51 protein-coding genes (2 of these 51 only partly in view) are annotated in these 56133 nt (G+C 76.1%); 32 read left to right on the top strand and 19 right to left on the bottom strand.

All coding sequences use genetic code 11. The features are described 5' to 3' along the window. The 3 genes from IEX99_RS02535 to IEX99_RS02545 form a co-directional block, all read left to right on the top strand. On the top strand, nt 1-644 hold the 3' portion of the coding sequence (locus IEX99_RS02535) for an LLM class flavin-dependent oxidoreductase (RefSeq protein WP_188898083.1). The gene continues 346 nt to the left of window position 1, outside the view; 644 of the gene's 990 nt are visible here — the last part of the coding sequence; its start codon lies beyond the left edge, outside the window; it ends in the stop codon at nt 642-644. Between the two features lie 193 nt (nt 645-837). Then, complete coding sequence (gene fdxA / locus IEX99_RS02540; protein WP_188898085.1) at nt 838-1170, top strand: ferredoxin FdxA; 333 nt, start codon at nt 838-840, stop codon at nt 1168-1170. A 1278-nt stretch (nt 1171-2448) separates the two neighbouring features. Beyond that, complete coding sequence (locus IEX99_RS02545; protein ID WP_188898289.1) at nt 2449-3060, top strand: CarD family transcriptional regulator; 612 nt, start codon at nt 2449-2451, stop codon at nt 3058-3060. A 68-nt stretch (nt 3061-3128) separates the two neighbouring features. Here IEX99_RS02545 and IEX99_RS02550 read toward each other — a convergent pair whose 3' ends face one another. From IEX99_RS02550 to IEX99_RS22285, 4 genes are all read right to left on the bottom strand, one after another. Then, nucleotides 3129-4148 carry a cation diffusion facilitator family transporter gene (locus IEX99_RS02550; RefSeq protein WP_188898087.1) on the bottom strand — a complete coding sequence of 340 codons (1020 nt, stop codon included), beginning with the start codon at nt 4146-4148 and terminating at the stop codon, nt 3129-3131. 195 nt (nt 4149-4343) lie between these two features. Then, complete coding sequence (locus IEX99_RS02555) at nt 4344-5138, bottom strand: Bax inhibitor-1/YccA family protein (protein WP_188898089.1); 795 nt, start codon at nt 5136-5138, stop codon at nt 4344-4346. Between the two features lie 269 nt (nt 5139-5407). After that, on the bottom strand, nt 5408-7927 hold the full coding sequence (locus IEX99_RS02560; RefSeq protein WP_188898091.1) for an ABC transporter permease: 2520 nt from the start codon (nt 7925-7927) through the stop codon (nt 5408-5410). Next, complete coding sequence (locus IEX99_RS22285) at nt 7924-8709, bottom strand: ABC transporter ATP-binding protein (RefSeq protein WP_229677754.1); 786 nt, start codon at nt 8707-8709, stop codon at nt 7924-7926. The genes IEX99_RS02560 and IEX99_RS22285 overlap by 4 nt, the downstream gene beginning before the upstream one ends. A 22-nt stretch (nt 8710-8731) precedes the next feature. On the opposite strand from IEX99_RS22285, the gene IEX99_RS22290 reads away from it, so the two are divergent. From IEX99_RS22290 to IEX99_RS02610, 9 genes are all read left to right on the top strand, one after another. After that, complete coding sequence (locus IEX99_RS22290) at nt 8732-9430, top strand: arylesterase (protein WP_373285141.1); 699 nt, start codon at nt 8732-8734, stop codon at nt 9428-9430. A 149-nt stretch (nt 9431-9579) separates the two neighbouring features. Further along, nucleotides 9580-10116, top strand: a complete 537-nt coding sequence (gene thpR, locus IEX99_RS02575; RefSeq protein WP_188898097.1) for an RNA 2',3'-cyclic phosphodiesterase — start codon at nt 9580-9582, stop codon at nt 10114-10116. Between the two features lie 126 nt (nt 10117-10242). Then, the gene (locus IEX99_RS02580) at nt 10243-12543 is read left to right on the top strand and encodes a hybrid sensor histidine kinase/response regulator (RefSeq protein WP_188898099.1); all 2301 of its coding nucleotides are present in this window, start codon (nt 10243-10245) and stop codon (nt 12541-12543) included. Nucleotides 12544-12854: 311 nt separating this feature from the next. Then, on the top strand, nt 12855-13736 hold the full coding sequence (locus IEX99_RS02585; RefSeq protein ID WP_188898101.1) for a hypothetical protein: 882 nt from the start codon (nt 12855-12857) through the stop codon (nt 13734-13736). 256 nt (nt 13737-13992) lie between these two features. Then, a complete protein-coding gene (locus IEX99_RS02590) occupies nt 13993-14193 on the top strand; it encodes a hypothetical protein (protein WP_188898103.1) in 201 nt (66 codons plus the stop codon). Between the two features lie 240 nt (nt 14194-14433). Next, nucleotides 14434-15426, top strand: a complete 993-nt coding sequence (locus IEX99_RS02595; RefSeq protein ID WP_188898105.1) for a Bug family tripartite tricarboxylate transporter substrate binding protein — start codon at nt 14434-14436, stop codon at nt 15424-15426. 185 nt (nt 15427-15611) lie between these two features. After that, complete coding sequence (locus IEX99_RS02600; protein ID WP_188898107.1) at nt 15612-15893, top strand: hypothetical protein; 282 nt, start codon at nt 15612-15614, stop codon at nt 15891-15893. A 126-nt stretch (nt 15894-16019) separates the two neighbouring features. Next, nucleotides 16020-17699, top strand: a complete 1680-nt coding sequence (locus IEX99_RS02605; RefSeq protein WP_188898109.1) for an ABC transporter substrate-binding protein — start codon at nt 16020-16022, stop codon at nt 17697-17699. Nucleotides 17700-17716: 17 nt separating this feature from the next. Next, nucleotides 17717-18055 carry an NIPSNAP family protein gene (locus tag IEX99_RS02610; protein ID WP_188898111.1) on the top strand — a complete coding sequence of 113 codons (339 nt, stop codon included), beginning with the start codon at nt 17717-17719 and terminating at the stop codon, nt 18053-18055. Between the two features lie 49 nt (nt 18056-18104). On the opposite strand, the gene IEX99_RS02615 is transcribed toward IEX99_RS02610, so the two are convergent. The 4 genes from IEX99_RS02615 to phaR form a co-directional block, all read right to left on the bottom strand. Next, a complete protein-coding gene (locus IEX99_RS02615) occupies nt 18105-19244 on the bottom strand; it encodes an SDR family oxidoreductase (protein WP_188898113.1) in 1140 nt (379 codons plus the stop codon). Between the two features lie 33 nt (nt 19245-19277). Beyond that, nucleotides 19278-20498: an MFS transporter gene (locus IEX99_RS02620; RefSeq protein WP_188898115.1), complete on the bottom strand. Its 1221-nt coding sequence runs from the start codon at nt 20496-20498 to the stop codon at nt 19278-19280. Between the two features lie 183 nt (nt 20499-20681). Next, a complete protein-coding gene (locus tag IEX99_RS02625) occupies nt 20682-21176 on the bottom strand; it encodes a helix-turn-helix domain-containing protein (protein ID WP_188898117.1) in 495 nt (164 codons plus the stop codon). 117 nt (nt 21177-21293) lie between these two features. After that, nucleotides 21294-21995: a polyhydroxyalkanoate synthesis repressor PhaR gene (gene phaR, locus IEX99_RS02630; RefSeq protein WP_188898119.1), complete on the bottom strand. Its 702-nt coding sequence runs from the start codon at nt 21993-21995 to the stop codon at nt 21294-21296. Nucleotides 21996-22395: 400 nt separating this feature from the next. Here phaR and IEX99_RS02635 point away from each other — a divergent pair, with 400 nt between their 5' ends. Then, nucleotides 22396-23661 carry an alpha/beta fold hydrolase gene (locus tag IEX99_RS02635; RefSeq protein WP_188898121.1) on the top strand — a complete coding sequence of 422 codons (1266 nt, stop codon included), beginning with the start codon at nt 22396-22398 and terminating at the stop codon, nt 23659-23661. Nucleotides 23662-23718: 57 nt separating this feature from the next. After that, nucleotides 23719-24900 carry an acetyl-CoA C-acetyltransferase gene (locus IEX99_RS02640; RefSeq protein WP_188898123.1) on the top strand — a complete coding sequence of 394 codons (1182 nt, stop codon included), beginning with the start codon at nt 23719-23721 and terminating at the stop codon, nt 24898-24900. 144 nt (nt 24901-25044) lie between these two features. Here the strand turns inward: IEX99_RS02640 and rlmN are convergent, their stop codons facing one another. Together rlmN and IEX99_RS02650 are read right to left on the bottom strand one after the other, a co-directional pair. Continuing rightward, on the bottom strand, nt 25045-26235 hold the full coding sequence (rlmN, locus tag IEX99_RS02645; RefSeq protein WP_188898125.1) for a 23S rRNA (adenine(2503)-C(2))-methyltransferase RlmN: 1191 nt from the start codon (nt 26233-26235) through the stop codon (nt 25045-25047). After that, a complete protein-coding gene (locus IEX99_RS02650; RefSeq protein ID WP_188898127.1) occupies nt 26232-26831 on the bottom strand; it encodes an invasion associated locus B family protein in 600 nt (199 codons plus the stop codon). Before IEX99_RS02650 ends, rlmN begins: the two co-directional genes overlap by 4 nt. Before the next feature lie 121 nt (nt 26832-26952). Between IEX99_RS02650 and IEX99_RS02655 the strand changes: the two genes are divergently transcribed. Both IEX99_RS02655 and IEX99_RS02660 read left to right on the top strand, forming a co-directional pair. Beyond that, on the top strand, nt 26953-28206 hold the full coding sequence (locus tag IEX99_RS02655; protein WP_188898129.1) for a class I SAM-dependent methyltransferase: 1254 nt from the start codon (nt 26953-26955) through the stop codon (nt 28204-28206). Further along, on the top strand, nt 28203-28925 hold the full coding sequence (locus IEX99_RS02660; RefSeq protein ID WP_308421463.1) for a YdcF family protein: 723 nt from the start codon (nt 28203-28205) through the stop codon (nt 28923-28925). Before IEX99_RS02655 ends, IEX99_RS02660 begins: the two co-directional genes overlap by 4 nt. On the opposite strand, the gene IEX99_RS02665 is transcribed toward IEX99_RS02660, so the two are convergent. Together IEX99_RS02665 and IEX99_RS02670 are read right to left on the bottom strand one after the other, a co-directional pair. Then, nucleotides 28811-30529, bottom strand: a complete 1719-nt coding sequence (locus IEX99_RS02665; protein WP_188898131.1) for a sensor histidine kinase — start codon at nt 30527-30529, stop codon at nt 28811-28813. The two genes, IEX99_RS02660 and IEX99_RS02665, sit on opposite strands and share 115 nt — an antisense overlap. A gap of 143 nt (nt 30530-30672) precedes the next feature. Next, nucleotides 30673-31005 (bottom strand): TIGR02300 family protein, encoded by a 333-nt coding sequence (locus tag IEX99_RS02670; RefSeq protein WP_188898133.1) that lies wholly within the window; start codon nt 31003-31005, stop codon nt 30673-30675. A gap of 124 nt (nt 31006-31129) precedes the next feature. Between IEX99_RS02670 and aroA the strand changes: the two genes are divergently transcribed. From aroA to IEX99_RS02730, 12 genes are all read left to right on the top strand, one after another. Further along, nucleotides 31130-32569: a 3-phosphoshikimate 1-carboxyvinyltransferase gene (gene aroA / locus IEX99_RS02675; RefSeq protein ID WP_188898135.1), complete on the top strand. Its 1440-nt coding sequence runs from the start codon at nt 31130-31132 to the stop codon at nt 32567-32569. Further along, nucleotides 32566-33237 carry a (d)CMP kinase gene (cmk, locus tag IEX99_RS02680; protein ID WP_188898137.1) on the top strand — a complete coding sequence of 224 codons (672 nt, stop codon included), beginning with the start codon at nt 32566-32568 and terminating at the stop codon, nt 33235-33237. Before aroA ends, cmk begins: the two co-directional genes overlap by 4 nt. A gap of 408 nt (nt 33238-33645) precedes the next feature. Then, the gene (gene rpsA, locus IEX99_RS02685) at nt 33646-35388 is read left to right on the top strand and encodes a 30S ribosomal protein S1 (protein WP_188898138.1); all 1743 of its coding nucleotides are present in this window, start codon (nt 33646-33648) and stop codon (nt 35386-35388) included. A 90-nt stretch (nt 35389-35478) separates the two neighbouring features. Beyond that, nucleotides 35479-36405 carry a signal peptide peptidase SppA gene (sppA, locus tag IEX99_RS02690; protein WP_188898140.1) on the top strand — a complete coding sequence of 309 codons (927 nt, stop codon included), beginning with the start codon at nt 35479-35481 and terminating at the stop codon, nt 36403-36405. 65 nt (nt 36406-36470) lie between these two features. Continuing rightward, a complete protein-coding gene (locus tag IEX99_RS02695) occupies nt 36471-36845 on the top strand; it encodes an integration host factor subunit beta (protein ID WP_188898142.1) in 375 nt (124 codons plus the stop codon). A gap of 88 nt (nt 36846-36933) precedes the next feature. Further along, on the top strand, nt 36934-37299 hold the full coding sequence (locus tag IEX99_RS02700; protein WP_188898144.1) for a lipopolysaccharide assembly protein LapA domain-containing protein: 366 nt from the start codon (nt 36934-36936) through the stop codon (nt 37297-37299). A gap of 16 nt (nt 37300-37315) precedes the next feature. Further along, nucleotides 37316-38035, top strand: coding sequence for an orotidine-5'-phosphate decarboxylase (pyrF, locus tag IEX99_RS02705; protein WP_373285142.1), 720 nt, complete (start codon nt 37316-37318; stop codon nt 38033-38035). Further along, nucleotides 38032-38745, top strand: a complete 714-nt coding sequence (locus IEX99_RS02710) for a phosphoribosylanthranilate isomerase (RefSeq protein WP_268237451.1) — start codon at nt 38032-38034, stop codon at nt 38743-38745. Before pyrF ends, IEX99_RS02710 begins: the two co-directional genes overlap by 4 nt. Nucleotides 38746-39016: 271 nt before the next feature. Then, a complete protein-coding gene (trpB, locus tag IEX99_RS02715; protein ID WP_188898148.1) occupies nt 39017-40237 on the top strand; it encodes a tryptophan synthase subunit beta in 1221 nt (406 codons plus the stop codon). Beyond that, the gene (trpA, locus tag IEX99_RS02720; RefSeq protein ID WP_188898150.1) at nt 40234-41073 is read left to right on the top strand and encodes a tryptophan synthase subunit alpha; all 840 of its coding nucleotides are present in this window, start codon (nt 40234-40236) and stop codon (nt 41071-41073) included. The genes trpB and trpA overlap by 4 nt, the downstream gene beginning before the upstream one ends. After that, complete coding sequence (gene accD, locus IEX99_RS02725) at nt 41070-42014, top strand: acetyl-CoA carboxylase, carboxyltransferase subunit beta (protein WP_188898152.1); 945 nt, start codon at nt 41070-41072, stop codon at nt 42012-42014. Before trpA ends, accD begins: the two co-directional genes overlap by 4 nt. Then, nucleotides 42011-43360: a bifunctional folylpolyglutamate synthase/dihydrofolate synthase gene (locus tag IEX99_RS02730; protein ID WP_188898153.1), complete on the top strand. Its 1350-nt coding sequence runs from the start codon at nt 42011-42013 to the stop codon at nt 43358-43360. The genes accD and IEX99_RS02730 overlap by 4 nt, the downstream gene beginning before the upstream one ends. On the opposite strand, the gene IEX99_RS02735 is transcribed toward IEX99_RS02730, so the two are convergent. Together IEX99_RS02735 and IEX99_RS02740 are read right to left on the bottom strand one after the other, a co-directional pair. Continuing rightward, on the bottom strand, nt 43327-43902 hold the full coding sequence (locus tag IEX99_RS02735) for an HNH endonuclease (RefSeq protein ID WP_229677755.1): 576 nt from the start codon (nt 43900-43902) through the stop codon (nt 43327-43329). The two genes, IEX99_RS02730 and IEX99_RS02735, sit on opposite strands and share 34 nt — an antisense overlap. Before the next feature lie 140 nt (nt 43903-44042). Next, the gene (locus IEX99_RS02740) at nt 44043-44729 is read right to left on the bottom strand and encodes an alpha/beta hydrolase (RefSeq protein WP_188898155.1); all 687 of its coding nucleotides are present in this window, start codon (nt 44727-44729) and stop codon (nt 44043-44045) included. Nucleotides 44730-44775: 46 nt separating this feature from the next. Between IEX99_RS02740 and gluQRS the strand changes: the two genes are divergently transcribed. Continuing rightward, a complete protein-coding gene (gene gluQRS / locus IEX99_RS02745; protein WP_188898298.1) occupies nt 44776-45633 on the top strand; it encodes a tRNA glutamyl-Q(34) synthetase GluQRS in 858 nt (285 codons plus the stop codon). 490 nt (nt 45634-46123) lie between these two features. Here the strand turns inward: gluQRS and IEX99_RS02750 are convergent, their stop codons facing one another. The 3 genes from IEX99_RS02750 to IEX99_RS02760 form a co-directional block, all read right to left on the bottom strand. After that, nucleotides 46124-46360, bottom strand: coding sequence for a hypothetical protein (locus tag IEX99_RS02750; RefSeq protein ID WP_188898158.1), 237 nt, complete (start codon nt 46358-46360; stop codon nt 46124-46126). A 171-nt stretch (nt 46361-46531) separates the two neighbouring features. Continuing rightward, nucleotides 46532-47197: a hypothetical protein gene (locus IEX99_RS02755; protein ID WP_229677756.1), complete on the bottom strand. Its 666-nt coding sequence runs from the start codon at nt 47195-47197 to the stop codon at nt 46532-46534. 234 nt (nt 47198-47431) lie between these two features. Next, the gene (locus IEX99_RS02760) at nt 47432-48874 is read right to left on the bottom strand and encodes a tetratricopeptide repeat protein (protein WP_188898160.1); all 1443 of its coding nucleotides are present in this window, start codon (nt 48872-48874) and stop codon (nt 47432-47434) included. Between the two features lie 320 nt (nt 48875-49194). Here IEX99_RS02760 and IEX99_RS02765 point away from each other — a divergent pair, with 320 nt between their 5' ends. The 3 genes from IEX99_RS02765 (at nt 49195) to IEX99_RS02775 (ending at nt 55365) form a co-directional block, all read left to right on the top strand. Continuing rightward, nucleotides 49195-50463, top strand: coding sequence for an efflux RND transporter periplasmic adaptor subunit (locus IEX99_RS02765; protein WP_188898162.1), 1269 nt, complete (start codon nt 49195-49197; stop codon nt 50461-50463). 35 nt (nt 50464-50498) lie between these two features. Continuing rightward, nucleotides 50499-53603, top strand: coding sequence for an efflux RND transporter permease subunit (locus IEX99_RS02770; protein ID WP_188898165.1), 3105 nt, complete (start codon nt 50499-50501; stop codon nt 53601-53603). Nucleotides 53604-53727: 124 nt separating this feature from the next. Then, entirely contained in the window at nt 53728-55365 is a 1638-nt protein-coding gene (locus tag IEX99_RS02775) for a GMC family oxidoreductase (RefSeq protein ID WP_188898167.1), read from the top strand. A gap of 236 nt (nt 55366-55601) precedes the next feature. Here the strand turns inward: IEX99_RS02775 and IEX99_RS02780 are convergent, their stop codons facing one another. Then, nucleotides 55602-55754: a hypothetical protein gene (locus IEX99_RS02780; protein WP_188898169.1), complete on the bottom strand. Its 153-nt coding sequence runs from the start codon at nt 55752-55754 to the stop codon at nt 55602-55604. 366 nt (nt 55755-56120) lie between these two features. After that, nucleotides 56121-56133, bottom strand: the 3' portion of a protein-coding gene (locus IEX99_RS02785; RefSeq protein WP_188898171.1) for an MFS transporter. The gene runs 1367 nt beyond the window's last position; only the last 13 of its 1380 coding nucleotides appear in the window; the start codon falls outside the window, past its right edge — the gene reads right to left on this strand; it ends in the stop codon at nt 56121-56123.

Genomic DNA, 56133 nt, shown 5'->3' on the forward strand with positions numbered 1-56133 from the left:
CCTTCGGCGTGCCGATCAGGGAGCGCGCGCCGCGCCTCGTCGAGAGCATCGGCCTGATCCGCCGCCTCTTCGCCGAGGAGCGGGTGACCCACCGCGGCCGCTTCTACACGGTGGAGGAGGCGAGCCTCAGCGCCCGGCCGGTGCAGCCCGGCGGCCCGCCGATCTACGTCGCCGCCATGGCCGAGCCCGCGGTGCGCCGCGCCGCCCGCCTCGGCGACGCCTGGCTGATGGTCAACACCGTCTCCCTGCCGACCGCGGCGGCGCAGATGAGGATCTACCGCGAGGAACTGGCCGCCGCCGGCCGCACCCCGCGCGAGTACCCGCTGACGCGCGAGTGCTACATCGGCACCTCGCACGCCACGGCCTTCGAGGAGTGCCGCAGCGCACTGCACTACAAGTACAGCGCCTACGCCTCCTGGGGCGTCGGCCGCCAGGCGAACGACGAGGCGGCCTTCGGCATGCCCTTCGAGCGGTTCGCGCGCGACCGCTTCCTGATCGGCGACAGGGTCTCGGTGAAGGAGGAGATCGCCCGCTACCGCGAGGCGCTCGGCGTGGACCACCTGATCCTGCGCGTGCAGTGGCCCGGCCTGCCGCAGGAGCGGGCGCTGCATACCATCCGCGCCCTGGCCGAGATCCTCGCCTGACGCCCCGGCGCCGCGCCTCCCCGCGCGCATCCCGGCCCTGCGCCGGCGGCGCCTTGCCAGCAGCGGGCGCGCGGTCCATGTCTCGCGCGCCCGCCCGCGCCATGCCGCCGAATCGGCCGAGGCGGGGATGCGCTGCCGGGCCGCCGCGCCCTGCGCACATCGGGGAACCGGCGATCCCAGGAGACTCCGGCACGTGACCTACGTCGTCACCGAGAACTGCATCAAGTGCAAGTACATGGACTGCGTCGAGGTGTGTCCCGTCGACTGCTTCTACGTCGGCGAGAACATGCTGGTCATCCATCCCGACGAGTGCATCGACTGCGGCGTGTGCGAGCCGGAATGCCCCGCCGAGGCGATCGTGCCGGACAGCGACGACAAGGCCGCCGAGTGGGTGGAGCTCAACCGCACCTACGCGATGCAGTGGCCGAACATCACGCGCAAGGGCGAGCCGCCGCCGGACGCCGACGAGTGGAAGGACAAGCCCGGCAAGCGGGCCCTGTTCAGCCCCAACCCGGGCGTCGGCTGAGCAGGCCAGGCGGCCGCGCCCCGGTCCCGCGCGCCGACCCATGCCATGGCATGGGTCGGCCCTCGCCGAGCGATCGCGTGAGGACCGGGGCTCATCGCGTCACGCGGGAGGCGCCCTTCGGCGGCCCAGGGGTGGGGGATGACGGGCACCTCATTTTCTGTTACAGTTTCAAAGACATGACGGGCCTTCCCAGAAGGGGAAGGTGAGCGGGACCGAGGGGGATGCCCTGGATGGAGCGGTGACGAGGGAGGCGAGGACCCCAGGGCGGGACGGCCGAGGCAAGCGCCGGGTCGGCGCTGAAATGCGCGCGCTTCGATCCCACATTTCATCGCAATGTGGGGCGGCGCGCCGGAGCGACCGCCAGGCGGGATCCCCGAAGGGGACGCCCTCGATGCGCCGCGCCTTGTCCCGGTCGGTCGCGCGGACGCGGGACCGGCGTCCCACGCGCAGCGGTGAGGAGATGACCCGTTCATGAAGGCATCCGCCCCGGCGAACGACAAGAACAAGAACAGGAAGCGGCCAGCAGGCGGAAGCTCGGCAATCAGGGCCGCAGGCAAGGCGACCACGCCAGAGCGGGAGAAGCGCCCCGCCGTCGTCGGCCCCGTCTCCCGGCGCCCCGCCGTGAACACGACGGGGAAACGGACCGCTGCCGTCGCGGCCGCCGCGCCGAGGAACGCGCCAAGGAAGCCGAAGCCCGCCGCCACCGCCGCGAAGAAGCCTCGTGGCGCGCCCGGTTCGGCAACCGCCAAGCGCCGTGCCGGGGCGACGACGCTGCGGACGATCAGGACCACGAAGTCACCGAAGCCAGTGCCCAAGACGACGAAGACCAGCTCGACGAGGCGCGCCGCCCCGCCCACCGGCGGGGCGGCCGCCCGCCAGGCGCGCAAGGCGCCGGCGAAGCCGACCACGCCATCCCCGCGCAAGCCCATGGCGACCAAGGCCTCCGCCAAGCCGCCCGCGAGGATCCAGCCGAAGGCCCCGACGAAGCCGGTGGCCGGCGCCGCCAGGCCCCAGGCGGCGGCGCGGCCGGGCGCGCCGCCGCCTAAGGCCGTTCCGGCGAGGCCGCCCGTCGCGGAGGATCGCAAGCCGGCGACGCCGACCTCCGCCAACGCCATGCCCGCCCCGCCGGCAGCGGCCACGCCGCGCGCGGGGGGTGCCGCCGGCGGAGCGGCAGCGGCGCGCGTGCCGGCCGGCGCTCCGGCGCCCATGGGCCTCCTCGCCGAGGCCCAGGCCGGCAGCCCGTCGCCGGCCCCGGGCGCCGCGGTGCAGCACCAGGCCATGGCGCCGCCCCCGCCCCCTCCTCCGCCGGCGGCCGTTCCCGCGGCAGCCGGCGCCGCCAGCTCCGCGCCGCCGTCCCGGCCGCCGCAGCCGAGGCCGCAGCCTCCGAGGCCGCCCGCCCGGGAAGAGGTCTTCAAGGCCGGCGACCATGTCGTCTATCCGACCCATGGCGTCGGCACGGTCCAGGGCATCGAGACCGTCGAGGCCGCCGGCATGACGCTGCGCATGATCGTCGTCACCTTCGACGAGAACCGGATGACCCTGAAGGTCCCGGTCGAGAAGGCCGCTTCCGCCGGCCTGCGCAAGCTCGCCTCGCCGGCGGCGATGAACGAGGCGCTGGAGACGCTGCGCGGCCGCGCCCGCGTCAAGCGCACCATGTGGTCGCGCCGCGCGCAGGAATACGAGGCGAAGATCAACTCCGGCGACCCGATCGCCATCGCCGAGGTGGTGCGCGACCTGCACCGCAACGCCGGCCAGCCGGACCAGTCCTTCAGCGAGCGCCAGATCTACGAGCAGGCGCTCGACCGGCTCGCCGCCGAGCTCGCCGCGATCGACCGGACGGACAAGGCCGCCGCGGCGGAAAAGCTGCAGAGCTACCTGAAGGCGGGCTGAGGGACGCCATCGCGCGCCGAACCCCCGGACGGTCGCCGCCGGCCCGGACCGAGGGGGAAACGGGGGCGCTACACCACCTCCGCCGGCGCCAGCACGCAGGGATGCGCCGCGTCGCCGCGCTCCACCTGCAGCGTGACGTGGCCGATGCCGAAGCGCGCCCGCAGCCCGCGCGCCGCCTCCGCGAGGAAGGCGTCGTCCGGCGCCTCGGCGCGCGGGCGCACCAGGTGGGCGGTCAGCGCCGTCTCGGTCGTGCTCATCGCCCAGATGTGCAGGTCGTGCACCGAGGCGACGCCCGGCAGCGCGGCGAGCCAGGCCTCCACCTCCGCCGGGTTGATGTGGCGCGGCGCCGCGTCCATCGCGAGGTTGGCCGAGTCCCGCAGCAGCGACCAGGTCCCGACCAGGATCACCGCCCCGATCGCCAGCGCGACCGCCGGATCGAGCCAGTGCCAGCCCGTCGCCGCGATCAGCAGCGCCGCGATGATGACGCCGAGCGTCACCGCCGCGTCGGCCAACATGTGCAGGAAGGCGCCCTGGCGGTTCAGGTCGTGCTCGCGCCCGCGCAGGAAGAGCAGCGCGGTGCCGGTGTTGACCGCCACGCCCACCGCCGCGACCCAGAGCACCACGCCGGTGGCAACCGGGGCCGGATCGCGCAGCCGGCCGATCGCCTCGAACCCGATCGCCCCCACCGCGACCAGCAGCAGCATCGCGTTCGCCAGCGCCGCGAGGATGGAAGCCCGGCGCCAGCCGTAGCTCCGCCGCCGCGTCGGGGCGCGCCGCGCCAGCCGCGCCGCGCCCCAGGCCAGCAGCAGCCCGAGCACGTCGGAAAGGTTGTGCCCGGCATCGGCGATCAGCGCGAGCGAGCCGGCCCAGAACCCCGCCGCGGCCTCGACCGCCACGTAGCCGAGGTTCAGCGCCACCCCGAGCGCGAAGCCGCGCTCCGAGGGCGGGGCGTGGTGGTGATGGTGGTGGTCGTGTCGCGGCTGGTCCCCGGCGGTCGCGGGAGGATGGGCGGAACGCGCGCCCGCGTCGCCGTCCGGCGCGGCGCGTGAAGGAGCGTGCCGGGGCTGGCCGTGACTCGGCGCCGTCATCGGAGGATTCGGGTGCTGCCCGTGATCCCGGAGTGCTGGTGCCGCTCACCCTGGGCCGGACGGCGGGCCGGCGCAAGCCGGGCGAGGGCGCGGCGCGGCATCGCCGGCCCGAGAAACAGGAAGGGCCCCGGGAACCGGTCCCGGAGCCCCCCTGCGGCCCTCCTGGCGCCGCGCGGCGCCACCGGCGGCCGGGCGTCAGTCGCTGTTCTGCCGCACGCCCAGGAACTGCAGCAGCAGCATGAACAGGTTGATGAAGTTCAGGTAGAGCGCCAGCGCGTCCATCACGCTGCGCTTGCCCGCGAGCTCGGTGCCCTCGGCGTAGGCGTGCTCGATGTAGTCGGCCTTGATCCGCTGGGTGTCATAGGCGGTCAGGCCCACGAACACGATCACGCCGATCACGGTGATGGCGAAGTGCAGCGCCGTGGACTGCAGGAAGAAGTTGACCAGCATCGCGAGGATGATGCCGATCAGCCCCATCATCATGAAGCTGCCCATCCGCGTCAGGTCGGTCCGGGTCGTGTACCCGTACAGGCTGATCGCGGCGAACATGCCCGCGGTGATGAAGAAGGTGCTGGCGATCGACTCGCCGGTGTAGCGCAGGAAGATGTTGCTGAGGCTCGCGCCCATCGCGGCGGCGAACAGCCAGAACACCGCCTGCGCCGAGGTCTTCGACAGCTTGTTGATGCCGAAGCTCAGCACCAGCACGAAGGCCAGCGGCGAGAGCATCGCCGCCCAGCCGAGCAGCGTCGGCGTGACGACGCGGTAGCCGCCGCTCGTGCTGACCTGCCAGAACATCGCCTGCAGCCCGGGGCTGGTGGCGATCAGCAGCGCCACGATGCCGGTCAGTGTCAGCCCCGAGGCCATCCAGTTGTAGACCCGGAGCATGTACGCCCGGAGCCCGGCATCGACGGCGGCCGCGTCGGCGGTCGCCACGCGACCCCAGCCTGCCGGCGCACCCGTCTGGAATCGATAGTCGGGACGAAGGGCCATTGGTCGTGAAACTCCTCCCAGGGATGATCCCCGCGGCGGAGGTATATGGAGGAAATTTAACCCGGATCAACCGGATTCCGAACGGCCGGCCGCCGCCCGCCGTTCGGCGTCCCCCTCCCCGCACCCGATGGGCGCGGCGCTCCTGGGTGCGCCGTCACCCCTGCAATCTAGGGACGCGCCCCGCGCCTTGCCATCGGCTTCCGCGGGGTCTCCCGCCCGCTCTCCCGGTTGCGATCCGGGTGCCGCCCGCGCGGCCCCCGGCCGCCCCGTCACGGATTGCGCAGCCAGGGCGCCGCCTTCGCGCGCAGCGCGAGCGCGGTCCCGGCATAGCCGAAGGCAAGCGTCAGCAGGACGCAGGCCGCGACCGTCATCGCCAGGGTGCCGGGCAGGAACACCCAGTCGGCGCGCATCAGGAAGGTCACCACCGCCCAGGCGGCGATCGTGCCGGCGACCGCCGCCAGCCCCCCCGCGGCCAGGCCGAGCAGCCCGAACTCCACCAGGAAGGCGGCGCGGATCTGCGCCCGCGTCGCGCCGAGCGTCTTCAGCACCACCGCGTCGCGCACCCGCCGGCGCTGCCCCGCCGCCACCGCCCCGGCGAGGACCAGCGCGCCGGCCAGCAGCGTGACCGATCCGGTCGCGGTCAGCGCCGTGCCGATCCGGCCGAGCAGCTCCGCCACCGCCTCCAGCGCGTCGCGCACGCGGACGCCGGAGACGTTGGGGAAGGCGTCGGTGACGGCGCGCAGCACCGCGCCCTCGGCCGCCGCGGCGCCGCGGACGGTGGCGATGTGGGTGTGCGGCGCCGCCTCCAGCAGCCCGGGCGAGGCGACCAGGGCGTAATTGATGCCGAGCGTCCGGTACTCGACGTCGCGCAGGCTCGCGATGCGCAGCGGGATGTCGCGGCCGAGGACGTTGACCGTGACCGTGTCCCCCACCCCCACGCCCCAGCCCCGCGCCAGGTTGGCGTCGAGGGAGACGAGCGGCGGGCCGCGGTAGTCCTCCGGCCACCACGCCCCGGCGACGAGCCGCGTGCCCTCCGGCGGCCGGGCCGCGTAGGTCAGCCCGCGGTCGCCGCGCAGCGCCCAGGCGCTGTCCTCGCTCGCCCGGACCTGCTCGGCCGGGGTGCCGTTCACCGCGACGATGCGGGCGCGGAGGTTCGGCACGCGCTTCACCTCCACCACGCCGGGCTGGGCGGCGACCAGCGCGTCGAAGCGCGCCGCCTGGTCGGCCTGGATGTCGATGAAGAAGAAGTTCGGCGCGGTGCCGGGCAATTGCTCGGCGATCTGCCGGCGCAGGTTGCCCTCGATCAGCGCGATCGCGGCGAGCGTCGTCAGGCCGACGCCGAGCGAGACCAGCAGCAGCGGCGTCGGCGCGCCGGGCCGGTGCAGGTTGGCGAGGCCGAGCCGCAGCGCCGGGCGGCGCGAGTGGCGCGCGCGCCGCGCCGCCGCCATCAGCGCCCAGGCGCCGAGCCGGAACAGCAGCAGCGTCGCCGCCGCGGCGAGGCAGAACCAGAGGGCGAAGCGCCGGTTCTCGCTCGTCGCCACCACCAGCGCCGCGAGCGCCAGGGCGGAGAGCGCCACGGCGACGGCGATGCCGGCCCCGGGCCAGCGCCGTGCGGGCGCGACCGCATCGCGGAACAGCGCCGCGCCGGGGATCCCCCGCGCCCGGCCGAGCGGCCAGAGCGCGAAGGCGAGCGCGGCCAGCAGCCCGCACAGCGCCGCCAGGGCGAGCGGCGCCGGATAGAGGCCGAGCCGCGGCGGCACCGGCAGCGTCCCGGCGAGCAGCTCCGCCGCCGCCGCCGCCAGACCGACCCCCGCCGCCAGCCCGGTCGCGATGCCGAGCCCCGCCAGCGCCAGCACCTGCGCGAGGTAGGTCGCGAAGATCACCCCCGCCGGCGCGCCGAGGCAGCGCAGCGTCGCGATGGTCCGCGCCCGCTGGTCGAGCCAGGCGCGCACCCCCGTGGCGACGCCGATCCCGCCGACCAGCAGCGCCGTCAGCCCGGCGAGGGTGAGGAAGGAGGCGGCGCGGTCCACGAAGCGGTTCACCCCCGGCGCGGCCGCGTCCGCGGTGCGCACGCGCCAGCCGCCGTCGGGGAAGGCGTCGCGCAGCGCCCGCACGAAGGCCGCGCGGTCGGCGCCCGGCGGCAGGCGCAGCCGGTACGCGTAGCGGAGCTGGCTCCCCGGCTGGACCAGCCCGGTCGCCGGCAGGGTCCCTTCGAGGGAAACCAGCGCCCGCGGGCCGAACAGGGCGGGCCCCGCCACCCGGTCGGGCTCCTGGACGATCACGCCGCGCAGGGCCAGGGTGGCCGCGCCGATCCGCACCGGGTCGCCGGGCGCGAGGCCGAGGCGCTCGGCCACCGCCGCCTCCACCGCCACCTCGCCGGGGCCCGGCGGCGGGCCCGGCGGGTCGAGGCGGAGCTCGCCATAGAGCGGATAGGCGGCGTCCACCGCCTTCAGCGCGATCAGCGCCCGCTCGCCGGAGGCCGGGGCGATCGCCATGGCGCGCATCTCCACCACCTCCGAGACCGCGGCGCCGCGGGCGCGGAGCCAGTCGCGCGCCGCCTCGGGGATCGGGCGGTGGCTGACGGCGATCTCGACATCGCCGCCGAGGATGCGCGCGCCATCGGCGGCGAGCCCCGCCTCGGTCGCGGCGCGCAGCGTGCCGACCGCGGCGATGGCGGCGACGCCGAGGGCGAGGCAGGCGAGGACGATGCGCAGGCCCCGCACGCCGCCGCGCAGCTCCCGCCGGGCGAGGCGGAGGGCGAGGCAGAGGGTGGCGAGACCGCCCCTCATGCGGCCGGCACCGCCATGCCGGCGCCGCCGTCGTCGCCGACGATCCGCCCGTCCTCCATCCGCACCTGCCGCCCGCAGCGCGCGGCGAGCGCCGGATCGTGGGTGACCAGCAGCAGCGTCGTGCCGAGCCGCGCGCGCAGCGCGAACAGCAGCTCCATCACCTGCGCCCCGGTGGCGCGGTCGAGGTTGCCGGTCGGCTCGTCCGCCAGCAGCAGGCGCGGCGCCGCGACCACGGCGCGCGCCAGCGCCACCCGCTGCTGCTCGCCGCCCGAGAGCTGCCCCGGATAGTGCCCGAGCCGATGGCCCAGCCCGACCGAGCGCAGCGCCGCCTCGGCGCGGTCGAAGGCGTCCCCGCGCCCGGCGAATTCCAGCGGCACGGCGACGTTCTCCAGCGCCGTCATGGTCGGGATCAGGTGGAAGGCCTGGAAGACGATGCCGATATGCTCGCGGCGGAAGCGCGCCAGCGCGTCCTCGTCCATCGCCGCCAGGTCGCGGCCCGCGACCCGCAGCACCCCGCCCGTGGGCCGCTCCAGCCCCGCCAGCAGCATCAGGAGAGAGGTCTTGCCCGAGCCCGACGGCCCGACCAGCCCCACCGCCTCGCCCGCCGCCACGGCGAGGTCCACCCCGCGCAGGATCTCGACCGGGCCGGCGGCGGCGGCGACGGAGAAGGCGAGCCCCGCCGCCTCGATCAGCGGCGCGGCCGCGCCCGGAGCGCGCCCGCCGGCGGCGGACAGGGATCGTGGCGGGGCAGCGGAGAGGCTGTCCGGAAGGGAGGCGTCCATCGGGTCGGTCGCTGTGGGGATCGTGCCGGGATATGGGCGCCGCGGCGCGCTGCGCCACCTCGGCGCCGGTTTCGGACTGTTGCTGGCGGCACGGGCGGGATTCCGGGCAGGGGCGGCGGGCGCGAGCGAGGAGGGCGGGGAGGTCCGGCTGCTGATGCTGGGCGATTCGCTCACCGCCGGCTACGGGCTGCCGCCGTCGCACGCCCTGCCGGCGCGGCTGGAGGCGGCGCTGCGCGCCCGCGGCCGGCCGGTGCGGGTGATCAACGCGGGCGTCTCGGGCGACACCACGGCGGGCGGGCGGGCGCGGCTCGACTGGGCGCTCGCCGACCTGCCGGAGGGCGCGCCGGCGGCGGCGGTCGTCGCCCTCGGCGCGAACGACGCGCTGCGCGGGCTGCCGGCGAGCGAGGTGTACGCGAACCTCGCGGCGATCCTCGACGGGCTCGGCCGTCGCGGCATCCCGGTCCTGCTCGCCGGGATGCGGGCGCCGCCCAACCTGGGACCGGACTACGGGCGGGAGTTCGACGAGGCCTATGCGCGCCTCGTGCGCGAGCGCCCCGGGACGGTGTTCTACCCGTTCCTGCTCGAGGGGGTGGCCGCGGATCCCTCGCTCAACCAGCCGGACGGCATCCACCCCAACGCGCGCGGCGTGGAGGAGATCGTCCGCCGGATGCTGCCCGCGGTCGAGGCGCTGCTCGGCCGGGTCGATCAGCGCGCGGAATGAGGCCAAGCGCCGCGGCGACCCGGCCCGAGGTTGACCGGGGGCCGCCACGGGGGCACCACGGAAGCGGCGCCGCCGCCGCCCACGGCGGTCCTCCCTCGCCGGCGCCGGCGCGACCGCCGACCGGGGAGACATCGAGGAGCACCCCATCCATGCGCCTTTTCGTGGGGCTCGCCCTGCCCGACGCGCTCCGCGCCCAGCTCGCCGGCCTCGCCGGCGGCATCCCCGGCGCGCGCTGGGTGTCGCCGGAGAACTACCACCTGACGCTCCGCTTCATCGGCGAGGTCGAATCCTGGCGTGCCCAGGAGGTGGACGACGCGCTCTCCGCCATCCGCGCCCGGCCGGTGGAGCTCCGCCTGCGCGGCGTCGGGACCTTCGAGAAGGCCGGCCGGGTGCAGACCCTCTGGGTCGGGGTGGAGCGGACCGAGAGCCTGATCCACCTCCAGGGCACGGTGGAGACGGCCCTGCAGCGGGTGGGCCTGGAGCCGGAGCGGCGCCGCTTCGCCCCCCACGTGACCCTGGCGCGCTGCGAGAAGGTGACGGCCGCGGAGAAGCTCGCGGCCTTCGTGCAGGGCAACAACCTGTTCCGCGCGGCACCAGTGGTGGTGGACCGGTTCTGCCTGTTCTCCTCTCGGTTGGGGAAGGAGCAGGCGGTCTACCTCGCCGAGGTCGAGTACACGCTGGCGTGATGCGGGCGAGGCGCGTGCGATCCGGCTTCGAACCCTTCCGGACCGGGCGGCGGCGGCGCGCCGATTGCGCCCCGAACCTCCCGCATGCGATCCTTCATGCTGCATCCGCGCACGGGGATCCCATCGGTGCGTGACGTCCAGCCCTCGGCGCCGCGGCACGCCTTCCCGCTGCGCTCGCTGCTGCTGGCGGCCTTCCTGGTCCCGGCCCTGGCCTTCGCCGGCGTGGCGTGGCGCGACCACCAGCGCCTGCACCAGGAGGCGGCGGAGTCCGTGGACCGCACCGCCGCCATCGCGCAGGAGCACGCCCTCAAGGTCATCGAGACCAACGCCCTGGTCCTCGACCGCATCGAGGACAGCGTCCGCGGCCTCTCCTGGGACGAGATCGCCGCCCGCGAGCGGGAGGTGCACGAGGCCCTGCGCGACCTCGAGGCGCGGATCGAGCAGATCAGCGTCCTGCACCTGATCCGTCCGGACGGGCGGCTGGCCGCGATCAGCGTCGTCCATCCCGCGCCGCAGGTGGACCTGAGCGGGCGCGGATATTTCGCGCTCCACCGGAACGGCGAGCGGGGGCTGGCGTTCGGCGACCCGATCGTCGGCCGCACCACCGGCCAGGTGAGCTTCACCATGAGCCGCGCGCGCATCGCGCCGGACGGGACGTTCGACGGCATCATCCTCGGCTCGGTCCTGCCCGACTACTTCCAGGGCTACTGGGCCACGCTCGCGGCCGGGGCGGATGCGCATTTCGGCCTGGTGCGCGCGGACGGCACGCTGCTCGCGCGCCTGCCGCCGCCGCCCTCGCTCGCGATCCGCCTGCCGCAGGACGGCGCCTTCATGCAGGCGATCGCCGGCGGCGCGCGGCGCGGCGTGATCGAGGTCGATCCCGCGCTCGACGGCGTCCGCCGGCTGGTCGGCTTCCGGCGGGTGGGCGAGCAGCCGCTCTACGTCTTCTACGCGCTCTCGCTCGACGCCGTCCGCGCCGAGTGGCTCGGCCACCTCGCGGTGAACGGCACGCTCGCGCTGCTCGCCACCCTGGTGCTCGGCGGCGCGGCGCTGGTCGCGGCGCGGCGCTGGCGCGCGGAGCAGAGCGCGCTCGCCGAGCTCGCCCGCTCGCATGCCGAGCTGCGCGCCGAGATCGCGCGGCGCGAGGCGGCCGAGGAGGAGCTGCGCGCCGCCCAGCGGCTGGAGGCGGTAGGCCGCCTCACGGGCGGCGTGGCGCACGACTTCAACAACCTGCTCACCGCCATCCTCGGCAGCCTGCAGCTCCTCGAACGCCATCTGGAGCGCGGCGCGGGCGGCGCCGCGGCGGCGCCGCTCGACGCCCGCACGCGGCGCCTGATCGGCACCGCCCGCGACGCCGTCGAGCGCGGCAGCCGGCTGACCGCGAGCCTGCTCGCCTTCTCCCGCCGCCAGACGCTGCGCGCCGAGCCGCTCGACGCCAACGCCCTCATCGGCAGCATGCTGCCGCTGCTGCGCCGCGCCCTCGGCGAGGCGGCGGAGCTGCGCCTGGAGCTCAGCCCCGGCCTGCCGCCCTGCATGGCCGACGCGGCGCAGCTCGAGGCGGCGCTGCTCAACCTGACCATCAACGCGCGCGACGCGCTGCCGCCGGAAGGGGGCGTGGTCACGCTCCGCACCTTCCGCACCGACCCGACGGTTCCGCCGGGCAAGGGACGGGTGGGGATCGCGGTCAGCGACACCGGCTCCGGCATGTCGCCCGAGGCGCGCGCTCGCGCCTTCGAGCCCTTCTTCACCACCAAGCCGGTCGGCAAGGGCACCGGCCTCGGTCTGAGCCAGGTCTACGGCGTGGTCCGGCAGCTCGGGGGCGAGGTGTCGATCGAGAGCGCCCCCGGCCAGGGCACCACCGTCCTCATGCGCCTGCCCGAGACGAGCCCGGTCGCCGCGGCGGAGCCGGCCCGGACCGCGGCGCCGGCGCCGGCGGGCGGCGCCGCCGAGGCGCGGGACGGCGGCGCCGACACCGGCGCCGCCGCGGCCAACGGGCGGAGCGTCCTGGTCGTCGAGGACGACCGGGCAGTACGCGACATGGCCTCCGAGACGCTGCGCGAGGCGGGTTGGCGCGTGACCGAGGCGCCCGACGGCCGCGCCGCCCTCGCGCTGATCGAGGCCGGCGAGCGGGTCGATCTGCTGTTCACCGACGTGGTGATGCCGGGCGGCATCTCCGGCGTGGAGCTGGCCGAGGCGGCACGGCGGATGCGTCCCGACCTCGCCGTGCTGCTCGCCTCGGGCTATGCCGGCGGCGCGCAGCCCAACGGGGGGGGTCATCCGGCCTGCCCCTTCCCGCTGCTCGACAAGCCCTACGACCGGGTCGCGCTGGTCGCCGCCGCGGCGGCGGCCTTCGGCGCCCCGGAGGAGGCCGCGGCGCTCATCGCCGCCCGGTCGCCGGTCGCCGCGCGCGCCGACGCCACGGCCTGAGCCGCGCCAGCCGCCCGCGCACGGGGCACGACGTGGTTGCCGGCGTGCCGGCGCCGCCACCCGCCCCTGGGGACCGGCGGCAACGATCCGTGCCCGAACGGCAAGCGGCGGCCACCCGCGGCCGCCTCCAGCGTTGCATGCGCGGAGCGGACGGCCCCGTTCCCCGCCGAAGGCCCGCGGTCCCATGCCGGCCGGGAGAGCCGAGGCGGCGCGACGGCGAGGTCCGGACAGGGGAGGGAGAGCAGCCCGCGATGGCTCCGCCGATGCGCGACTCGGCCGCAACGGCCTTGGACCGTCCGGCGGGAGCGGAGATGGCGGCCGACGGCCGCGGCACTCCGGCCCGCCGCCATGCACAGGGGCCGGCGTGGCGCGCGGCCCCGTCGCCCGGCCTCCGCCACGCGCGACCTGGGAGCGGAGCCGGGACCGGCCGGCGGCGATGGGCGCGCTTCGGCGCGGCGTTCGGGGCGGCGCTCCTGCTCCCCGTCCTTGCCCTGGCCGGCCTGGTCCTGCTCTCCGACCCGCCCGAGCGGCATCACCTGGCGGCAGCGGACCAGGACGCCGTCGAGGAGCGGGAAGCGCCGCGGGCCGCGGGCGGAACGGTCGCCGCGACCGTCGCGCCGCCCCCCGCGCGCGAGGCCCCGGCGCTGTCCGACGCCGATCCGTCGGCGGCCGGGCCGGCGGACCTGATCGCCGAGCTGGCGCGGCTGCGCGCCGCGGTGGCGGCCGAGCGCGCGCGGCTCGCGGTCCTCCGGCAGGAGCGGGAGGCACTGCTCGCCAGCCTCGAGGCGTTGCGCCACGGCGCAGCGGGCGGGCTGGCGGCAGCGGTCGCGCCCGGCGCCGCCGCGGTGCCGCCGGCGCCGGCCGAGGAGGGCAGACCGCCGGCGCCGCCCCGGGCCGCGGAAGCGGAAGGGCTGCGGATCGTGCTCCATCACCGCGCCGGATCCGCCTCGGCCGCGCGCGCCGCCGCGCAGGTGGCGGCGGCGCTGCGCGAAGCCGGGCTCGAGACGGCCGGCACGCGCGAGGTTCCGGCCGTGCCCTCGGTGCGGGTGGTGCGCTACTTCCATTCCGCCGACGCCGCCGCCGCGGCGCGGATCGCGGCCCGTCTCGGCCGGGGCTGGGCGATCCAGGACTTCCGCGCCTTCAACCCCCTGCCGCCGCCACAGACCGTGGAAATCTGGCTGCCCGACCGCTGAGCGGGAGGGCGCGCCGCGACGCTGGGCCTTCCGGGCAAGGCGCCTGCCCGCGTGGTGAGGAGGCGGCGCCACACCCGGCGTTCGCGCCACATTTCGCCGCGAGAACATGCTTGACCGTAATCCCTATCTTCCGTTAGGCGAAAAATTAACGGTCCGGAATTGATCATTCACCTTGCCGCTGACGCGACTTCCGCCGGGCGCGCCGCCGACATCCTGTCGCGCCGCGCCGCGCGCGGCTCGCGCCGAGGAGATTTCGATGAGGATCGCGGCCGCACGCCGCCGGCGGGATGACGAGCGCAACGGCGACGGGATCGGCATGGCGCCGAGCGGCCCCGGCGGCGCGGTCGCGCGGGCGGGCCATGGCGCAGCCGCCGCAACCAGGGACGACCGGACACCGCCTCGCGCCGGTGTCCTGGGGCACGAACTCTCGACCGACTGGTTCCTGCCGGCCGCTTGACGGAACGGTGCCGCACGGGACGGGTCGGGGGCCCGTCCCGGACGGAGGGGAACAAGCACGCTCGGTCCGGAGGCAGGCGGGGGCGTCGGGGGGCGCCCCCGCCGGCGTTTCCGGCGCTCGCCGCGGGGCGCATCGCCAGCGGCCGCGGTGCGGCAAGGGGGCCGAGAAAGCTTGATCGGCCGGTCGCGTTTCGCCCAGTCTCGGCGCAACCACCAAAGCCGCCAGGGAGGACCAGCGACCATGTCGACACGCCGCCGCATCCTGCACGTCGCGGCCGCCGCGCCGGGGGCGCTCGCCGCGCCCGCCGTGCTCCGGGGGGCCGCTGCGCAGGAGGCGACCTTCCCCAACCGCCCCATCACCATCGTCAATCCCTATCCGCCAGGCGGCGCGACGGATTTCGGCACCCGCCTCCTCGCCGCGCGCATGGAGCCCGAACTCGGCCAGTCCATCGTCGTGGACAGCCGGCCCGGCGCCGGCACCGCCGTGGCGAACGCCTACGTCGCCGGCCTGCGGCCGGACGGCTACACGCTGCTGATGGGCACCACCTCGCTCGCGGTGCTCCCGGCCCTGCAGCCAAACGTGCAGCCGCGCGATCCGCAGAGCGCCTTCACGCCGATCGGCACCGCCACCCGCTCGCCCTTCATCCTGCACGTCCACCCGAGCGTGCCGGCGCGCACCACGGCCGAGCTGATCGCCCATGCCAAGGCCAATCCCGGCAAGCTGAGCTGGGGCAGCTCGGGAATCGGCGCGATCAACCACATGACGCTCGAGCTGTTCCGCAGCCGCGCCGGGATCGACGTGGTGCACGTGCCCTATCGCGGCGGCGCGCCGGCCCTGCTCGACATCCAGGCCGGGCGCATCCATGCGATGTTCGCGGCGGTGCAGGAGGCCATCGGCTCGGTGCGCGACGGCAGGACGCGCGCCATCGCCGTCACCTCGGCCTCCCGCATCGGGGTGCTGCCGGACCTGCCGCCGGTGGCCGAGGCGCTTCCGGGCTTCGAGACGGTGTTCTGGCAGGGCCTGTTCGGCCCGGCGGGGCTGCCGGCGGGCGTGGTGTCCAGGCTCGGCGCCGCCCTGCGGGTGGCGACCACCGACGAGTCGGTGCGCGCGCGCATGGCCGAGCAGGGGATCGAGGCCTGGCCCGGCGACGCCGAGCTGCTGCGCCAGACCCTCGCGCGCGACACCGAGATGTGGGGCAAGATCATCCGCGAGGCGAACATCCGGGTGGAATAGGCCCTTGGCCGCCGAGGGGCGGGCCCGGCGACGGTGTGCGGGCGCGGCGGAAGCGCCTATCCTGGCGGACGGAGCGGCCGGCGGGGCACCGCCTTCGCGGCCCGGACGGCGGCGGCCAGTGCCGCGGCCGGCCCGGGCGGGTGCGAGGCGACCCCGGCCCGGCGCGCCGAAGGGGAACCACACGCATGCCGATCGAGACCGCCGCCGCGCCGCCGCCATCGCCTGCGGGCCGACGCCGCCATCGCCGCCGCGGCACACCCGCGGCGCTGGCCCTCGCCGCGCCTCTGCTCGGCCTCGCCGGCTGCGGCGGCGAGGGGCTGATGGCCGGGGGCGAGTACTCCGGCGTGCCCGACACGGTGATCTCCGTCGGCCGCAACGAGCTGAGCCCCTATGGCTACATGCGCAACGACGGCACCATCGTGCTCAACCGCGAGAGCGGCGACTACCGGGACTTCCCGCGGCGCTGATCCGGCACGCCGGTGGCACGGGACTTGCTCCGACTACGACCGCCGCCCGCCGCGGCGCCAGGCGCCCCGCAGGACGGTCGCGCCGAGGGCTTCGACTGCAGGCACTCACATCGGGAGAGGCTTCGCATGAGCGTTTCCAGGCACACCCCGCCCCGCCGCGTCGCCCGCGCCGCGGCAGGGGTCCGGGCAACGACGGGCGCCGCGGCCGCGGCGGCGCTGCTCGCGGCGGCAGCGGCGGCGTGGCTGCCCGCGCCGGCCGCGGCGCAGCAGCCGCCGCGCACCCTGCGCATCGCCATGACCGCGACCGACGTCCCGACCACCACCGGGATGCCGAACAACGGCTTCGAGGGGATGCGCTTCCTCGGCTACCCGATCTTCGAATCGCTGGTGCTGTGGGACCTCTCGCGCGCCGACGTGGTGGCCGGCCTGCGCCCCGGCCTCGCCGAGCGCTGGGAGCAGGACGAGGCCGACCCGCGCGTCTGGCGCTTCCATCTCCGCCGCGGCGTCACCTTCCACGACGGCACGCCGTTCAACGCCGACGCGGTGATCTGGAACCTCGACCGCTTCTTCCGCAACGACAGCCCGCAGTTCGACCCCGCCGGCAGCGCCATCACCCGCGGCCGCATCCCCGTGCTCGAGTCCTACCGCAAGGTGGACGACTTCACGGTGGAGACGGTGACGACGCGGCCCGTCTCCTACTGGCCCTACCTGGTCGTCTACGTGCTGATCACCTCGCCCCACTCCTTCGAGCAGGCGGGGCGCGACTGGGGCCGCGTCGCCGCCCTGCCGCCGGCCGGCACCGGGCCGTTCCGCCTCGCCCGCTTCGTGCCGCGCCAGCAGGCGGAGCTCGCGCGCAACGACGGCTACTGGGATGCTGGGCGCCGCGCCAGGCTCGACCGCATCGTGCTGATCCCGATGCCGGAGGCGAACACGCGCCTCGCCGCGCTGCGCTCCGGCCAGGTGGACTGGATCGAGGTGCCGCCGCCCGATGCCATCCCGAGCCTGCGCCAGGCCGGCTTCCAGGTGGTCACCAACTCCTACCCGCATGTCTGGCCCTGGGTCTTCGCCGCCGGCCGGCAGGGCAGCCCGGTCGCCGACGTGCGCGTGCGCCAGGCGCTCAACTACTGCATAGACCGCGAGGGCATGGTGACGCTGCTCAACGGCACCGCCGAGCCCTCGGTCGGCTTCGTCAAGGCGAACGACCCGCTGTTCGGCAGCCCGCAGCACCGCTACCGGCTCGACCCGGCGCGCGGGCGGGCGCTGCTCGCGGAGGCGGGCTATTCCGCGCAGCGGCCTCTCCGGCTCAAGGTCGGCATCTCCACCTCCGGCTCGGGGCAGATGCTGCCGCTGCCGATGAACGAGTTCCTGCAGCAGAGCCTGCGCCAGCACTGCGGCGTCGAGGTCGCCTTCGAGGTGGTGGAGTGGAACACGCTGCTCGCCGCGCTGCGCTTCCCCCCCGACCAGCCGCAATGGCTCGGCGCGGACGCGGTGAACATCTCGCTCTACTCCTCCGACCCCTCGGCCTTCGCGCGCTGGTTCCTCTCCTCCAACTTCTCGCCACGCGGCTCGAACGCGGGCCACTGGCGGGACGAGGCCTTCGACCGCGCCTTCGCCGCGCTGGAGACGGAGCGCAACCCGGAGCGCATCGCGCAGCTCCTGCGCACGGCGCACGAGCGGCTGGTGGACAACCCGCCCTGGCTCTGGATCGTGCACGACCTCAACCCGCGCGCCATGACGCGGCGGGTGCGCGGCTTCACCAGCGCGCAGAGCTGGTTCCAGGACCTCACCCCGGTCGAGCTGCAATAGGGAGGGCGCGCGCCGCCATGATCGTGGACCTCAGGATCTACACCTGCCTGCCCAACAAGGTGGCGGAGTTCGTCGCCCTCTACGAGGCGGAGGGCTGGCCGATCCAGCTCAGGTACCTCGAGAACTGCGTCGGCTGGTACACCACGGTCGAGGGGGCGCTGAACACGGTGGTGCACATGTGGGGCTACGCCGACCAGGGCGACCGCGAGCGCCGGCGCGCGGCGATGGCGGCCGACCCGGCCTGGCAGGCCTACCTGAAGAAGGTCGGCGAACGCGGCCTGCTGCTGAAGATGGAGAACCGCATCATCCGCCCGACGCCGTTCTTCGAGGCGCACCGGGCGGCGAAGGCGGGCTGACCGCGGGGCGGGGCGGCCGGTGCGGCCGCCCCCTCCGCAGCGGTGCCGCTCAGGCGAAGATCCGCGAGGCGCGCCGCCGGATCCCGCCGCGCCCCGGCCGTTCCGCCGCCCGCCAGGCGGGGCGCGCGCCGTCGCCGCGCGGGCCCGTCGCCGCCCCCCGGCCATCGGCCAGTCCGCGCGCCGTCGCCGCGCCGAGCACCAGCGCGCCGAGCCCGACCACCGCCGCCACGGTGGCCACCGGGTGCATCTGCGCCTCCAGGAACATGCTGGTCTGCCGCACCGGCTCGATCGGGCGCGAGAGGCTGCGCTCGGCGCCATCCTCGCGCGGCGCGTAGAGGTTGTCGCGCCGCTCCGGGGGCTGGCGCACTTCCGCCGTCGGGCCGGCACGGCCGACCGCCCCCATGGCGAGGTCGGTCAGGCGCGGCGCGACCTGGCCCATCAGGGCGATCACGTAGCCGCCGAAGCCCACCACCAGCTCGCGCCGCGGATGCTCGCAGGCGAACAGGATCGCGCGCGCCGCCAGCCGCGGGTCGTAGGCCGGCGGCGGCACCCTCAGGCCCTCCGCGCCGAGCAGGTTGCGCGCGTGCTCGACATGGGGCGTGTCGATGCTCGAGGGCTTGATCAGCGTCACCGAGACCGGGGCGCCCTCCGCCTCCAGCTCCACCCGCAGCGCGTCGGTGATGCCCTTCACGGCGTGCTTGGAGGCCGAATAGGCCCCCTGGAGGTTGAGCGCGCGGTCGGAGAGCACGCTGCCGACGTTGATCAGCGCCCCACCGCGCTGCCTGAGGGTGCGCAGCGCGACGAGCGAGCCGTGCACGACGCCGAAGTAGTTCACGTCGAACAGGCGGCGGTGGTCCTCGACCGGCACGTCCGCGACCCTGCCGTAGATCGTCACCGCCGCGTCGTTCACCCAGGAATCGAAGCCGCCGAAGGCCTCCTGCGCCTTCGCCGCGATCGCCTCGACCTGCGCGAGGTCGGCGACGTCGGCGACGACGTACTCGGCGCGGCCGCCCTGGCGGCGGATCTGGTCGCAGGCCTCGCGCAGCGCCCCCTCGTTGCGCGCGGCGAGCACGACCCGGGCGCCGCGCCGCGCGGCCAGGCGCGCCGTGGCGAGGCCGATGCCGGAGCTCGCCCCGGTGATGACGATGGACTGTTGCGCGAGGGGCTTGAGCGGGACCGTTGCGGGCATGGCGGCGTCCTCGTGCCGGAGGGGAGCGCCGGCTCAACCGCTCCCGATGGCGCGGGTTCCCGCCGGCGGCGTCGCCGGCAGCCCCGCCCGTGTCCAGCGCGCGAGCGCGACCGCGAGCGGCGCGGCGACGGCGAAGACGAGCCGGAAGTCGGTCGCCGCGATCAGCGCGCCGAAGGCGGCGGCGCCGATCCCCTGCCCGGCGAACAGCGCCAGCGCGAAGGCCGCGACCGCGGTGCCGCGCGCCTCGGGCAGCGCCTCGGTCGCGCGCGCCTGGAGCACCCCGTGCAGCATGTAGAAGCCGAGCCCGGCGAGCAGCAGCACCACCGCCGCCGCCGTCCAGTGCGGCGCCAGCGCCAGGCCGAGAAGCGCCGCCGCCTGCACCGTCCCTCCGGCGGCGACCATGCGCCGCTCCCCGAGGCGGCGGACCAGCAGGGGCGCGGCGCGCGTGTAGCCGAACAGGCCGACGCCGAAGCAGGCGACGAGCAGCCCGGCCTCGGAGGCGGAGAGGCCGAGCCGCTCGATGCCGAAGGCGCCGACGAAGGGATAGGCGCCGCCGACGAGCAGCGCGCCCTCCAGGAAGCCGCTCGCGAGCAGCCGCCGCGCCCCCGGCCGGCGGAGCAGCTCGAGGTAGCGCGCGAGGCCGAGCCCGCCGCCGGCCGCTGCCGACTCCCGCGCGCCGCGGCCCGCGCCGCGCAACACCAGGAGGCCGATGACCAGCGCGATCGCGCCGAGGCTGACGAAGGCCGCACGCCAGCCGTAGAACTCGGCGGCGACGCCGGCGATCGGGCCGGCGAGGAGCTGCGCCAGCACCATGCCGGTCAGCACGCGGCTCAGCGTCGCCTGGCGCTGCGCGTAGGGCACGCTGTCGCCGACCCAGGCGAAGGCGAGCGGGATGACCGCGCCGGCCACGGCGCCGGACAGGGCGCGCAGCGCCACCAGCGTCATGAGGTCCGGAGCGAGGGCGCAGAGCAGCAGGGTCACCGCGTAGAGCAGCAGCGCCGCTCCGATCACCGGCAGCTTGCCGAAGCGGTCGCCGAGCGGCCCGGTGACGATCTGGCCCGCGCCGTAGGTGAGCGCGAAGCCGGCGACGAGCGCCGAGACGCCGCCAAGCGAGACGGCGAACTCGCGCGCGAGCAGCGGCAGCAGCGGCTCGACCATGCGCGCCCCGGCTCCGGCGGCGAAGCAGGCGGCGGCGAGCAGCGCCAGCGGCGCGGCGAGCCGCGGCGGGGCGGAGGCGGGAGCGGATTCGGGCACCGCCGCGATGGGGCGGCGCGACGGCCGCGGCGTCAAGCGGCGGCGCCCCGCGGGCCGGGGGCGGCTCAGCCGGACGGCGACCTGGCGCGATGCGGACCGGGCCCCCCTACCGCCCCGGATCCGGAGACGCGGGGCGCCGCCGCCCGCCGTCGCGGCGCGTGCCCGCGCGCACGCCGCGCCGCGTCAGTGGCGGTCGCCGGGGGCTTCCGCCTCGCGCTGCTCGGCCGCCGGCGGGGCGGCGTGCGCGGCCTGGGACTGCGCGGCGAGGGCGCGGGCCATCTGGCTCAGCGCCTCCTGGTGCTTCTCGTTGTCGATCAGCGCGAAATTGCGGGCGAGTTCCAGGCACATGCGCTGGCGCGGCGTCATCTCCTGCGCCGCGCCGCTCTCGGCGAGGCCTTCGAAGAACCAGGAGACCGGCACGCCGAGCACCTGCGCGATCTCGAACAGCCGGCCGGCGGAGATGCGGTTCAGCCCGCGCTCGTACTTGTGGGCCTGCTGGTAGGTCACGCCGATCATCTTCGCCAGCTGCTGCTGGGAGAGGCCCATCATGATCCGGCGCTCGCGGATCCGCGCGCCGACGTGCCGGTCCGCGGCGTTCGCGCGCTGACCGGGCTTCTCGCCGGGCTGCCCGCCGCTGCGCGGAGCGCGGGGCCGCTCGGTCTCTGTCGTGGTCGGCATGGCTACCTCTCGGTCCCCGGGACGGATGTGCACGAACCGAGGAATGCCCCAAGATTAAGAAGGTTCCACCTGGGCGCGCATGACAAAGCCGTGAGCCAACCAAGTGGTTGGAAACCCTTACGGAGAGCCTTTCGGCCCGGCCCGGCCCTGGGCTGCGCGCAGCTCGGCGAGCTGGCGGCGCAGCGACTCGACCTCGGCCCGCAGCGATTCGACGTCGTCGCCCTCTCCGCCGCCCGCGCCGGGCGAGCGCGACGGCTCGGCCGCGCCGGGACGGAAGGGAGAGAACAGGCTCATCGCGCGCTCCAGCATCGCCATGTTCTGCTTGCCCATCTCCTCGAGATTGCTGAGGGAGGGCGTGGCGAAGGGCAGGCCGAAGCCGCCCATCGTCTGCTCCATGGCGCGGCGCATCTGCTCCTGCTGGCGGGCGAAGCCGGCCATGGCGAATTCCAGGTAGCGCGGCACCAGCGACTGCAGGCTGTCGCCGTAGAAGGCGATGAGCTGGCGCAGGAAGGCGGTGGGCAGCAGGTTCTGCCCCTTGCTCTCCTCCTCGACGATGATCTGGGTGAGGACGGAGCGGGTGATGTCCTCGCCGGTCTTGGCGTCGTAGACGACGAAGTCGCGGCCCTGGCGGACCATCCGCGCGAGGTCCTCGAGGGTGACGTAGCTCGACGCCTCGGTGTTGTAGAGGCGGCGGTTGGCGTATTTCTTGACCACCACCGGGGCGCCGGAGGCGGGGCGCGCGGCGGCGCCCGCGCCGCCCGGCTCGGGCGGCGCGCCGGCGCCCTGGCTGGTGCTGCGCTGGGAGCCACTCTGCGCCATGCTCGCCGTCCCGTCCGTGTCATCGGCATGCTGCCGTGGCGGATAACATGGGCCCTGCCATGGCTCGGCGGAAGCGGCATTTCGCCGATGCGGCGGCGGCGAGGTGGGCGCGGCGGCGCTCCGGCGCATCCTGCGCCGCGGTGAGGAGGGCGGATGGGCGACGGGCCCGAGGACGAGCTGGAGCGGCTGGCGGAGGACTGGATCGCGCTGTGGCAGAGCGAGATCGCCGGCTGGGCGGCGGATCCCGAGACCGCCGAACTCTGGGCCGCGGGCGCGGCGCTCTGGGCCGCCTGGCTGCGCGCGGCGATGGGCGCCGTCCCCGCGACGCGGCGCCGCGCGCCGGGCGCGCCCTTCGCCTTCGCGCCGCCGGCGCGCGACCCTCCGGCGGGCGCGGCGGCGCATGACGGCGCCGCTGCGCCGCCGCGGACCGCGGCCGCTGCCGCTGCACCTGGGCCTGACGACGCTGCGCGGCCTGGCGGCGGCGGCGGCGCCGGGACCGGGGGAGCTGCCCTCGCCGCCCGCCTGGCCGAGCTGGAACGGCGCCTCGCCGCTCTCGAAGGCCGGGCGGGCGGAGGCGAGCCGGATCGCCGCCGCCCTCGCCGCCGGCGGCCATCGGCCTGAGGCGTTCCGCGCCGCGGTGCTGCGCCGGCTGTGGCGGGCGGACCGCGCGCTGCTGGCGGGCATCGCGGCCTATCGGCGTCATCCCTACGCCCGGGCGCTGCCCGATCCGCCGGCGGTCTGGGCCGAGGGCGGCAGCCGGCTGCTCGACTTCGCGCCCCTCGATGCCAACGGCCGTCGCGCGCCCGCGCGGCTGACGGCGCTGTTCGTGCCCTCGCTGATCAACCGGGCCTATGTGCTCGACCTGGCGCCGGGACGCTCGCTGATGCGCTTCCTCGCCGCGCAGCAGGGGATCCGGCCGCTGCTGCTCGACTGGGGCTGGCCCGGCGAGATCGAGCGCGGCTTCACCCTGACCGACTACGTCGCCGGGCGGCTCGAGCGCGCGCTCGGCGCCGCCGGGCGCGAGCCGGTGGTGCTGGTGGGCTACTGCATGGGCGGGCTGCTCGCCCTCGCCGCCGCGCTGCGCCGGCCGGACCGGGTGCGCGCGCTGGCCCTGCTCGCCACCCCCTGGGACTTCCACGGCGCGGAGACCGGGCGCGCGCGCGCCCTCGCGGCGCTGCTGACGGGGCTGGAGCCGGTGCTGGAGGCGCATGGCGCGCTGCCGGTGGACGCGATCCAGACGCTGTTCGCGATGCTCGATCCCTGGTCGGTCGCCGCCAAGTTCCGTGCCTTCGCGCGGCTCGACCCGGCGGGGGAGCGGGCGGCGCTGTTCGTGGCGCTGGAGGACTGGCTGAACGACGGCGTCCCGCTCGCCGCCCCGGTGGCGCGGGAGTGCCTCGGCGGCTGGTACGGGCGGAACGAGCCCGGGCGGCTGCTCTGGCGGGTCGCGGGGGCGGTGGTGGACCCCGCCGGCTGGCAGGGGCCGGCCTTCCTCGCCATCCCCCACCGCGACCGGATCGTGCCGCCGCCCTCGGCGCGGGCGCTGGCGCTCGGCATGCCGCACGCGACCGTGCACGAGGCGGCCGCCGGCCACATCGGCATGGTGGCGGGCGGCGGGGCGGAGGAGGCGCTGTGGAGACCCCTGCTCCGCTGGATGCGCGGCTTGTAAGGTGGCGGCGGGCACCTTCATAGTGCAGCGCAGCAGCCCCCTCGGGAGACAGCCCTCATGACCGAGATCGTCATCGCCTCCGCGGCCCGCACGCCGGTCGGCAGCTTCAACGGGGCCTTCGCCTCCCTCCCGGCCCATGCGCTCGGCACCGTCGCGATCCGCGCGGCGATGGAGCGCGCCGGGGTGAAGCCGGAGGAGGTGGACGAGGTCATCATGGGCCAGATCCTGGCCGCCGGCGCCGGCCAGAACCCGGCGCGCCAGGCCTCGGTCGCCGCCGGCATCCCGGTCGAGCGCACCGCCTTCGGCATCAACCAGCTCTGCGGCTCCGGCCTGCGCGCGGTGGCGCTGGCGGCGCAGCAGATCGCCACCGGCGACGCGGCCATCGTCGTCGCGGGCGGGCAGGAGAGCATGACCCAGGCGCCGCACTGCGCGAACCTGCGCGCGGGGCAGAAGATGGGCGATCTCACGCTCGTGGACACGATGATCAAGGACGGGCTGTGGGACGCCTTCCACGGCTACCACATGGGCAACACGGCGGAGAACGTCGCCCAGAAGTTCCAGATCACGCGCGAGGAGCAGGACCGCTTCGCCGCCGAGAGCCAGCGCCGCGCCGGCGAGGCGATGAAGTCCGGCCGCTTCCGCGACGAGATCGCCCCGGTGACGGTGAAGGGCCGCAAGGGCGACGTGGTGGTGGACACCGACGAGTATCCGAAGCCCGACACCACGGTGGAGGTGCTGGCCAAGCTGCGCCCGGCCTTCCAGAAGGACGGCACGGTGACGGCGGGCAACGCCTCCGGCATCAACGACGGCGCCGCGGCGGTGGTGGTGATGAGCGCCGAGGAGGCGCGCCGGCGCGGCGTCACGCCGATGGCGCGGATCGTGAGCTGGGCGACGGCGGGCGTTGATCCCGCGATCATGGGCACGGGCCCGATCCCGGCGAGCCGCAAGGCGCTGCAGAAGGCGGGCTGGGACATCGGCTCGGTGGACCTGATCGAGGCGAACGAGGCCTTCGCGGCGCAGGCCTGCGCGGTGAACAAGGGCCTCGGCCTCGACCCGGCGAAGGTGAACGTGAACGGCGGCGCCATCGCGCTCGGCCACCCGATCGGCGCCTCCGGCGCGCGGGTGCTGACGACGCTGCTCTACGAGATGCGCCGGCGCGGGGCGAAGCGCGGCCTCGCCACGCTCTGCATCGGCGGCGGCATGGGCATCGCGATGTGCGTGGAGCGGGCCAACGGCTGAGGCGGCGCCCCTCCCTTACGCCCGAGGCAACGGGCTCCGTCGGCGCGGGCCGGCGGAGCCCGGCGCGTTCGGGCCGTCGGCGTCGCGGCCGCGCGGGTTCGCGCAACGGCAAGCGCGAGGCGCCGCGGCGACGGCTCAGGCGGCTCAGGCCGTAGCCGCGGCCCTGCCCCGCGCCGCCCGCTCGCTCTCCGTCCTCAACTGCCCGCAGGCGGCGAGGATGTCGCGCCCGCGCGGGCGGCGCACCGGGCTCGCGTAGCCCGCGGCGCTGACGATCTCGGCGAAGCGCCGGATCGCCTCGGGCGTGCTGGTCCTGTAGGGGCTGCCGGGCCAGGGGTTGAACGGGATCAGGTTCACCTTGGCCGGGATGCCCTTGATCAGCCGCACCAGCTCGCGCGCCTCGGCCTCCGAATCGTTCACCCCGCGCAGCATCACGTACTCGAAGGTGATGCGCCGCGCGTTGGAGGCGCCGGGGTAGCGCCGGCAGGCCGCGATCAGCTCGGCGATCGGGTACTTGCGGTTCAGCGGCACGATCTCGTCGCGCAGCGCGTCCGTCACGGCGTGCAGCGACACCGCGAGATTGACGCCGAGCTCCGCCCCGCAGCGGTCCATCATCGGCACCACGCCGCTGGTCGAGAGCGTGATCCGCCGCCGCGACAGGCCGATGCCCTCGTGGTCCATCAGGATGCGCAGCGCCCTGGCGACGTTCTCGTAGTTGTAGAGCGGCTCGCCCATGCCCATGACGACGACGTTCGACAGCAGGCGCGGCGTGCCGTCCTTCGGGCTCGGCCACTCGCCGTAGGAGTCGCGCGCGGCCATGAACTGGCCGACGATCTCGGCGGCGGAGAGGTTGCGCACCAGCCTCTGCGTCCCGGTGTGGCAGAAGCGGCAGGAGAGGGTGCAGCCGACCTGGGTGGAGATGCAGACCGCGCCGCGCTCCTCCTCGGGGTCGGGGATGTAGACCGTCTCCACCTGCTGGCCGTCGCGGAAGCGGAACAGCCACTTGCGCGTCGCGTCCGCGCTGGCCCGCGCCGCCGCCACCTCCGGCCGCCCGACGACGAAGCGTGCGGCGAGCTTCGCCTGCAGCGGCTTCGCGATGGTCGTCATGCGCGCGAAGTCGGTCTCGCCCTGGTGGTAGATCCAGTGCCAGAGCTGGCGGGCGCGGAACGGCCTCTCGCCGATCGCGGCCATCTCCGCCGCGAGCTCCTCGCGCGAGAGGCCGACCAGGTCGCGCCGCCCGTCCGGCAGCGTCGCCTCGGGCGGGGCGAAGAGCGCCGCCTTGGCGAGGATGCGCGCGCGCTCGGCCTCGTCCGGCGCCTCCGGGCGGGCCGCGGTCATCGGCGGTCCCCGCGGGCCGCGGCGGCAGGGCATGCCTGCGAGATCGCCTCGTGCGCGGCGGTGAAGCCCCTGAGCGAGAAGCGGTCCGAGGCGGTGCCGCGCCCGTCCGGGCCCGGGCCGCGCGCCACCGCCTCCGCCCCGCGGCGCAGCGCGGCGACGACGGCGTCGCGGTCCTCCGGGCGGACATGGGCGCTGTCGCCGCCGGTGTAGAGCGTCCACTCCGCGCCGGCCGCGGTCAGCGACACCTCCGCCGGCGCGTTGCGCGGATAGGCGTGCCCGGCGCGGATCGCGACCTCGTCGCGACTGTTCCCGGCGCGGTGGGTGACCATCAGCAGCACCTCCTGCCGCGGCGGCTGGCTGCTCGTGGCGCGGGTGAAGGCATAGCAGACCTTCCGCCCGCCCGCGGCGTAGGCGGCCGCGGTCCAGTCGCCGAAGCTGCCCAGGGGGCTCGGCCGCGGCGTCGCCGAGGCGCCGGGCCGCGCGCCGGGCTGCTGCTGGGCCGGCGCCGTCCCGGCGCCGCCGCCGACGGCCAGCGCAAGGCCGGCGAGCAGCGGCAGCAGCCGCGCGGCGCGAAGAGGGGAGGCTCGACGGGGCATGGGCGGTAGATACGAAGCGCCAGGGGCGCCATCAACCGCGCGCGCCGCGCCGGCCGCCGCCCGCCTCCGCCCGCCGGCCCCGTGGCGCGCGCGCCGCTCCCGTCCTATGCAGCCCGGCGGCATGCCCACCGACCCGACCGACGCCCTGCTCGCCGCCCAGTACGAGGCCTTCCCCTATCCCGCCCGCGACCCGCGCGACGAGGCGAAGCGCCTCGTCGTCGGCAGCCCGAGCCATCTGCGCGAGATAGACCACTGGGTCTTCGCCGCGCGCCGCCCCGCCAGCCGCCCGCTGCGCGCGCTGTTCGCGGGCGGCGGCACCGGCGACGGCGCGATCATGCTCGCCCAGCAGATGGCCTGGGCCGGGCGGCCGGGCGAGGTGGTCTGGCTCGACCGCTCCGCCGCGGCGCGGCGGATCGCGGAGGCGCGGGCGGCGGCGCGCGGCCTCTCCAACCTGCGCTTCGTCGAGGGCTCGCTGCTCGACCTGCCCGCGCTCGGCCTCGGCGCCTTCGACTACATCGACTGCTGCGGCGTACTGCACCACCTGCCCGACCCCGAGGCGGGGCTCGCCGCCCTCGCCGCGGCGCTGGCGCCGGGCGGCGGGATCGGGCTGATGGTCTATGCGCCGCACGGCCGCACCGGCGTGTACATGCTGCAGGACGCGCTGCGCCTGCTCGCCCCGCCGGAGCAGCCGCCGGCGCAGCGGATCGAGACCGCGCGGCGGCTCTGGCGCCACCTGCCGGAGACCGCCTGGCTGCGGAAGAACCCCTGGCTGACCGACCACCTCAGCGGCGGCGACGCCGGCCTCTACGACCTGCTGCTCAATCCGCGCGACCGCGCCTTCACCGTGCCGGCGCTGCACGCGCTGATCGGGCGCGCCGGGCTGCGCCTCGTCACCCTCGTCGAGCCGCTGCGCTACGACCCGGAGGCCTACCTGCCCGATCCGCGGCTGCGCGCGCGCATCGCGTCCCTCTCGCCCGTCGAGCGCGCGGCGCTCGCCGAGGCGATCACCGGCAACATGGGCATCCACGTCGCCTACTGCGCGCGCGCCGCCGATCCGCCCGCCGCGCCGGACTGGGAGGATCCGGAGGCGGTGCCGGTGCTGCGCGAGCTGGACGGCGCGGCGCTGGCGCGCGGCCTGCCCGCGGACGACGCCCTGCCGGTGGTCTGGGACGGGCTGCGGGTGACGGTGCCGCTGCCGCGCCTCGCGCGCGCCATCCTCGCCCGGGTGGACGGGCGCCAGAGCATCGGCGCGATCGGCGACGCGCTGGCGGCGAACGGCGTCGCGCGCGAGGCCTTCGCGCGGGATTTCGCGGCGCTGGCGCGGCAGATGGAGCGGATGAACCGGATGCTGCTCGCCGCGCCCGCCGCGGCGTGACCGCGCCCGGCGTGGCGCCGCCCGAGGCGGCCATCCTGATCTTCGGCGCCGCGGTCCGCCCGGACGGCGGCCCGAGCGCCACGCTGCGCCGGCGCGTCGAGGCCGCCGCCGCCTTCGGCGAGACGCTGCAGCCGCCGCCGCTCTACGTCCCGACCGGCGGCCAGGGCCGGCACGGCCCGGCGGAGGCGGCGGTGATGGCGGCCCTCCTGCGCGCCCGCGGCGTGCCGCCCGGCCGCATCGCCGAGGAGCCGACGGGCACCGACACGCTGTCCTCCGTGCTCGCCTGCGCGCGGCTGCTGCGCGCGCGCGGCCATGCCGGGCCCGTCTTCGCCGCGACCAGCGCCTACCACCTGCCGCGCTGCGTGCTGCTGCTGCGCCTCGCCGGCCTGCCCGCCCGCGCCGCCCCGCCGCCGCCGGCGCCGGCCGCGCGCGCCTGGCGCCGGCGCTGGTACTGGCGGCTGCGGGAGCTGCCGGCGATACCCTGGGACGCGGCGCTGATCCTCCTCGCCCGCTGGCGTCGCCGGCCGGAGGGGCCGCCCGGCTGGCCGCCGCCTGTCGAGCGGCTTCGGCGCTCCCGCCCAGGTCCGGCCGCCCGCGATCCCCTCTATCCGGCGGCCGGAGCCGCCGAGGCCTCCTGCGCCCCGGGCGGCCCGTCGTCCGGATCGGACGGCTCGGAGAGCGGCATGGAGAGGCGGAAGCGCAGCCCGCCCGGGGCGTAGTCGGCGACCACCTCCGCGCCGAGGTCGCGCGCGATGGCGCGCTCGATCAGCTGCGTGCCGAAGCCGCGGCGGGTCGGCGGACGGACCGGAGGGCCGCCCGTCTCCTCCCAGGCGAGGTCGAGCCGCCGCGCGCCGCCGGGGCCCTCGCGCAGCGTCCAGCGCACCTCCACCCGGCCCTCCGGCACCGAGAGCGCGCCGTATTTCGCGGCGTTGGTCGCCAGCTCGTGCAGCAGCATCCCGACCGCGACGGCTTGGCGCGCCGGCAGCGTCACCGGCGGCCCGTCGAGGCGGAACTGGCCGTCGTCCTGCCCGTAGGCCGCGAACTCGTTGCGCAGCAGCTCGGCGAGTCCGGCTTGGGTCCAGTTGGCGCCCGTCAGCAGCTCGTGCGTCTTGGCGAGGCTGCGGATCCGGTCGGTCAGCCGCGCCTCGTACTCCGCCACGTCGGAGGCGTGCCGCGCAGTCAGCCGGGCGACCGAATCGACGGTGGCGAGCGTGTTGCGCACGCGATGGTTCAGCTCGCGCAGCATCAGGCGCTGGCGCTCGGCGGCCTCCTCGCGTTCCGCCGCCCGCGCGACGAGCCGGGCGGAGGCGTTGGCGAGGGCTTCGCCGACCTCGTTGACCTCGCGGATGCCGGTGTGCGGCGGCCGCACCGCGGCGCCGGCCTCGACCGCGGCGCCGAGCGCGGCGAGGGCGCGGATCGCCCGGGCCAGGCGATCGCCGAGCAGCCACGCGCCGAACAGGGCGAGGGCGACCAGCGCCGCGCCGGCGATCCCCGCCAGGCGGAGCGTGCGGCGCAGCGGTGCGAGGAGGCGCTCGACCGAGGCGGTGCCGATCAGGACCCAGCCGCTGACCGGGGAACGCCGCACCGCCGCGAAGACCGCGCGCCCGTCCCGGTCCACCACATACTCCGTGGCCTCCGCCGCGGCCTCGCCGTCCCGCAGGGCCTGAAGGAGGTCGGGAATCGAGGCCGGGGTCCCGGCCGCCGCTTCGTCGTCGGGGAACCGGGCGAGGACCGTTCCGTCGCGGTCCACCACCGCCAGCGCCCATCCCTCCGCCAGATCCGCCCTGGCCAGGAGGTCGCGCAGGCGGGCGGCCGGCAGGGTCGTCTGGAGGAGGTAAGCGATCACGCCGTTGCGGAAGACCGGGACGACGACGCCGAAGCCGTGCTCGCCCGCGCCGCCGCCGGCGAAGTGGCCGGAGACGACGGGGCGACTGGTCTCGAGCACCTCCGCATCCCACGCGGCGAGGGCCGAGCGATCGGGGAGCGGCGCGCCGAACGGCACCCGGGTGTTCAGCACCTGCCGGCTCTCCCGGTCGCGCAGGAACAGGTCGAGGCCGGTCAGCGCCTTCACCTGCATGGCCTGCTCGTGGAAGGCCCGGAGGTCGCCCGCCCTCAGCGCATGCGAGGTGGCGAGGCTCTGCAGCGTGGCCGTGATGCCGGCGAGGTCGCGCTCGATCAGCGCCGAGGCGTCGAGGACCGCGGCGCGCACCCTCCGCTCGAACCGCTCGGTCTCCGCCCTGACGTAGCCCTCGGCGAGGATGGCGGCGAGCAGCGTGACCGGCAGGATGGCCGCCAGGACGACGAGGAGGATGTAGGCGCGCACCGGTACGGTCCGCCGCGGCGGGGACTGCGGCTTGGCCGTATGCGCGATCCCGCGTGCCACCCCTTCGGGTTCCCCGGGCCGGCCGCTAGCCGAACGGCGGCGATGGCTTCAGCGGCCGCACCGCGCCCGCGACCCGGCCCCCGTCAGGTCTCCTCGTCACGATCGGCTTCGACCTCGATGTCCTCGGCGAGGCCTTCCGTGTCGTCCTCGAGCTCCTCGGTGTCCTCGAGCGCGGCCTCCTCGGCCTCCACGTCCTCGAGGGCGACCTCCTCGACCTCGCCCTCGGGCAGCGGGCCGGCGCCGACGCGCTTCTTGAGCCGGTCCTCGGCGCCCGCCCCGCCGCGGCGCAGGCGCGGCTGCTCGGCCGGCTGCTCGGCGCCGCATTTCGGGCAGAATGCGGGGCTGCGGGTGAGATCGTAGAACTTCGTGCCGCAGGCGACGCAGACGCGCTTGAGACCGAGTTCGGGCTTGGCCATGGGGTGCCTCGCAGGACGCGCCGGGGCCGACGCCGGTCGGCGGGCGGGCGGCCGGCCGCCGCGCGCGGGAAACGGGAGCGGCGCCGATTGCCACGCGGACCTGCCCATGTCAAACGCAGCCGCGATGTCTCGCGACGCCACCGACGCCGCCGCGGAGCGGCCCGACGAGGAGCGGCGCCGCGCCGCGCCACCGCTGCACGCGCGGCCGCGGCCGTTGCGCGCGCGTGCGCCCGCGGGGCCGCTCGCCGGTCGCCTGCGCGTGCCGGGCGACAAGTCCATCAGCCACCGGGCGCTGATGTTCGGCGCCCTCGCCGTCGGCACGACCGAGATCGAGGGGCTGCTCGAGGGCGAGGACGTGCTGCGCACCGCCGCCGCCATGCGCGCCCTCGGCGCCGAGGTGGAGCGGCTCGGCGAGGGGCGCTGGCGCGTCGCGGGCCGCGGCGTCGGCGGGCTGGTCGAGCCCGGGGACGTGCTCGACATGGGCAATTCCGGCACCGCCGCGCGGCTGCTCTGCGGCCTGCTCGCCGGGCACCCGCTGTTCGCGGTGATGACCGGCGACGCCTCGCTGCGCCGGCGGCCGATGCGGCGGGTGATCGAGCCGCTCTCCATGACCGGGGCGCGCTTCGCCGCGCGCGCGGGCGGGCGGCTGCCGCTCGCCGTCGAGGGCGCGGCCGATCCGCTGCCGCTCGACTACCGCCTGCCGGTGGCGAGCGCGCAGGTGAAGAGCGCCTGCCTGCTCGCCGGCCTCTGCGCGCCCGGCGTGACGCGCGTGGTCGAGCCGGAGCCGACGCGCGACCACTCGGAGAACATGCTGCGCCACTTCGGCGCCGCGGTGCGGGTCGAGGACACGCCGGAGGGCCGGGTGATCGAGCTCGCGGGCCAGCCGGAGCTGGCGGCGGCGGCGGTGCGCGTGCCGGGCGATCCCTCCTCGGCCGCCTTCGCGCTGGTCGCGGCGCTGCTGGTGCCGGGCTCGCGCGTCGTCGTGGAGAATGTCGGGCTCAACCCGCTGCGCACCGGCCTCTTCACGACGCTGCGCGAGATGGGGGCGGCGCTGCGCGTCGAGAACGCGCGCGTGGAGGGCGGCGAGCCCGTGGGCGACCTGGCCGCGGAGCACGCGCCGCTCCATGCCGTCGAGGTGCCGCCCGGGCGCGCGCCGAGCATGATCGACGAGTTCCCGATCCTCGCCGTCGCCGCGGCCTGCGCCTCCGGCGTGACGCGCATGCGCGGCCTCGCCGAGCTCAGGGTGAAGGAGAGCGACCGGCTGGCCGCCACCGCGGCGCTGCTCGCGGCGAACGGCGTGCGGGCCGAGATCGAGGGCGACGACCTGCTCGTGCACGGCCTGGGCGGCCCGCCGCCGGGCGGCGGGACGGTGGCGACGCGGATGGACCACCGCATCGCGATGAGCGCGCTGGTGCTGGGCCTCGCCGCGCGGGCGCCGGTGACGGTGGACGATGCCGCCTTCATCGACACGAGCTTCCCTGGCTTCGCCGCGCTGATGAACCGCCTGGCGGCCGGCGGCGAACGGCGCGGCCCGGGAGAGGACGGGCCGATCGCGCCGCCATGAGCGACGGCGGCGCGCCGCGGCCGGGCGCGGGGCGCGCGCCGGTCATCGCGGTGGACGGGCCGGCGGCGGCGGGCAAGGGCACGCTGGCGCGGCGGCTCGCCGCGGCGCTCGGCCTGCCGCATCTCGACACCGGGCTGCTCTACCGCGCGGTCGGGCGGCGCATGCTGGACCGCGGCGCCGACCCGCGCGACGCGGTGCTGGCCGAGGCCGAGGCGCGGGCGCTGACCGAGGCCGACCTCGGGCGCCCCGACCTGCGCGGGCCGGAGGTGGACATGGCGGCGAGCGCCGTCGCCGCCATCCCGGCGGTGCGCGCCGCGCTGCTGGACTGGCAGCGCGGCTTCGCGCGCGGGCGCGGCGCGGTGCTGGACGGGCGCGACATCGGCACGGTGGTCTTTCCCGACGCGACGGTGAAGCTCTACGTGGACGCCTCGCCCGAGGAGCGGGCGCGCCGGCGCCTTCTCGAGCTGCGCGCCCGGGGCGTTGCCGCCGATCCCGACCAGGTGCTCAGCGAGGTGCTGGCCCGCGATGCGCAGGACCGGAACCGCGCCGCGGCGCCGCTGCGGCCGGCGCCGGACGCGATCGTGCTGGACACGACGGGGCTCGACGCCGACGCCGCCTTCGCGCGGGCGCTCGCAATCGTGCGGGAGCGGCTGCGGAGCGCCGGGTGAAGGCCGCAGCCGGCGGGCCGGGCCATGCCCGGCGGTTCCCGACACGGGAATCCCCGGCGCGCCTCCGGACCGCTCCTCTCGGCTCGCCGCCCCGCCGGACGCGGCGCGGGCCTGCCGCCGGCGCCGCCTCTTGCTTTTCCGCGCGCGCGGCCCTAGGTGCGGGTCATGGGGGCGCGCGGCCGCGAGGCCGCGCCGTCGTCGTTGGACGCATCGGGGCATCGGGAATGCGCCGGGCGCCCGGCGTGCCGGCCGGGGCGGGCCGCCTGTCCGTCCGCAACCGTCAGGGCTGCGGCCGCTCCCCTCGGGACGGCGCGCCGCCAAGCCGTGCCCGGCCGTCCTGGACGCCGGGGGCGCAGACCCCGCCCGCCGCGACCGACGCGTCCGGGCCATCAGGAAGCACCGAATCGCATGGCATCCGCCACTCGCCTCGCCACCCACGACCGTTCGCGGGCGGCGCCGCCGCCGGGCGGCGAGGATTTCGCCGCCCTCCTCGACGCGACCCTCGGCCCGGACACCGGGTTCGCCGGCACGGTCGTCTCCGGAAGGGTGGTCCGCGTCGATGACGACTACGCGATCGTGGACGTCGGGCTGAAGAGCGAGGGGCGCGTGCCCCTCAAGGAGTTCGCCCCGCCGGGGCAGAGGCCCGAGGTCAAGCCGGGCGACATCGTCGAGCTGTTCGTCGAGCGCTACGAGGACCGCGACGGCTCGATCGTGCTCTCGCGCGAGAAGGCGCGGCGCGAGGAGGCCTGGACCAACCTCGAGAAGGCGTTCCAGTCGAACCAGCGCGTCCAGGGCGTGATCTTCGGCCGCGTCAAGGGCGGCTTCACGGTGGACCTCGGCGGCGCCGTCGCCTTCCTGCCCGGCAGCCAGGTGGACATCCGCCCGGTGCGCGACGTGACGCCCCTGATGGGCACGCCGCAGACCTTCCAGATCCTCAAGATGGACCGCGCGCGCGGCAACATCGTGGTCTCGCGCCGCGCCGTGCTCGAGGAGACGCGCGCCGAGCAGCGCGCCGAGCTGGTGCAGGGCCTCAAGGAGGGCATGATCCTCGAGGGCGTGGTGAAGAACATCACCGACTACGGCGCCTTCGTGGACCTCGGCGGCGTGGACGGGCTGCTGCACGTCACCGACATCGCCTGGCGGCGCATCAACCACCCCTCCGAGGCGCTGGAGATCGGCCAGAAGGTCAAGGTGCAGGTGATCCGGTTCAACCCGGAGACCCAGCGCATCTCGCTCGGCATGAAGCAGCTCATGGCCGACCCGTGGGAGGGCGTGGCGCTCAAGTACCCGGTGGGGGCCAAGTTCACCGGCCGCGTCACCAACATCACCGACTACGGCGCCTTCGTCGAGCTGGAGCCGGGGGTCGAGGGCCTGGTCCACGTCTCGGAGATGAGCTGGACCAAGAAGAACGTCCATCCGGGCAAGATCGTCTCCACCAGCCAGGAGGTGGAGGTGGTGGTGCTCGACGTGGACGAGCCGAAGCGGCGCATCTCGCTCGGCCTCAAGCAGGCGCAGGGCAACCCGTGGGAGCAGTTCCTCGAGAAGCACCCGCCGGGCAGCGTGATCGAGGGCGAGATCCGCAACATCACCGAGTTCGGCCTCTTCGTCGGCGTCGGCCCGGACCTCGACGGCATGGTGCACATGTCCGACCTCTCCTGGGACGAGCCGGGCGAGGTCGCGATCCAGAAGTACCGCAAGGGCGACGTGGTGAAGGCCAAGGTGCTGGACGTGGATGTCGAGAAGGAGCGCATCTCCCTCGGCATCAAGCAGCTCCAGGCCGACCCGGCGGCCGAGGTGCTCGACCGCATCCGCAAGGGCGACGTCGTCACCTGCGTCGTCAGCAAGATCGAGAGCAACGGCATCGAGGTGAAGGTCGAGGACGTGCTCACCGGCTTCATCCGCCGCGCCGAGCTCGCCAAGGACCGCGCCGACCAGCGCCCGGACCGCTTCGCCGTCGGCGAGAAGGTGGACGCCAAGGTCACCGCCATCGACCGCGCCGCCCGCCGCCTCACCCTCACCATCAAGGGCAAGGAGGTGGACGAGGAGCGCGAGGCGATGAAGGAGTACGGCTCCGCCGACTCCGGCGCCTCGCTCGGCGACATCCTCGGCGCCGCGATCCGCCGGCGGCGGGAGATGGCGGGGGAGGAGTAGGCCCCCGCGATCCGCCTCGCGCCCGGGGTGGCCGCCGAGGGACCGCCCCGGGCGGCGCGGACGCCCCGGGCCCGCCGCCGCACGCCGATCATGTCGCTCGAACCCGACCTCTTGATCGACCGCCGCCGCCTGAAGCGCCGCCTCGGCTTCTGGCGGGCAGCGGCAGTGCTGCTCGGCGTCCTCGCGCTGTTCGCCCTCTTCGGCCGCGGCGATGAGGTGCCGGGGGCCGGAATCCTCGGGCGCGGGCATGTCGCGCGCCTGCCGGTGACCGGCTTCATCTCCGACGACCGCCGCGTGATCGAGGCGCTGGACCGCGCCGCCCGCAGCGACGCGGTGCGCGCCCTGATCGTCGCCATCGACAGCTCCGGCGGCAGCGTCGCCGGCGGCGAGGCGCTGCGCGCGGCGATCGCCCGCTTCCGCGAGAGCGGCAAGCCGGTGGTCGCGGTGATGGGCGGCACCGCCGCCTCCGCCGGGCTGATGGTGGCGATGCCGGCCGAGCGCGTTCTGGCGCGCGAGGGGACGCTGACCGGCTCGATCGGCGTGCTGCTGCAGAGCTTCGACGCCTCCGAGCTGCTCGACCGCTTCGGCGTGCGGCCGGAGATCCTGGCCTCGGGCCGCTTCAAGGACCAGCCGAGCCCGTTCCGGCCGCTTTCCGAGGAGGGCCGCGCCCAGCTCATGCGCGTGGTGACGGACCTGCACGAGCAGTTCGTCGCCATGGTCGCGCAGGGGCGCAACCTGCCGCTCGAGCAGGTGCAGGCCATCGCCGACGGGCGCGTCTTCACCGGCCGCCAGGCGCTCGCGCTCGGCCTGGTGGACGCGATCGGCGGCGAACGCGAGGCGCGGCGCTGGCTGGCCGCGGAGCGCGGCGTGCCGGAGGAGACGCCGGTGCGCGACATCGAGGTGCGCGGTCCGGGCGAGCGGCTGGTCGAATGGGTCGGCCGGACCTTCCTGAAAACCCTGGTTTCAGAATGGCTTGCGGTTGACGCCCCGCGGGCGCTCTGGCAGCCTTCGCGCTAGTCCGGACGGCGCGCCGCCGGCGGGCCGCGTGGCCCGGGCGCGGGCCGGGACGAGGGATGCCCGCGATGACGAAGTCCGAACTGATCGCCATGCTCGCGGCGAGCAACCCGCATCTGCGCCAGCCCGACGCGGAGCTGATCGTCTCGACCATCTTCGAGGAGATCAGCGCGGCGCTCGCCCGCGGCGACCGGGTGGAGCTGCGCGGCTTCGGGGCCTTCTCGACCAAGCGGCGGGAGGCCCGCCTCGGGCGCAATCCGCGCACGGGCGCGGCCGTCTCCGTCGCCGGCAAGACGGTGCCCTACTTCAAGCCGGGCAAGGAGCTGCGCGAGCGGATCAACCGCGGCGGCGCCGCAGCGCCGGCGGCGGCAGCGGCGCCGGCGGCCGCGTCGCGGCCCGAGCGGGCGAAGGCGCGGCGCGGCGCGCCGCATCCGGCGGCCTGATCCGCCGCGGACCGGCGCCGCGGCGCCGTGACGAGGGGAATGCGCGCGGCACCGCGAGGGGCCGCGCCGGGGAAGGAGCGCGCACGCGATGCGCTGGTTGCTGATCCTGCCGCTGCTCGTGCTGCTGGTGCTGTTCGCGCTGTCGAACCGCGAGGCGGTGGTGCTGCGGCTCTGGCCCCTGGACCTCGGCCTGGTCGCGCCGGTCGGCGTCGCCATGCTGGCGCTCGCGGCGGTGGGCTTCCTGCTCGGCGCCTTCCTCGCCTGGGCCGGCTCGCTCGGCGCGCGGCGGCGCGCCCGGCGGATCGAGCGCGCGGCGAAGGCGCTGGAGGCCGAGCTCGCCGCGCTGCGCGCGCGCGATGCGGCGGCGCGCGCGGCCGCGGAGGGACGGGCGGCCCAGCCGGCGGCGGGCGCGGCGCCCGCCCTCGCCGGCCCGGCCGAGGCGGGGCGCCGGTGAGGCGCGCGGCGTCGCCGTGATCGCCAGGCCCCGCTCGCCGCGCGCGCGGCTGATCGCCGCGCTCGACACCGCCGACGCGGACCGCGCCGCCGCGCTCGCCGCCGCGCTGGCGCCGGAATGCGGGCTGCTGAAGGTGGGCCTCGAGCTGTTCGCCGCAGAGGGGCCGGCCGGGGCGGCGCGCGTCGCGGCGGCGGGGGCGCCGGTGTTCCTCGACCTCAAGCTGCACGACATCCCGAACACCGTGGCCGGCGCGGTGCGCGCGGTGCTGCCGCTGCGCCCGGCGATGCTGACGGTGCACGCGGCGGGCGGCGCGGCGATGGTCGCGGCGGCGCGCGAGGCGGCGGAGCGCGGCGCGGGCGCGGACCGGCCGGCGATCCTCGCGGTGACGGTGCTGACGAGCCTCGACGCCGCGGCGCTGGCCGCGACCGGGGTGGCGGGCGGCCCGGTGCAGCAGGTGCTGCGCCTGGCGCGGCTGGCGCTGGAGGCCGGGGCGGACGGCCTCGTCTGCTCGCCGCGGGAGGCGGCGCGCATCCGCGACGCCGAGGGCGGGGCGCCGCTCCTCGTCGTGCCGGGCGTGCGGCCGGCGGGCGCCGCGGCGGGCGACCAGGCGCGGGTGGCGACGCCGGAGGAGGCGGTGCGCGCCGGCGCCGACTGGATCGTGCTCGGCCGGCCGATCACCGGCGCGGCGGACCCGGCGGCGGCGGCGCGGGCGATCGCGGAGGCGCTCGGCGCGTGACCTTCGTCAAGATCTGCGGCGTCAACGGCGCGGCGGCGATGGACGCGGCGGTGGCCGCGGGCGCCGACGCGGTGGGCTTCGTCTTCTTCCCGCCGAGCCCGCGGGCGGTGACGCCGGCGCAGGCGGCGGCGCTCTCGGCGCGCGCCCCGCAGGGGGCGCCGTTGCGCGTCGGGCTGTTCGTGGACCCGACGGAGGCGGCGATCGCGGCGGTGCTGGCGGCGCTGCCGCTCGACCTGATCCAGTTGCACGGCGCCGAGACGCCCGCGCGCTGCGCGGCGATCCGCGCGCGCTTCGGCGTCCGCGTGATGAAGGCGCTCGGCGTGGCGCGGGCGGAGGACCTCGACGCGCTGGCCGATTACGCGCCGGTCGTGGACCGCTTCCTGCTCGACGCCAAGCCCTCGCCGGCGGCGACGCTCCCCGGCGGCAACGCGGAGTCCTTCGACTGGACGCTCCCCGCCGGCCGCGCCATCCCGCGCCCCTGGCTGCTCGCCGGCGGGCTGACGCCGGAGAACGTCGCGCGCGCGATCCGCGAGAGCGGGGCGCCGGGCGTGGACGTGTCGAGCGGGGTGGAGCGGTCGCGCGGCGTCAAGGACCCGGCGCTGATCGCGCGCTTCGTCGCGGCGGCGAAGGCGCAGGCGTCGCCGCGCGGCGACGGAAGCGGGTGCCGGGACGGCCTCGACCATCGCCCCGGCCGCGCGCCCTCGCGCTGAAACCCCGCCGGCGCCGGCGCGGACATCCCCGTGTCCGGCCCCGCGGGCAGCGGCCGCGACGCGGCGGCGGACCGGGGGGACGGGGTGCGCCGCATCCGCATCGGGACCCGCGGCAGGGCCGGCTTCCCCGACCTCGCGCCGATCCCGTCATGGCCCCCGCGGGGGCGAGGGGCTTGCGGTACGCGGGCCTGCGGCGGGACGGCGCGGCGAAGCCGCTTCCTCCCCCGCCCCCCGGGCGCTATGACGCCGGCCGAGCCCCGGGAACGCCGCCGTGAACCAGCCTCTGCCGCCCAACTCCTTCCGCCAGGGCCCCGACGCCCGGGGCCGCTTCGGCGGCTTCGGCGGCCGGTTCGTGGCCGAGACGCTGATGCCCCTGATCCTCGAGGTCGAGCGGGCCTACGAGGCGGCCAGGCGCGACCCGGAATTCCTCGCCGAATGGCGCGCGCTGCTGAAGGACTATGTCGGCCGTCCCTCGCCCCTGTGGTTCGCGCGGCGGCTGACCGGGCACCTCGGCGGCGCCAAGGTCTACTTCAAGCGCGAGGAGCTCAACCACACCGGCGCGCACAAGATCAACGCGGTGCTGGCGCAGATCCTCCTCGCCCGCCGCATGGGCCGCCGGCGCATCATCGCCGAGACCGGCGCGGGCCAGCACGGCGTCGCCACCGCCACCGCCTGCGCCCTCTTCGGCCTCAAGTGCGTCGTCTACATGGGCGCGACCGACGTCGAGCGGCAGCAGCCCAACGTGTTCCGCATGAAGCTGCTCGGCGCGGAGGTGCGCCCCGTCGCCGCCGGCGCCGCGACGCTCAAGGACGCGATGAACGAGGCGCTGCGCGACTGGGTCGCCAACGTGCACGACACCTACTACTGCATCGGCACCGTCGCCGGCCCCCACCCCTACCCCGCGATGGTGCGCGACTTCCAGTGCGTGATCGGCGAGGAGACGCGCGAGCAGATCCTCGCCGCCGAGGGAAGGCTGCCGGACGCGCTGGTCTGCGCCGTCGGCGGCGGGTCGAGCGCGATGGGGCTGTTCCACCCCTTCCTCGACGATCCCGGCGTGGCGATGTACGGCGTCGAGGCGGCGGGGCGCGGCCTCGACACCGGGGAGCACGCGGCCTCGCTGAACCGCGGCCGGCCCGGCGTGCTGCACGGCAACCGCACCTACCTGCTGCAGGACGCGCACGGCCAGATCCGGGAGGCGCACTCGATCAGCGCCGGCCTCGACTATCCCGGGATCGGGCCGGAGCACGCCTGGCTGCACGAGATCGGCCGCGTGCAGTACGTGGCGGCGACCGACGACGAGGCGCTTGCGGCCTTCCAGCTCTGCTCGCGGCTGGAGGGCATCATCCCGGCGCTGGAATCGGCGCACGGCCTGGCGCAGGTGATCAAGCTCGCGCCGACCATGCCGAAGGACGGGATCATCGTGCTCAACCTCTCCGGCCGCGGCGACAAGGACATCTTCACCGTGGCGAAGCATCTCGGGGTCGCGCTGTGAGCCGCATCGCCGAACGCTTCGCCGCGCTCCGGCGCGAGGGCCGCGGGGCGCTGATCACCTTCCTCGAGGGCTACGACCCCGACCCCGCGACCTCGCTCGCCATCCTGCGCGGGCTGCCGGGCGCGGGGGCGGACCTGATCGAGATCGGCGTGCCCTTCACCGACCCGATGGCGGACGGCCCCGCGATCCAGCGCGGCGGGCTGCGCGCGCTGAAGGCCGGGGCGACGCTCGCCGGCGTCCTCGCCCTGGTGCGCGACTTCCGCGCGGAGGACGCGGCGACGCCGGTGGTGCTGATGGGCTACTTCAACCCGATCCTCGCCTACGGCGTGGACCGCTTCTGCACCGACGCCGCCGCCTCCGGCGTGGACGGGCTGATCGTGGTGGACGTGCCGCCGGAGGAGGCGGACGAGATCGAGCCGCAGGCGAAGGCGAGCGGCCTCGACCTGATCCGCCTGGTCGCGCCGACGACGGACGAGGCGCGGCTGCCGCGCGTGCTCGCCGCCACCTCGGGCTTCGTCTACTACGTCTCGATCACCGGCATCACGGGGACGCGCAGCGCGAGCGCCGAGCACCTGCGCGAGGCGATCCCCCGCCTGCGCCGCCACACCGGCCTGCCGCTCGCCGTCGGCTTCGGCATCCGCACGCCGGAGCAGGCGGCGGAGGCGGTGCGCGTCGCCGACGGCGCCGTGGTCGGCTCGGCGCTGGTGGACACGATCGCGGCGAGCCTCGACGGGAACGGGCGCGCGCGGCCCGACACGGTGCGCCGGGTGCTCGACCAGGTGCGCGGGCTGGCGGAGGCGGTGCGCGCGGTGCGCAGGGAGCCCGCGGCGGGATGAACTGGATCAGCGACTGGGCGCTGCCGAAGATCCAGACGCTGTTCGGCGCCAAGAAGGAGGTGCCGGACAACCTCTGGCACAAGTGCCCGGCCTGCGAGCAGATGATCTTCCACCGCGACCTCGAGCGCGCGCTGCACGTCTGCCCGCATTGCGGCCACCACATGCGCATCGGCGCGATGCAGCGGCTGAAGTACACGCTCGACGAGGGCTTCCAGCGCATCGAGCTGCCGCGGATGCCGCAGGACCCGCTGCGCTTCCGCGACCAGCGCCGCTACCTCGACCGGCTGAAGGAGGCGCAGTCCCGCCTGCAGATGGACGACGCCGTGCTGGTCGCGCACGGCGCCATCCTCGGCCAGCGCGCCGTCGTCGCCGCCTTCGAGTTCGCCTTCATGGGCGGCTCGATGGGCGCCGGGGTGGGCGAGGCGATGGTCACCGCGGCGAAGCTCGCCGTGCTGCAGGACGCGCCGCTGGTCGTCTTCACCGCCTCCGGCGGGGCGCGGATGCAGGAGGGCGCGATCTCGCTGATGCAGATGCCGCGCACCGTGATCGCGACGCGCATGGTGAAGGAGGCGGGGCTGCCCTACATCGTCGTGATGTGCGACCCCACCACGGGCGGCGTCACCGCGAGCTTCGCGATGCTCGGCGACATCCACCTCGCCGAGCCCGGGGCGCTGATCGGCTTCGCCGGCGCGCGCGTCATCGAGCAGACCGTGCGCGAGAAGCTGCCGGAGGGCTTCCAGCGCGCCGAGTACCTGTTGCAGCACGGCATCCTCGACATGGTGGTGAAGCGGTCCGAGATGCGCGCGACGCTGGCGCGGCTGATCGGGCTGCTGCGCGAGCCGGAGCGCGCCCCGGAGTCCGAGAGCGTCGTCCCCCTCGTCGCCCTCCCCGCGCCGGAGGACGGCGGGGACGCCGCCAGGCCGGTACAGCCCGCCGGGTGAGCGAGAGGCCCGCCGCGGGCCCGCCGCGGGCGGCGGCGGGGCGCAGCGACGCGATCGTCGCGCGGCTGCACGCGCTGCATCCGGTGCTGATCGACCTCGGCCTGGACCGGCTGCGCCGCGCGCTCGCCGCGCTCGGCCATCCGGAGCGGCGGCTGCCGCCGGTGGTGCACGTGGCGGGGACCAACGGCAAGGGCTCGACCTGCGCCTTCCTGCGCGCGATCGCCGAGGCGGCGGGGCGGCGCGTGCACGTCTACACCTCGCCGCACCTGGTGCGCTTCCACGAGCGCATCCGCCTCGCCGGCGCGCTGGTCGAGGACGAGGCGCTGGCGGACGCGCTCGAGGAGGTGGAGCGCGCGAACGCCGGCGCGCCGATCACCGTCTTCGAGGTGATCACCGCCGCCGCGCTGCTGCTCTTCGCCCGCGTGCCGGCGGACCTCCTGGTGCTGGAGGTCGGGCTCGGCGGGCGCCTCGACGCGACCAATGTGGTGGACCGCCCGGCGGCGACGGCGATCACCAGCATCTCCATGGACCACATGGAGTTCCTCGGCGACACGCTGGAGAAGATCGCCTTCGAGAAGGCCGGCATCCTCAAGCCCGGCGTGCCCTGCGCGACCGGCGCGCAGGACCCGGCGGCGCTGCGCGTCATCGAGGCGCGCGCGGCGGAGCTCGGCGCGCCGCTGCTCGCGCGCGGGCGGGACTGGACGATCGCGCCCGCGGAGGGCGGCCTGCGCTACGCCGACGCGCGCGGCGCGCTCGACCTGCCGCCGCCCGCGCTGCCCGGGCCGCACCAGGCCGACAACGCCGGCATCGCCGTCGCCGCGCTGCGCGCCTGGAACCCGCCCTGGCTCGGCGAGGCGGCGATCGCGGCGGGGGTGGCGCGCGCCGAGTGGCCGGCGCGGATGCAGCGGCTGCGCGGCGCGCTGGCGGCGCGCCTGCCCGCCGGGTGGGAGCTGTGGCTCGACGGCGGGCACAACGCCGGCGCGGGCCTCGCCCTCGCCGAGCACCTGCGCGGCTGGCGGGACCGGCCGCTGCACCTGATCGTCGGCATGAAGGGCTCGAAGCAGGCGGCGGCGTTCCTGCGCCCGCTGCTGCCGCTCGCCGACACGCTCTGGGCGGTGGCGGAGCCGGGCCAGCACCAGGCGATGCCGGTCGCGGCGATCGTCGCGGCGAGCGGCGGCGTCGCCCGCCCCGGGCCGACCGTCGCGGCGGCGCTCGACGCGCTGCCGAAGGGGGGGCCGCCGGCGCGCGTGCTGGTCTGCGGCAGCCTCTACCTGGCGGGCGAGGTGCTGAAGGCGGACGCGGCGGCCCCCGCTCAGCTCTCCAGCTCGGTGTCCCAGTACAGGTAGTCGCGCCAGCTCTCGTGCAGGTAGTTCGGCGGGAAGCTGCGGCCGTTCTCCTGCAGCTCCCAGGTGGTCGGCTGGCGGGGCGGGCGGCGCGGGAACATCCTGCACTCCCGCGGCAGGCGGCTGCCCTTGCGCAGATTGCACGGGCCGCAGGCGGTGACGACGTTGTCCCAGGTGGTCCGCCCGCCGCGGCTGCGCGGGATCAGGTGGTCGAAGGTCAGGTCCTGGATGGCGTGCGGCTCGGCGCAGTACTGGCACTCGAAGCGGTCGCGCAGGAACACGTTGAACCGCGTGAAGGCCGGGCGCCGCGCCGCCGGGATGTACTCCTTCAGCGCGATCACGCTGGGCAGGCGGATGGTCTGGCTGGGGGAGTGGACCTCCTGGTCGTACTCGCTCAGCACCGCGACCCGGTCGAGGAAGACCGCCTTCACCGCGTCCTGCCAGCACCAGACCGACAGCGGGAAATAGGAGAGCGGGCGGAAATCCGCGTTCAGCACGAGCGCGGGGAAGTGCCTCTCCCCGACGGGAATACTGCCGTCCGGCAAACGTCGCTCCTCTCAGCGACGAGCCGACCAGCCCTGGGGCTCCGGCACGGCGCGCAGGCCCCAGATGCTGTGGCGCCGCCGCGTCTCGGGCCATTCATGCCACCCGGGGTGCCGCGCCGCAACAGGGGCGGCGCCTCGTTTCATCCCGCCGTCATGGCGAGGGCGCGCTGGAGGAAGAGCGCGCCCAGGGACAGCCCGGCCTCGTCGATGCCGTGGCCGAGGCGGGGCGCGTAGTGCGCCTCCACCGGCACGCCGGCCGCGCGCAGCGCCCGCTCGGCGGCGCGGCTGGCGGCGACCGGAACGGTCTCGTCCGCCTCGCCGTGGACGAGGAGGACCGGCGGCCGCCCCGCCAGCTCCGCGCCGAGCGAGTCGGGCGCGAGCAGCGCGCCCGAATAGGCGAGGATCGCGGCCGGGGGCGGGCTGCGGCGGAGCCCGGCGAACAGCGCCGTCATCGCCCCCTGGCTGAACCCCATCAGGACCAGCGGCGCCGAGGCGGGCAGGCCGTGGCGGGCCAGTTCCGCCTCCAGGAAGCGCCCGAGGATCCGCGCGGCGTGGCGGACCCCGGCCTCCATCCGGGCCGGCGTGCGGTCCTCGATGCCGAACCACTGCCGACCGAACGGCGCGCCCTCGTAGGGGAAGGGGGCGTGGGGGGCGACGAAGGCGGCCTCCGGCGCCGCCTGCGACCAGCGCGGGGCGAGGTCTATCAGGTCGTGCCCGTCGGCCCCGACGCCGTGCAGCAGGACGACGAGCTGCCGCGGCGGCGCCGCGCCGTCGCCGGCCCTGGGACCCCAGCGGGGGCCATCGAGCGTCCCGGACTCCGCCGCCATGCGCGCCTTGCCCTCCCCTGCCCGCCCCCGCTACCCGGGGCGCGCCATGGCGGCAAGCCCGATCGTCACCCGCTTCGCGCCGAGCCCGACGGGCTTCCTGCACCTCGGCCACGCCCATTCGGCGCTGTTCGGCTGGCGCCTCGCCCGCGCCGCCCCCGGCGGCCGCTTCCTGCTGCGGCTGGAGGACATCGACCCGGGCCGCTGCCGCCCGGAATTCGCCGCGGCGATCCTCGAGGACCTCGCCTGGCTCGGCCTCGACTGGGACGGGCCGGTGCGGGTGCAGTCGGCGCATCTCGCCGAGTACCGCGCGGCGCTCGATTCGCTCGCGGCGCGCGGGCTGCTCTATCCCTGCTTCTGCACCCGCGCCGCCATCGCGCGCGAGGTCGCCGCCGCCGCCCAGGCCCCGCACGGGCCGGACGGGCCGCTCTATCCGGGCACCTGCCGCGGGCTCGGGGCGGAGGAACGGGCGGCGCGGATCGCCCGCGGCGAGGCCTACGCGCTGCGCCTCGACATGGCGCGCGCGCTCGCGGCGGTGCCGGGGCCGCTGGGCTGCGAGGAGCGGGGGGAGGGCCGGCGGCGCTGCGACCCGGCGCGCTTCGGCGACGTGGTGCTGGCCCGCAAGGACGTGCCCGCGAGCTACCACCTCTGCGTCACCCACGACGACGCGCTGCAGGGCGTGACCCTGGTGACGCGCGGCGAGGACCTGCGCCCGGCGACCGACCTGCACCGGCTGCTCCAGGCGCTGATGGGCTGGCCGGAGCCGGGCTACGCGCACCACCGGCTGCTGACGGACGCGAGCGGCCGGCGCCTCGCCAAGCGCGACCGCGCCGCGACGCTGCGCGACCTGCGCGCGGCCGGGCGGAGCCCGGCGGAGGTGCGGGCGCTGGCGGGCTTCCCGGACTGACGCCGCGCCGGCGTCCCGTCGGGGTCCCGTCGGATGCAGGAGCGGCGGATCGGGCGGGCGGCGCCCGCCCGACGCGAGGGACCGGCCTCCCGCGGACGGCGCATTTCGTCGTCGCGGCGGCGGCCCGGGCCTGCCCGGCGCGGCCGATCCCCGGCGGCATGGCGTGCGATACCGCCCGCGCCGGCGCGACCTTCCCCGCGCGGCGCAACGCGCGGGCGACCCGCCGCGACCGCGGCACGCGCCACGCGGCGGCGAACCTCTCTCCCGGCCGCGAGCCGCCTTCCGGCGCGCCTTCGCGGCGGCCTTCCCGCAGGGCCCGCTGCCCGCGCGCGAGGGGCGGCCGCCCGCCGAACCGCCGGCGCCGACGCAAGGCCGACAGGTCGCCGGCCCCCCGTTGCGCCCATCCGACCCGCGCGGACCTCGCCGGTCCGCACCGGCAGCGGCGGGGCATCGGCGGGCGGGCCACCCGTTCCGCGGCCCGCGCCGTCGTTCACGGCACCAGGCGCACGGGGGCGCAGACCGTCACCCGGCCGCCGCGGGCGTGGTACTCGGCCACCATCCGCGCCACTTCGGCGTCGCTCGGGCGGCCCAGGGCGCGGCAGCGGCGAATCCGCGCCCATGCCGCCTCCGCCCTGCGCTCGCGCATGCCGAGGGCGTCGCGGAACGCGGCGGCGCCGGAGGCGGAGCGGGCGGCGCGGCCGATGACGGGATCGTTCGGGTCGGGCATCGCGGTCTTCCTTCCTCGCCCGCCGCACGCGCAGCGGGGTTGCGTGACGCGACGGAGGCTAGCCGGAGCGGCCGCGAGAGGCCTTCAGGGGGGCTGGCGCCCCCCTTGAGATTGCGTGGAGATTCGCGCAGGCCGGGCGGCCGCCGGACGCGCCGCCGTTCCGGAGCGGGCTCAGCGCCGGGGCGGCGGGTGCGGCACGATGGCCGTCGGGTGCTCCATCAGCGCGTAGCCGTGGCCCGCGCAGCCGACATTCGGGTTGATCGCGTTGAAGAGCCCGGCCGGGTTCTCCTTGAACAGCCAGACATGCAGGTCGTAGTGGTGCAGCGCGCGCGGCATCAGCGGCTCGTGCCCCTCCATCGGCCCGTCGAAGGGCCGGCCGAACAGGCTCGGCCGCTCGGCGATGCCGGTGGCGAGCGGGACGAACCATTCCGCCGCGACCAGGCGGAGCCTGCCGCCCTCGGCCGGCTCGTAGACCAGCAGCGGCGGGCGGAGGGGATCGGAGGCCGGGCCGATCAGCGCGGGGTTGATGAAGTGGACCCCCATGCCGCCGCCGGGGTACTCCACGCAGCCCTGGGTCGAGAGGTAGCCGTCGCGCACGGCGACGAGCGGGTCGGCATATTTCCGCAGCGCCTCGCGCACCTCCGCGAGCTGGCCCTGCAGGGCCGGCTCCGGGGCGGGCGTGGAGGCGCGGTGCTGCGCGGCGCCGTGGCCGCCCGGTTGCGCGGCGGCGGGCAGCGCACCGGGGAAGGCGAGGCCCGCTGCGGCCAGGACCGCGACGGCGACGCGGCGGGCGCCCTTGCGGGCCGGGGCGTCGGTGGTACGGGGCGTCGTGCGCATGAGGCGTGCTCCCTCTCTGGCGGTGTCGTTGGCCGGCGGCCCGCCGATGGCGCGGCGGGTGCGGGCCGGGGCGCCGCGCGCGTCGTCCATCGTCGTGCCCCCTCCCTCCGGGGCACGCGCCTTGCGTGCCGGAGACGGGGCGAAGGTGCCGGGCGCCGCCTTCCGCGGCCATCGCCGGAGCTTTCCGGATCTTTCCGCGGCTTTCCGCGGCTGCGGGCGCTCGGCCGGGCAGGATCACTCCGGCACGCCGGCCTTCGCCAGCCCTGCGATGAACACGTCGCAGTGTGCGAAGCCGGCCAGGTTCCGCCGCAGCACGCCGACGCGCAGCGGCGGGCCGACGCGGTTGCGCGCCTCGATGAAGGCCCGCGCCTCCTCCGGCAGCCCGAGATGGCCGCAGCAGCTGATCAGCGTGTTGTAGTGCCCCGAATACTCCGCGAAGGACGCGACCGAGGCGCGCAGGAAGGGCAGCGCCTCCCCGAAGCGCCGCGCGCCGAGCAGGGCGAGACCGTGGATCGCGGTGTAGATGCCGGCGAAGCTGTCCGTCGGGCTCATGCGGATCGCCTTGCCGGTCTCGGCGAGCGCCGCGTCGAAGTGGCCGGCCCGGAGCAGCGCCCAGCCGAACGCCGTGCGGCCCAGCGCGAAGCACGGGTTGAGGTCGAGCGTCGCCCGCAACTCCGCGAGCGCCCGCTCGTGCTGCCGCGCCGTGCTGAGGCAGAGGCCGAGGGTCATGCGCGCCCAGGGCTCCGCCGGGTCGAGGGCGACGGCGTCCTCGGCGTGGCGCGCGGCCGCGCGGTAGCCCTCCTGCGTGTCCGGCCACCAGTAGCAGAGCGCCGCCCACCAGACCGCCCAGCTCAGGAGGGCGTGGGCCCGCGCGTAGCCGGGCTCGATCCCGATCGCCCGGCGGAGCAGCGCCTGCGCCTCCTCGTTCTGCCGGCGGCCGACGCGGTTGATCAGGCCGATCGCGCGCACGGTGAGGCCCCAGGCGTCGAGGTTGCCGGGCGGCCTCGCCGCCGCGCGGACGCCCTCCTCGGCGTAGAGGTGGGGCTCGATCGCGGCGACGACGTTCCGCGTGATCTCGTCCTGGACGGCGAAGATGTCGTGCAGCTCGCGGTCGTAGCGCTCGGCCCAGATGTGCTTGCCGGTCCCGGCGTCCGCGAGCTGGCCGGTGACGCGGATGCGCCCGGCGGCGGTGCGGACGCTGCCCTCGAGCACGTAGCGGACGCCGAGCTCGCGCGCCACCTGCCGGACGTCCACGGCGCGGCCCTTGTAGGTGAAGGTCGAGTTGCGGGCGATGACGAACAGCCAGCGCAGGCGGGAGAGGTCGGTGGTGATGTCCTCCGTGATCCCGTCCGCCACGAAGTCCTGCCTCGGGTCGCCGGTCATGTTGGTGAAGGGCAGGACGGCGATCGAGGGGCCCTCCGGCGGCCGCGGCGCCGTGCCGGGCACCGCGGCGGGCGCGGCATCGGCCGGGCGATCCTGGGCGTCGTCGGGCGCGCGCAGGCGCAGGCCGGTGTGGCTCTCGACGATGGCGAGGGTCTTGTCCGAGAAGAGACCGACGAGCAGCTTGTCGACCGTGGACCTGCCGAGCCTCGTCCGGAACGCGAACTGCTCGCGCGAGATCCGCTCGCGGGCGATGTGGTCCCGGATCAGCCGTGCGATGCGCTTCCTGTCGTCCATCTGGCCCGCGGTTCCCGCCGGGGCGCAGTCTTGCCGGAATCCGGGCGCGGGGGCAGCCCCGCGGACGGCACCGCCGCGGCGCGGCGGCGGGACCGGAAGCGCCCCCGCGCAACGATGCGCCGCCGCAATCCCCTGGACCCCTTCGCCCGGCGAGACTAGTCTCGTTCCGACGCATCCTGGCCCGGGGCCGGGCAGGCGGCGTGCGCGCCGTCCCGGCGCGCGGGACGCCCCCTGTGTGACGCAACGTGAACGGCCCTCGCCGCCGCCGCGGCCGTACCCATCTCCCCGCGGGGCAGCCTGGCCGCATGACAGGACGAAGGATGGGATCGCCGCGCCGCGCACGCATTCTGGTCCTCGCCGCGATCGCCGTGGCCGGCGCCGCGCTCGGCTGGCGCCACCTCGACGCCGGCGGCTGGCGGTTGCCGGCCGCGTTCGGCGGCCAGGCCGGCGGTGGCGCCGCCACGGCGCCGGCGCGCCCGGCGCAGCCCCCGCCGGTGGCGGTCGCGACCGAGCCGGTGCGGCGCGGGCCGAAGCCGGTGGAGGTGCTGGCCAACGGCACCGTGGTGCCGGAGGCGGTGGTCACCGTCCGCACCCGGGTGGACGGCCAGATCGAGGCGGTACACGTCGAGGAGGGCCAGATGGTCCGCCGCGGCCAGCCGCTGTTCACGCTCGATTCCCGCCTCAGCCGCGCCCTCCTCGCCCAGCAGGAGGCGCAGATCGCGCGCGACCGCGCCCTGCTCGAACGCGCCCGCGCCGACCAGGCGCGCTACCAGTCGCTGCGCGGCGAGGGCTTCGCCGCCCAGCAGCGGCTGGAGCAGGCGACCGCCGAGGCCGCCGCCGCCGCCGCCAATGTGCGCGCCGGCGAGGCGCTGGCCGCGCAGACGCGCCTCAGCATCGAGTTCGCCACCATCACCGCGGAGATGGACGGGCGCCTCGGCGCGCTGCCGCTGCGCGCCGGCAACTTCGTCCGCCAGGCGGAGAACACCGCGCTCGCCACCATCACCCGGATGGACCCGATCCTGGTGCAGTTCTCGGTGCCGGAACGCTGGCTGCCCGACATCCGGGCGGCCACGCAGGCGGCCGCGACCGGGGCCGGCCCGGGACCGGCCGTCCAGGTGCGCGCGGACGACGACGGCCCGCCGCTCGAGGGCGAACTCGTCTTCGTGGACAGCGCGGTGGACGTGCAGACCGGAACGATCGCCCTCAAGGCCCGCTTCCGCAACCCGGAGGCGCGCCTCTGGCCGGGCCAGTACGTGCAGGTGCGGCTGACGCCGCGCGTGGACCCGGACGCGATCAGCGTCCCCGCCGCCGCCGTGCAGACGGGGCAGGAGGGACGCTTCGTCTTCGTGCTCCAGGAGGGGGTGGCGCGCCGCCGCCCGGTCGAGCTGGTGCGCACCATCGGCGATCGCGCGGTGGTGCGCGGCGAGCTGACCGCCGCCGATCGGGTGATCGTCGAGGGGGCGCAGCGCGTCGCCGACGGCATGCGCGCGGTGGACCGCGGCCGCCCCGGCGCGCCGCCGGGCCCGGGCGGCGACGGCCGGCCGGCGGCGGCGCCGGCGGCGCCGCGCATCACCGCGGCGGCGCACTGAGGGGAACGGCGGCGGGAGCGGACGAGGCGGCGGCCATGAACATCTCCGAGCTCTGCATCCGCCGCCCGGTCATGACCGGGCTGCTCATGGTCGCCGCCGTCGTCGCCGGCATCCTCGGCTACCTCCGCCTGCCGGTGGCGGCGGTGCCGCGGGTGGATTTCCCGGTCATCACCGTCTTCGCCACCCTCCCCGGGGCGAGCCCGGAGACCATGGCGACCTCGGTCGCACTGCCGCTCGAGCGCGAGTTCTCGACCATCGCCGGGCTCGAGTCGATGACCTCCAACAACGGGCAGGACACGACCCAGCTCACGCTGCAGTTCGCGCTCGGCCGCAACATCGACGCCGCGGCGCAGGACGTCCAGGCGGCGCTGGCGCGCGCGCAGCGGCGCCTGCCGGCGGAGATGACGACCCCGCCGAGCTACCGCAAGGTAAACCCGGCGGACGCGCCGGTGCTGCTGCTGACGCTGTCCACCAACGGCGACGTGCCGCTCTACCGGCTGAACGACATCGCGACCACCATCATCGGCCCGGCGCTCTCCCGCGTGCCGGGGGTGGCGCAGGTGCAGGTGTTCGGCGAGCAGCTCTACGCGGTGCGGGTGCGGCTCGACCCCGACCGGATCGCCGCCATGGGGCTCGCCTTCGACCATGTGCAGCAGCAGGTGATCCAGGCGAACTCCAACGCCCCGGTCGGCCTGCTGCAGGGCGAGCGCCAGCAGCTCACGCTGCGCGCCAACGACCAGCCGCAGAACGCCGAGGAGTTCGGCCGCCTGGTCGTGGCCGGGCGCGCCAACGCCCCGGTCCGCCTGAACGAGATCGCCGAGGTGGTGGACGGGGTGCAGAACCAGCGCGTCGCGGCCTGGCGCGACGGCAGCCGCGCCCTGGTACTCGCGGTGATGCGCCAGCCGGACGCCAACACGGTCGAGGTGGTGGACGGCGTGCGCGCCAGCCTCCCCGCACTCGCCGAGGCGATCCCGCCGGGGGCCACGCTCGGCGTCATGCTCGACCGCTCGCAGTCCATCCGCGCCGCGGTGCACGACGTGCAGGAGCACCTGGTGATCGCCATTGGCCTGGTGCTGCTGGTGATCTTCCTCTTCCTGCGCCGGCTGAGCGCGACGCTGATCCCGGCCGTGGCGGTGCCGATCAGCCTCTGCGTCACCTTCGGGCTGATGTCCGTGCTCGGCTACGGCATTGACAACGTCACGCTGCTCGGCCTGACCATCGCCGTCGGCCTCGTGGTGGACGACGCGATCGTGGTGCTCGAGGCGATCATGCGCCGCATGGAGGAGGGCATGGGCCCGGTCCAGGCGGCGATCCGGGGCGCGCGGGAGATCGGCTTCACCGTGCTCTCGATCACCCTGTCGCTGATCGCGGTGTTTCTGCCGATCCTGCTGATGGGCGGCGTGGTGGGGCGGGTGTTCAACGCCTTCGCCGCCACCGTCTCGCTCGCCGTCGCCGCCTCCTGCGTCGTCTCGCTGACGCTGACGCCGCTGATGGCGTCGCGGCTCAAGCCGCACCGCGGCGCCGGCTCGGCGCTCGAGCGCGGGCTGGAGCGCGGCTTCCTGCTGGTGGAGCGGGGCTACGCCTGGCTGCTCGACAAGGCGCTCCGCTTCCGCGGCACGGTGTGGGCGGTGTTCCTCGCCTCCGCGGTCGGCGCCGCGTGGCTGGCGGTCGCCATCCCCAAGGGCTTCTTCCCGATCGAGGACACCGGCCTGCTCGTCGTCAACACCGAGGGGCCGCGCGGCGTCTCGGTCGAGGGCATGGCGGAGATGCAGAACCGCACCGCGGAGATCCTGCGCGCCTCGCCGCACGTGACCTCGGTGGTGTCGAGCATCGGCGTCAGCATCAGCAGCGCCTCGATCAACCAGGGGCGGCTGTTCGTGGAGCTGAAGCCGCGGGGCGAGCGGCCGCCGATGCAGGAGGTGATCCAGGACCTGCGCCGGAAGACGAACGTCGTCCCGGGCCTGCGCGTGTTCATCAACCCGATCCAGAACATCAGCTTCGGCGCGCGGCCGACCCGCACCCTCTACGTCTACACCGTCCAGGGCTTGCGGCTGGACGAGCTCTACGAGTGGGCGCAGCGGCTGGAGCGGCGCCTGTCGGCGCTGCCGCAGCTCCAGGACGTCAACACCGACCTGCAGCTCGACGCGCCGGTCGTGCTGGTCAACGTCGACCGCGACCGCGCCGCGGCGCTCGGCGTCTCGCAGGACCAGGTCCGGCAGGCGCTCTACTCCGCCTTCGGCTCGCGGCAGATCTCGACGATCTACGGCCAGGCCAACGCCTATCCGGTGATCCTCGAGGCGCTGCCCGAGGACCAGCGGGACGAGACGGGCCTCGCCAAGCTGCACCTGCGCAGCAGCACCGGCCGCCTCGTGCCGCTCTCCGCCGTGGCCACGATCGAGCGCCGCTCTGGCCCGCTCACCGTCGGGCACCAGGGCCAGCTCCCGGCGGTGACCATCGGCTTCAACACCGCGCCCGGCGTCTCGCTCGGCGACGCGGTGGCGGCGATCCGCGCGGTGGAGCGCGAGGCGGGCATCCCGCCGACCATCGTGACCGGCTTCGCCGGCACCGCGCAGATCTTCGAGCAGGCGCTGGCGGGCCAGGGGCTGCTGATCCTCGCCGCGGTGCTGATCATGTACCTGGTGCTCGGCGTGCTGTACGAGAGCCTGGTCCATCCGCTGACCATCCTCTCCGGCCTGCCGGCGGCGGCGCTCGGGGCGCTCGCCACGCTCTGGCTGTTCGGCATGGACCTCTCGGTGATCGCGGTGATCGGCGTGCTGCTGCTGATCGGGCTGGTCAAGAAGAACGCGATCATGGTGGTGGACGTCGCGCTCGCCCGCCAGCGGCGGGGCGAGGACGCGCTCTCGGCGGTGCGCCACGCCTCGCTGCTGCGCTTCCGCCCGATCATGATGACGACGCTCGCCGCCGGCGCCGGCGCGGTGCCGATCGCGATGGGCTGGGGCGCGGCGGCGGAGCTGCGCCAGCCGCTCGGCATCGCCGTGGTGGGCGGGCTGGCCGTGAGCCAGGCGCTGACGCTGTTCGTCACCCCGGTGCTCTACCTCGCCTTCGACCGGCTGGCGCAGCGCTTCTCCCGCGAGCGGGAGCTGGTCGGGGCCGGGCAGGCGACGATGCCGGCGGAGTAGAGCGCGCGCAGACCCCTGGTCGCGCGCGGCGGCGGCGGATAGGCTCGCGCCGCATGGCCTTGCGGGGGGATCGGGTGCAGCGGGCATTCCACGCGCGCGCCGCGCGGCGGCGCACGGGGCGGCGATGAGCGGCGAATCGTCCGCGCTGGCCGCCGACTACGTCGTGGTCGGCGCCGGCTCGGCGGGCTGCGCCGTGGCGGCGCGGCTGTCGGAGGACCCCTCCGTCCGCGTGCTGCTGCTGGAGGCCGGCGCGCGCGACCGGAACCTCTGGCTGCACATCCCCCTCGGCTACGGCAGGACGATGTTCCACCCGACGCTGTCGTGGAACCTCGAGACCGAGCCGGAGCCGGAGCTGGAGGGCCGCCGCATCCCCTGGCCGCGCGGCCGCGTCCTCGGCGGCTCCTCGGCGATCAACGGGCTGATCTACATCCGCGGCCAGGCCGAGGACTACGACCACTGGCGCCAGCTCGGCTGCACCGGCTGGTCCTTCGAGGACGTGCTGCCCTACTTCCGGCGCGCCGAGGACCAGGAGCGCGGCGCCGACGCGCTGCACGGCGCCGGCGGCCCGCTCGGCGTCAGCGACCTGCGCGACCGGGGCCCGCTCGCCCGCGCCTTCATCGAGGCCGCGGTCGAGCTCGGCCTGCCGCGCAACGACGACTTCAACGGCCCGAGCCAGGAAGGCGCCGGCTTCTACCAGGTGACGGCGCGCAACGGCTGGCGCTGCTCGGCCGCGACCGCCTACCTCAGGCCGGCGCGCGGGCGGCCCAACCTGCGCGTCGAGACCGGGGCGCAGGCGACGCGCCTCCTGTTCGAGGGCAGGCGCGCCGTCGGCGTCGCCTTCCGCCAGGGCGGCGCGCTGCGCGAGGCGCGGGCGGCGCGCGAGGTGATCCTCTGCGGCGGCGCCATCGCCTCGCCGCAGCTCCTGCTGCTCTCCGGCATCGGTCCGGCGGAGGAGCTGGCCGCGCTCGGCATCCCCGTCGTGCACGACCTGCCCCAGGTCGGGCGCAACCTGCAGGACCACTTCCAGGCGCGCATGGTCTTTCGCTGCCGCCGGCGCGGCGTCACGCTCAACGACCGCATGGCGAGCCTGCGCGGCCGGGCGGGGATGGCGCTCGAATTCGCGCTGTTCCGGCGCGGCATGCTGACGATCAGCGCCGGCACGGCGGGCCTCTTCGCGCGCGTGCTGCCGGGCAGCGCGACGCCGGACGTGCAGTACCACTTCATCCCCTTCAGCGCCGACGGGCCGGGACGGTCGCTGCATCCCTTCCCCGGCTTCACGATCAGCGTCTGCCAGCTCCGCCCGGAGAGCCGGGGCACGATCACGCTCGCCTCGCCCGACCCCTCGGTGCCGGCGCGCATCCGCGCCAACTACCTCGCCACCGAGACCGACCGGCGCTGCATCGTCGAGGGGCTGAAGCTGACGCGCCGCCTCGCCGCGACCCGCGCCATGGCGCCCTTCGTCGAGACCGAGCACCTGCCCGGCCCGGGGGCGGAGGGCGAGGAGGCGCTGCTCGCCCACGCCCGGCGCACGGGGACGACGATCTTCCACCCCTCCGGCACCTGCCGCATGGGCTCCGACCCGGCCTCGGTGGTGGACACGGAGCTGCGCCTGCGCGGGATCGCGGGGCTGCGCGTGGCCGATGCCTCGATCATGCCGACCGTGGTCTCGGGCAACACCAACGCGGCCTGCATCATGATCGGCGAGAAGGCCGCCGACCTGATCCGCGCCGCGGCGCGGGCGCACCCCGCCCTCGCCGCCTGAGCGCCGGGCCGGCCGAGGCGTGGCGTCGCGCCGGGAAGGGACGGAAATCGTGCCGGCCGGTTCAGGCTGCGCCGGCGCGGGGCGGTGCAGGGAGGACCGACCGATGACGGCCTGCCGCGCCGCTCGCTTCCGGGTGAGGCCGGGGCGCGAGCAGGCCTTCATCGCGCCGCCCGGCCTGCGCCGGCGACGCCCCGGACGAGCCGTCGCCGGCCGGCGTCCGGGCGCCCGCCGCGGCGTCAGGCGGTCCAGCGCTTGGCGTCGCGGCCGGCGCCGTTCTGCACCGGCATCAAGTGCACCGGGCGGCAGACCGTGATCTGGCCGCCGCGCGCCTGGAATTCCGCCACCATGCGGCGGACCTCCGCTTCGGTCGGCGGCGCCAGGCCGGGCACCGGCCGGGTCCGCGGGTGGGCCCAGGCGGAGCGGGCCGCCGATGCGCCGCGGCGCGGCTTCGCCGGCCCGGCGGCGGCCCTGCTGGCGTCAGCCTGCGCCGCCAGCCCCTGCCGGTCCGGCGCGGCGCGCGAAGTTCCCTTTCCCGGCTCGGGCCCCGCAACCGCGGCACCCGGGCCGACGCGTTCGTCCCGTTCCATGTGGCTCGCCCCCTGAGCGATCCCCTAATCGTATGCTGGGGTAAACGCCTGACATCTGGAAGCGATCGCCCCCGACCGCAGCAGCGGCGAGTCACTTTTCTGCCACTCTGTGTCGTTCTGGACACATCGGCGCTGGCAGGGATGCGCGCCGGCCGCGTCCGCGCGCGTTCAGCGGCGCAGC

It is taken from the genome of Caldovatus sediminis, from assembly GCF_014644455.1.
Taxonomy (GTDB): Bacteria; Pseudomonadota; Alphaproteobacteria; order Acetobacterales; family Acetobacteraceae; genus Caldovatus; species Caldovatus sediminis.

What these genes read in the sequence shown, in the direction of transcription:
- IEX99_RS02695 (WP_188898142.1), top strand. Translation starts at nt 36,471, where the DNA reads ATGACGAAGTCCGAACTGATCGCCATGCTCGCGGCGAGCAACCCGCAT.
- IEX99_RS02555 (WP_188898089.1), bottom strand. Translation starts at nt 5,138, where the DNA reads ATGGCCCTTCGTCCCGACTATCGATTCCAGACGGGTGCGCCGGCAGGC.
- IEX99_RS02625 (WP_188898117.1), bottom strand. Translation starts at nt 21,176, where the DNA reads ATGCCGACCACGACAGAGACCGAGCGGCCCCGCGCTCCGCGCAGCGGC.
- IEX99_RS02605 (WP_188898109.1), top strand. Translation starts at nt 16,020, where the DNA reads ATGAGCGTTTCCAGGCACACCCCGCCCCGCCGCGTCGCCCGCGCCGCG.
- sppA (WP_188898140.1), top strand. Translation starts at nt 35,479, where the DNA reads ATGTCGCTCGAACCCGACCTCTTGATCGACCGCCGCCGCCTGAAGCGC.
- IEX99_RS02655 (WP_188898129.1), top strand. Translation starts at nt 26,953, where the DNA reads ATGCCCACCGACCCGACCGACGCCCTGCTCGCCGCCCAGTACGAGGCC.
- IEX99_RS02560 (WP_188898091.1), bottom strand. Translation starts at nt 7,927, where the DNA reads ATGAGGGGCGGTCTCGCCACCCTCTGCCTCGCCCTCCGCCTCGCCCGG.
- accD (WP_188898152.1), top strand. Translation starts at nt 41,070, where the DNA reads ATGAACTGGATCAGCGACTGGGCGCTGCCGAAGATCCAGACGCTGTTC.
- IEX99_RS22285 (WP_229677754.1), bottom strand. Translation starts at nt 8,709, where the DNA reads ATGGACGCCTCCCTTCCGGACAGCCTCTCCGCTGCCCCGCCACGATCC.
- IEX99_RS02740 (WP_188898155.1), bottom strand. Translation starts at nt 44,729, where the DNA reads ATGGCGGCGGAGTCCGGGACGCTCGATGGCCCCCGCTGGGGTCCCAGG.
- IEX99_RS02775 (WP_188898167.1), top strand. Translation starts at nt 53,728, where the DNA reads ATGAGCGGCGAATCGTCCGCGCTGGCCGCCGACTACGTCGTGGTCGGC.
- IEX99_RS02670 (WP_188898133.1), bottom strand. Translation starts at nt 31,005, where the DNA reads ATGGCCAAGCCCGAACTCGGTCTCAAGCGCGTCTGCGTCGCCTGCGGC.
- IEX99_RS02585 (WP_188898101.1), top strand. Translation starts at nt 12,855, where the DNA reads ATGGCGGCCGACGGCCGCGGCACTCCGGCCCGCCGCCATGCACAGGGG.
- gluQRS (WP_188898298.1), top strand. Translation starts at nt 44,776, where the DNA reads ATGGCGGCAAGCCCGATCGTCACCCGCTTCGCGCCGAGCCCGACGGGC.
- cmk (WP_188898137.1), top strand. Translation starts at nt 32,566, where the DNA reads ATGAGCGACGGCGGCGCGCCGCGGCCGGGCGCGGGGCGCGCGCCGGTC.
- IEX99_RS02750 (WP_188898158.1), bottom strand. Translation starts at nt 46,360, where the DNA reads ATGCCCGACCCGAACGATCCCGTCATCGGCCGCGCCGCCCGCTCCGCC.
- IEX99_RS02550 (WP_188898087.1), bottom strand. Translation starts at nt 4,148, where the DNA reads ATGACGGCGCCGAGTCACGGCCAGCCCCGGCACGCTCCTTCACGCGCC.
- rlmN (WP_188898125.1), bottom strand. Translation starts at nt 26,235, where the DNA reads ATGACCGCGGCCCGCCCGGAGGCGCCGGACGAGGCCGAGCGCGCGCGC.
- IEX99_RS02545 (WP_188898289.1), top strand. Translation starts at nt 2,449, where the DNA reads ATGGCGCCGCCCCCGCCCCCTCCTCCGCCGGCGGCCGTTCCCGCGGCA.
- IEX99_RS02700 (WP_188898144.1), top strand. Translation starts at nt 36,934, where the DNA reads ATGCGCTGGTTGCTGATCCTGCCGCTGCTCGTGCTGCTGGTGCTGTTC.
- IEX99_RS02590 (WP_188898103.1), top strand. Translation starts at nt 13,993, where the DNA reads ATGAGGATCGCGGCCGCACGCCGCCGGCGGGATGACGAGCGCAACGGC.
- IEX99_RS02650 (WP_188898127.1), bottom strand. Translation starts at nt 26,831, where the DNA reads ATGCCCCGTCGAGCCTCCCCTCTTCGCGCCGCGCGGCTGCTGCCGCTG.
- IEX99_RS02615 (WP_188898113.1), bottom strand. Translation starts at nt 19,244, where the DNA reads ATGCCCGCAACGGTCCCGCTCAAGCCCCTCGCGCAACAGTCCATCGTC.
- IEX99_RS02610 (WP_188898111.1), top strand. Translation starts at nt 17,717, where the DNA reads ATGATCGTGGACCTCAGGATCTACACCTGCCTGCCCAACAAGGTGGCG.
- IEX99_RS02640 (WP_188898123.1), top strand. Translation starts at nt 23,719, where the DNA reads ATGACCGAGATCGTCATCGCCTCCGCGGCCCGCACGCCGGTCGGCAGC.
- IEX99_RS02765 (WP_188898162.1), top strand. Translation starts at nt 49,195, where the DNA reads ATGGGATCGCCGCGCCGCGCACGCATTCTGGTCCTCGCCGCGATCGCC.
- IEX99_RS02600 (WP_188898107.1), top strand. Translation starts at nt 15,612, where the DNA reads ATGCCGATCGAGACCGCCGCCGCGCCGCCGCCATCGCCTGCGGGCCGA.
- thpR (WP_188898097.1), top strand. Translation starts at nt 9,580, where the DNA reads ATGCGCCTTTTCGTGGGGCTCGCCCTGCCCGACGCGCTCCGCGCCCAG.
- rpsA (WP_188898138.1), top strand. Translation starts at nt 33,646, where the DNA reads ATGGCATCCGCCACTCGCCTCGCCACCCACGACCGTTCGCGGGCGGCG.
- aroA (WP_188898135.1), top strand. Translation starts at nt 31,130, where the DNA reads ATGTCTCGCGACGCCACCGACGCCGCCGCGGAGCGGCCCGACGAGGAG.
- IEX99_RS02595 (WP_188898105.1), top strand. Translation starts at nt 14,434, where the DNA reads ATGTCGACACGCCGCCGCATCCTGCACGTCGCGGCCGCCGCGCCGGGG.
- IEX99_RS02755 (WP_229677756.1), bottom strand. Translation starts at nt 47,197, where the DNA reads ATGCGCACGACGCCCCGTACCACCGACGCCCCGGCCCGCAAGGGCGCC.
- IEX99_RS02635 (WP_188898121.1), top strand. Translation starts at nt 22,396, where the DNA reads ATGACGGCGCCGCTGCGCCGCCGCGGACCGCGGCCGCTGCCGCTGCAC.
- phaR (WP_188898119.1), bottom strand. Translation starts at nt 21,995, where the DNA reads ATGGCGCAGAGTGGCTCCCAGCGCAGCACCAGCCAGGGCGCCGGCGCG.
- IEX99_RS02770 (WP_188898165.1), top strand. Translation starts at nt 50,499, where the DNA reads ATGAACATCTCCGAGCTCTGCATCCGCCGCCCGGTCATGACCGGGCTG.
- IEX99_RS02760 (WP_188898160.1), bottom strand. Translation starts at nt 48,874, where the DNA reads ATGGACGACAGGAAGCGCATCGCACGGCTGATCCGGGACCACATCGCC.